The sequence below is a fragment of the Streptomyces sp. NPDC031111 genome (assembly GCF_055570675.1).
Window position 1 is genome coordinate 503,787 of sequence record NZ_JBVIGS010000002.1, and the last position, 56,544, is coordinate 560,330.

The 56,544-nt window shown below is 72.0% G+C and carries 50 protein-coding genes and 2 pseudogenes (2 of these 52 running past the window's edge); 26 read left to right on the forward strand and 26 right to left on the reverse strand.

What is annotated here, in order from left to right:
• Both ACZ470_RS06025 and ACZ470_RS06030 read left to right on the forward strand, forming a co-directional pair.
• On the forward strand, positions 1 to 405 hold the 3' portion of the coding sequence (locus tag ACZ470_RS06025) for an RNA polymerase sigma factor (RefSeq protein WP_468425194.1). The gene continues 270 nt to the left of window position 1, outside the view; the window shows 405 of its 675 coding nt (coding positions 271-675); its start codon lies off the left edge, out of view; its stop codon occupies positions 403 to 405.
• Positions 405 to 1,424: a hypothetical protein gene (locus ACZ470_RS06030; RefSeq protein WP_468424802.1), complete on the forward strand. Its 1,020-nt coding sequence runs from the start codon at positions 405 to 407 to the stop codon at positions 1,422 to 1,424. The genes ACZ470_RS06025 and ACZ470_RS06030 overlap by 1 nt, the downstream gene beginning before the upstream one ends.
• A 300-nt stretch (positions 1,425 to 1,724) precedes the next feature.
• On the opposite strand, the gene ACZ470_RS06035 is transcribed toward ACZ470_RS06030, so the two are convergent.
• Positions 1,725 to 2,570, reverse strand: coding sequence for a L,D-transpeptidase family protein (locus ACZ470_RS06035; protein ID WP_468424804.1), 846 nt, complete (start codon positions 2,568 to 2,570; stop codon positions 1,725 to 1,727).
• A gap of 308 nt (positions 2,571 to 2,878) precedes the next feature.
• Here ACZ470_RS06035 and ACZ470_RS06040 point away from each other — a divergent pair, with 308 nt between their 5' ends.
• Positions 2,879 to 4,459: an acyl-CoA mutase large subunit family protein gene (locus tag ACZ470_RS06040; protein WP_468424805.1), complete on the forward strand. Its 1,581-nt coding sequence runs from the start codon at positions 2,879 to 2,881 to the stop codon at positions 4,457 to 4,459.
• A 64-nt stretch (positions 4,460 to 4,523) separates the two neighbouring features.
• Positions 4,524 to 5,174: a leucine efflux protein LeuE gene (leuE, locus tag ACZ470_RS06045; protein ID WP_468424807.1), complete on the forward strand. Its 651-nt coding sequence runs from the start codon at positions 4,524 to 4,526 to the stop codon at positions 5,172 to 5,174.
• 17 nt (positions 5,175 to 5,191) lie between these two features.
• Here the strand turns inward: leuE and ACZ470_RS06050 are convergent, their stop codons facing one another.
• Positions 5,192 to 6,598, reverse strand: coding sequence for an FAD-dependent oxidoreductase (locus ACZ470_RS06050; RefSeq protein WP_468424808.1), 1,407 nt, complete (start codon positions 6,596 to 6,598; stop codon positions 5,192 to 5,194).
• Positions 6,599 to 6,669: 71 nt separating this feature from the next.
• On the opposite strand from ACZ470_RS06050, the gene ACZ470_RS06055 reads away from it, so the two are divergent.
• Positions 6,670 to 7,320, forward strand: a complete 651-nt coding sequence (locus ACZ470_RS06055) for a TetR/AcrR family transcriptional regulator (protein ID WP_468424810.1) — start codon at positions 6,670 to 6,672, stop codon at positions 7,318 to 7,320.
• A gap of 10 nt (positions 7,321 to 7,330) precedes the next feature.
• Here the strand turns inward: ACZ470_RS06055 and ACZ470_RS06060 are convergent, their stop codons facing one another.
• The 8 genes from ACZ470_RS06060 to ACZ470_RS06095 form a co-directional block, all read right to left on the reverse strand.
• Positions 7,331 to 8,257: a class I SAM-dependent methyltransferase gene (locus tag ACZ470_RS06060; protein WP_468424812.1), complete on the reverse strand. Its 927-nt coding sequence runs from the start codon at positions 8,255 to 8,257 to the stop codon at positions 7,331 to 7,333.
• 164 nt (positions 8,258 to 8,421) lie between these two features.
• A complete protein-coding gene (locus tag ACZ470_RS06065) occupies positions 8,422 to 9,510 on the reverse strand; it encodes an acyltransferase (protein ID WP_468424813.1) in 1,089 nt (362 codons plus the stop codon).
• A 183-nt stretch (positions 9,511 to 9,693) separates the two neighbouring features.
• Positions 9,694 to 11,049 (reverse strand): polysialyltransferase family glycosyltransferase, encoded by a 1,356-nt coding sequence (locus tag ACZ470_RS06070; protein WP_468424815.1) that lies wholly within the window; start codon positions 11,047 to 11,049, stop codon positions 9,694 to 9,696.
• A gap of 3 nt (positions 11,050 to 11,052) precedes the next feature.
• Entirely contained in the window at positions 11,053 to 12,018 is a 966-nt protein-coding gene (locus tag ACZ470_RS06075) for a glycosyltransferase family 2 protein (protein ID WP_468424816.1), read from the reverse strand.
• A gap of 44 nt (positions 12,019 to 12,062) precedes the next feature.
• The gene (locus ACZ470_RS06080) at positions 12,063 to 14,270 is read right to left on the reverse strand and encodes a polysaccharide pyruvyl transferase family protein (RefSeq protein WP_468424818.1); all 2,208 of its coding nucleotides are present in this window, start codon (positions 14,268 to 14,270) and stop codon (positions 12,063 to 12,065) included.
• Positions 14,267 to 15,523, reverse strand: a complete 1,257-nt coding sequence (locus ACZ470_RS06085; protein ID WP_468424820.1) for a hypothetical protein — start codon at positions 15,521 to 15,523, stop codon at positions 14,267 to 14,269. Before ACZ470_RS06085 ends, ACZ470_RS06080 begins: the two co-directional genes overlap by 4 nt.
• Before the next feature lie 204 nt (positions 15,524 to 15,727).
• Positions 15,728 to 17,059, reverse strand: a complete 1,332-nt coding sequence (locus ACZ470_RS06090; RefSeq protein ID WP_468424822.1) for a polysialyltransferase family glycosyltransferase — start codon at positions 17,057 to 17,059, stop codon at positions 15,728 to 15,730.
• A complete protein-coding gene (locus tag ACZ470_RS06095) occupies positions 17,059 to 18,045 on the reverse strand; it encodes a glycosyltransferase family 2 protein (protein ID WP_468424824.1) in 987 nt (328 codons plus the stop codon). The genes ACZ470_RS06090 and ACZ470_RS06095 overlap by 1 nt, the downstream gene beginning before the upstream one ends.
• A gap of 199 nt (positions 18,046 to 18,244) precedes the next feature.
• On the opposite strand from ACZ470_RS06095, the gene ACZ470_RS06100 reads away from it, so the two are divergent.
• The 13 genes and pseudogenes from ACZ470_RS06100 to ACZ470_RS06160 all read left to right on the forward strand — a co-directional run bounded on the left by ACZ470_RS06100 (position 18,245) and on the right by ACZ470_RS06160 (position 33,837).
• Positions 18,245 to 19,552 (forward strand): DUF6716 putative glycosyltransferase, encoded by a 1,308-nt coding sequence (locus ACZ470_RS06100; RefSeq protein ID WP_468424826.1) that lies wholly within the window; start codon positions 18,245 to 18,247, stop codon positions 19,550 to 19,552.
• 32 nt (positions 19,553 to 19,584) lie between these two features.
• Positions 19,585 to 20,055, forward strand: a pseudogene (locus tag ACZ470_RS06105) (acylneuraminate cytidylyltransferase family protein); the annotation flags it as partial.
• Positions 20,056 to 20,490: 435 nt separating this feature from the next.
• Positions 20,491 to 21,336, forward strand: a pseudogene (locus ACZ470_RS06110) (KdsC family phosphatase); the annotation flags it as partial.
• Between the two features lie 14 nt (positions 21,337 to 21,350).
• Entirely contained in the window at positions 21,351 to 22,289 is a 939-nt protein-coding gene (locus ACZ470_RS06115) for an N-acetylneuraminate synthase family protein (RefSeq protein ID WP_468424827.1), read from the forward strand.
• A 50-nt stretch (positions 22,290 to 22,339) separates the two neighbouring features.
• On the forward strand, positions 22,340 to 23,404 hold the full coding sequence (locus ACZ470_RS06120; protein WP_468424829.1) for a hypothetical protein: 1,065 nt from the start codon (positions 22,340 to 22,342) through the stop codon (positions 23,402 to 23,404).
• 296 nt (positions 23,405 to 23,700) lie between these two features.
• The gene (locus ACZ470_RS06125) at positions 23,701 to 24,930 is read left to right on the forward strand and encodes a M20 family metallopeptidase (RefSeq protein ID WP_468425196.1); all 1,230 of its coding nucleotides are present in this window, start codon (positions 23,701 to 23,703) and stop codon (positions 24,928 to 24,930) included.
• Positions 24,931 to 25,331: 401 nt separating this feature from the next.
• Complete coding sequence (locus tag ACZ470_RS06130; RefSeq protein WP_468424831.1) at positions 25,332 to 26,381, forward strand: BMP family lipoprotein; 1,050 nt, start codon at positions 25,332 to 25,334, stop codon at positions 26,379 to 26,381.
• 281 nt (positions 26,382 to 26,662) lie between these two features.
• Entirely contained in the window at positions 26,663 to 27,712 is a 1,050-nt protein-coding gene (locus ACZ470_RS06135; protein ID WP_468424832.1) for a BMP family lipoprotein, read from the forward strand.
• Between the two features lie 201 nt (positions 27,713 to 27,913).
• Entirely contained in the window at positions 27,914 to 29,491 is a 1,578-nt protein-coding gene (locus tag ACZ470_RS06140; protein ID WP_468424834.1) for an ABC transporter ATP-binding protein, read from the forward strand.
• A complete protein-coding gene (locus ACZ470_RS06145) occupies positions 29,491 to 30,612 on the forward strand; it encodes an ABC transporter permease (protein ID WP_468424836.1) in 1,122 nt (373 codons plus the stop codon). The genes ACZ470_RS06140 and ACZ470_RS06145 overlap by 1 nt, the downstream gene beginning before the upstream one ends.
• Positions 30,609 to 31,883, forward strand: coding sequence for an ABC transporter permease (locus ACZ470_RS06150; RefSeq protein ID WP_468424838.1), 1,275 nt, complete (start codon positions 30,609 to 30,611; stop codon positions 31,881 to 31,883). Before ACZ470_RS06145 ends, ACZ470_RS06150 begins: the two co-directional genes overlap by 4 nt.
• Positions 31,880 to 32,293: a cytidine deaminase gene (locus ACZ470_RS06155; RefSeq protein WP_468424840.1), complete on the forward strand. Its 414-nt coding sequence runs from the start codon at positions 31,880 to 31,882 to the stop codon at positions 32,291 to 32,293. The genes ACZ470_RS06150 and ACZ470_RS06155 overlap by 4 nt, the downstream gene beginning before the upstream one ends.
• Positions 32,294 to 32,559: 266 nt before the next feature.
• Entirely contained in the window at positions 32,560 to 33,837 is a 1,278-nt protein-coding gene (locus ACZ470_RS06160) for a thymidine phosphorylase (protein ID WP_468425198.1), read from the forward strand.
• Between the two features lie 68 nt (positions 33,838 to 33,905).
• On the opposite strand, the gene ACZ470_RS06165 is transcribed toward ACZ470_RS06160, so the two are convergent.
• Positions 33,906 to 34,826 carry an AEC family transporter gene (locus ACZ470_RS06165; RefSeq protein WP_468424842.1) on the reverse strand — a complete coding sequence of 307 codons (921 nt, stop codon included), beginning with the start codon at positions 34,824 to 34,826 and terminating at the stop codon, positions 33,906 to 33,908.
• A 148-nt stretch (positions 34,827 to 34,974) separates the two neighbouring features.
• On the opposite strand from ACZ470_RS06165, the gene ACZ470_RS06170 reads away from it, so the two are divergent.
• A complete protein-coding gene (locus tag ACZ470_RS06170; RefSeq protein ID WP_468424843.1) occupies positions 34,975 to 35,370 on the forward strand; it encodes an STAS domain-containing protein in 396 nt (131 codons plus the stop codon).
• Here the strand turns inward: ACZ470_RS06170 and ACZ470_RS06175 are convergent.
• Both ACZ470_RS06175 and ACZ470_RS06180 read right to left on the reverse strand, forming a co-directional pair.
• On the reverse strand, positions 35,254 to 36,270 hold the full coding sequence (locus ACZ470_RS06175) for a sigma-70 family RNA polymerase sigma factor (protein ID WP_468424844.1): 1,017 nt from the start codon (positions 36,268 to 36,270) through the stop codon (positions 35,254 to 35,256). The genes ACZ470_RS06170 and ACZ470_RS06175 overlap by 117 nt on opposite strands.
• 271 nt (positions 36,271 to 36,541) lie before the next feature.
• On the reverse strand, positions 36,542 to 37,831 hold the full coding sequence (locus ACZ470_RS06180; RefSeq protein WP_468424845.1) for an MFS transporter: 1,290 nt from the start codon (positions 37,829 to 37,831) through the stop codon (positions 36,542 to 36,544).
• Between the two features lie 63 nt (positions 37,832 to 37,894).
• Here ACZ470_RS06180 and ACZ470_RS06185 point away from each other — a divergent pair, with 63 nt between their 5' ends.
• Entirely contained in the window at positions 37,895 to 38,857 is a 963-nt protein-coding gene (locus tag ACZ470_RS06185) for a LysR family transcriptional regulator (protein WP_468424846.1), read from the forward strand.
• A gap of 98 nt (positions 38,858 to 38,955) precedes the next feature.
• Here the strand turns inward: ACZ470_RS06185 and ACZ470_RS06190 are convergent, their stop codons facing one another.
• On the reverse strand, positions 38,956 to 39,717 hold the full coding sequence (locus tag ACZ470_RS06190) for a prolyl oligopeptidase family serine peptidase (protein WP_468424848.1): 762 nt from the start codon (positions 39,715 to 39,717) through the stop codon (positions 38,956 to 38,958).
• A gap of 113 nt (positions 39,718 to 39,830) precedes the next feature.
• Between ACZ470_RS06190 and ACZ470_RS06195 the strand changes: the two genes are divergently transcribed.
• Positions 39,831 to 40,988 (forward strand): adenosine deaminase, encoded by a 1,158-nt coding sequence (locus ACZ470_RS06195; protein WP_468424849.1) that lies wholly within the window; start codon positions 39,831 to 39,833, stop codon positions 40,986 to 40,988.
• A gap of 139 nt (positions 40,989 to 41,127) precedes the next feature.
• Positions 41,128 to 41,475, forward strand: a complete 348-nt coding sequence (locus tag ACZ470_RS06200; protein ID WP_468424850.1) for an ATP-binding protein — start codon at positions 41,128 to 41,130, stop codon at positions 41,473 to 41,475.
• An 84-nt stretch (positions 41,476 to 41,559) separates the two neighbouring features.
• On the opposite strand, the gene ACZ470_RS06205 is transcribed toward ACZ470_RS06200, so the two are convergent.
• The 5 genes from ACZ470_RS06205 to afsQ1 form a co-directional block, all read right to left on the reverse strand.
• Positions 41,560 to 41,763 carry a PspC domain-containing protein gene (locus ACZ470_RS06205; RefSeq protein ID WP_468424852.1) on the reverse strand — a complete coding sequence of 68 codons (204 nt, stop codon included), beginning with the start codon at positions 41,761 to 41,763 and terminating at the stop codon, positions 41,560 to 41,562.
• A 59-nt stretch (positions 41,764 to 41,822) separates the two neighbouring features.
• Positions 41,823 to 42,404: a VanZ family protein gene (locus tag ACZ470_RS06210; RefSeq protein ID WP_468424853.1), complete on the reverse strand. Its 582-nt coding sequence runs from the start codon at positions 42,402 to 42,404 to the stop codon at positions 41,823 to 41,825.
• A gap of 82 nt (positions 42,405 to 42,486) precedes the next feature.
• Positions 42,487 to 43,110: a hypothetical protein gene (locus ACZ470_RS06215; RefSeq protein WP_468424854.1), complete on the reverse strand. Its 624-nt coding sequence runs from the start codon at positions 43,108 to 43,110 to the stop codon at positions 42,487 to 42,489.
• Positions 43,110 to 44,717 (reverse strand): ATP-binding protein, encoded by a 1,608-nt coding sequence (locus ACZ470_RS06220; protein ID WP_468424856.1) that lies wholly within the window; start codon positions 44,715 to 44,717, stop codon positions 43,110 to 43,112. The genes ACZ470_RS06215 and ACZ470_RS06220 overlap by 1 nt, the downstream gene beginning before the upstream one ends.
• Complete coding sequence (afsQ1, locus tag ACZ470_RS06225; RefSeq protein WP_024883374.1) at positions 44,714 to 45,391, reverse strand: two-component system response regulator AfsQ1; 678 nt, start codon at positions 45,389 to 45,391, stop codon at positions 44,714 to 44,716. The genes ACZ470_RS06220 and afsQ1 overlap by 4 nt, the downstream gene beginning before the upstream one ends.
• Positions 45,392 to 45,634: 243 nt before the next feature.
• Between afsQ1 and ACZ470_RS06230 the strand changes: the two genes are divergently transcribed.
• The gene (locus tag ACZ470_RS06230; protein WP_468424858.1) at positions 45,635 to 46,372 is read left to right on the forward strand and encodes a SigE family RNA polymerase sigma factor; all 738 of its coding nucleotides are present in this window, start codon (positions 45,635 to 45,637) and stop codon (positions 46,370 to 46,372) included.
• Positions 46,373 to 46,666: 294 nt separating this feature from the next.
• Here the strand turns inward: ACZ470_RS06230 and ACZ470_RS06235 are convergent, their stop codons facing one another.
• Positions 46,667 to 47,377: a uridine kinase family protein gene (locus tag ACZ470_RS06235; RefSeq protein ID WP_468424859.1), complete on the reverse strand. Its 711-nt coding sequence runs from the start codon at positions 47,375 to 47,377 to the stop codon at positions 46,667 to 46,669.
• Positions 47,378 to 47,439: 62 nt separating this feature from the next.
• Here ACZ470_RS06235 and ACZ470_RS06240 point away from each other — a divergent pair, with 62 nt between their 5' ends.
• Positions 47,440 to 47,778 (forward strand): hypothetical protein, encoded by a 339-nt coding sequence (locus ACZ470_RS06240; protein WP_468424861.1) that lies wholly within the window; start codon positions 47,440 to 47,442, stop codon positions 47,776 to 47,778.
• A gap of 86 nt (positions 47,779 to 47,864) precedes the next feature.
• On the opposite strand, the gene ACZ470_RS06245 is transcribed toward ACZ470_RS06240, so the two are convergent.
• The 3 genes from ACZ470_RS06245 to deoC are packed head-to-tail and all read right to left on the reverse strand — an operon-like array spanning position 47,865 to position 51,161.
• Positions 47,865 to 48,758 (reverse strand): aldehyde dehydrogenase family protein, encoded by an 894-nt coding sequence (locus ACZ470_RS06245; RefSeq protein WP_468424863.1) that lies wholly within the window; start codon positions 48,756 to 48,758, stop codon positions 47,865 to 47,867.
• Positions 48,751 to 50,196 carry an aldehyde dehydrogenase family protein gene (locus tag ACZ470_RS06250; RefSeq protein WP_468425200.1) on the reverse strand — a complete coding sequence of 482 codons (1,446 nt, stop codon included), beginning with the start codon at positions 50,194 to 50,196 and terminating at the stop codon, positions 48,751 to 48,753. The genes ACZ470_RS06245 and ACZ470_RS06250 overlap by 8 nt, the downstream gene beginning before the upstream one ends.
• An 11-nt stretch (positions 50,197 to 50,207) precedes the next feature.
• Positions 50,208 to 51,161: a deoxyribose-phosphate aldolase gene (deoC, locus tag ACZ470_RS06255; protein WP_468425202.1), complete on the reverse strand. Its 954-nt coding sequence runs from the start codon at positions 51,159 to 51,161 to the stop codon at positions 50,208 to 50,210.
• Between the two features lie 112 nt (positions 51,162 to 51,273).
• Here deoC and ACZ470_RS06260 point away from each other — a divergent pair, with 112 nt between their 5' ends.
• Positions 51,274 to 51,963: a PH domain-containing protein gene (locus tag ACZ470_RS06260; protein WP_468424865.1), complete on the forward strand. Its 690-nt coding sequence runs from the start codon at positions 51,274 to 51,276 to the stop codon at positions 51,961 to 51,963.
• Positions 51,964 to 52,005: 42 nt separating this feature from the next.
• Here ACZ470_RS06260 and ACZ470_RS06265 read toward each other — a convergent pair whose 3' ends face one another.
• From ACZ470_RS06265 to ACZ470_RS06275, 3 genes are all read right to left on the reverse strand, one after another.
• A complete protein-coding gene (locus ACZ470_RS06265; protein WP_468424867.1) occupies positions 52,006 to 53,640 on the reverse strand; it encodes a phospho-sugar mutase in 1,635 nt (544 codons plus the stop codon).
• 544 nt (positions 53,641 to 54,184) lie between these two features.
• Complete coding sequence (locus ACZ470_RS06270; RefSeq protein WP_468424869.1) at positions 54,185 to 55,009, reverse strand: purine-nucleoside phosphorylase; 825 nt, start codon at positions 55,007 to 55,009, stop codon at positions 54,185 to 54,187.
• A 91-nt stretch (positions 55,010 to 55,100) separates the two neighbouring features.
• A complete protein-coding gene (locus ACZ470_RS06275) occupies positions 55,101 to 55,541 on the reverse strand; it encodes a gamma-glutamylcyclotransferase family protein (protein ID WP_468424871.1) in 441 nt (146 codons plus the stop codon).
• Between ACZ470_RS06275 and ACZ470_RS06280 the strand changes: the two genes are divergently transcribed.
• A protein-coding gene (locus ACZ470_RS06280) for an NAD(P)H-quinone dehydrogenase (protein WP_468424872.1) crosses the window boundary here: on the forward strand, positions 55,540 to 56,544 show its 5' portion. The gene runs 543 nt beyond the window's last position; the window shows 1,005 of its 1,548 coding nt (coding positions 1-1,005); it begins with the start codon at positions 55,540 to 55,542; the stop codon falls past the right edge of the window. The genes ACZ470_RS06275 and ACZ470_RS06280 overlap by 2 nt on opposite strands.

Below are 56,544 nucleotides of genomic sequence, written 5' to 3' on the forward strand. Positions count from 1 at the left end.
CGCGGGCGCCGCCCGGCGATCGGCGGCGACGAGACGGAGCTGACCGGGCGGGCCGCCGAGTCCGACACCGCCGGGGAGGCCATCGAGGCGCTGGCCACCGACAGCGCGTTCTCCCTCATCTCCCGGCTGCCGCAGGACCAGGCCGAGGCCGTCGTGCTGCGCGTGGTCGTGGGCCTCGACGCCAAGTCCGCCGCCGAGACGCTGGGCAAGCGCCCGGGTGCCGTACGGACGGCCGCGCACCGTGGCCTGAAACGCCTGGCCGAGCTGCTCGGCGGCGATCCGGAGGCGCATCCGGAATCCGTCGGTGGGCTCGACGCCGTACCTCCCCAGAGAGAACCACGCCGTCGTACGGTGACGTCCGCGAGTGTGACGCAGATGCGAGCGCGGACGCAGAAGGACATGTGATGGCCGACGAGCAGTACAGGTGGCTGGACCGCGGGACTGCGGAGCGTTTACTGCGCGGAGAGCCCCCCGAAGCTGCCGATCCCGCCGCTCGTGACCAGGCCCGACGGCTCGCCGGAGCACTCCGCGCGCTGTCTGCGCCGCCCCCTTCGCCCGACGAGGAGCTCCCCGGTGAGGCGGCCGCCCTGGCCGCCTTCCGCAAGCTGCGTGAGGAACGGGAGGGTCGGGCGGAGCCTGCCCCGGGCACCGGCCAGTTGGCCGGAACCCGACCGTCCGACATCGGTCCGGTCCAGATCGGCGCCCCGCGCGGTGAACGTTCCGGAACGTCGGACGGACCCCGGCGGACGGGCCCCCTGCGATTCGGACTGGCCGCCGCGCTGGTCGCCGCCATGGTCGGTGGCGCCGCGGTCCTGGCCGGAACCGGCGTCCTGTCGACGCCGTCCGACGGCTCCGATCCGGCCGCCTCCGTCACGGCCACCGGCACACATCCCGAACGCCCCCTGCTGTCACAGCCGCCGAAGGGCGGCGCCCCGGGCGGGGTCACGCCCGAGGGAGGGGCGGATTCCGGCGGGGAGCCGGGCGGCGACGGATCGGGTGCGCCGGGGAAGCCCGGCTCGGACACCGGTGACCGCGCGGCCCGCGCCGCACGTGGCGGGAAGCAGACCGCCGCGGCCTGTAGGGCGTGGCGCGACGGCAAGGAACTGAACGACGAGCGCGAGCGGCTCCTCGAGGAGGCGGCGGGCGGCTCGTCCCGTGTGGGCGCATACTGCGAGGGCGTGCTGTCGTCGTCCGGTACGTCCGGTACGTCTGATACGTCCGGTGGACCCGACACGCGCGCCACCCCCGACACCTCTGCTTCGTCCGAAGCGGACGGCGCCGACGAGGGAGCCCGCGAGGGCAACGGCCAGGGAAAGCCCGACGGCAAGAGCAAACGTCAGGGGCAGGGGCAGCCGCAGGGCACGGCTCCGGGCGAGGCCGCAAACAAGGGCAACAACGGCGACGGCGGCAAGAAGAACCAGTGAACGGCCGCTGACCTGCGTTTTTGTTGAGCGCTGAAGTTTCCTCCCCGACGGGTGTGACACTTTCGGCCCTCGTGGCGCAGTAATGAGTGAGCCGACTGGTCATCGGCTGTCGCACGGAGCCGGGGTTCCCCCCGTACCCACGGCTCGTGCAATGGCGGGGGGGGGGGGGGGGGCCCCCCCCCCCCCCCCCCCCCCCCCCCCCCCCCCCCCAACACACCCCCACCACCCCCCCCCCCCCCCCCCCCCCCCCCCACCCCCCCAACCCCCCCCCCCCCCCCCCCCCCCCCCCCGCGCCCCGTCTCACCAGTGCACGACGACCTTGTCGCCGTTCCGCACCTGCCCGTACAGCCGGGCGATCGCTTCCTCGTCCCGTACGTTGACGCAGCCGTGCGAGGCACCGGCGTAGCCCCGCGCGGCGAAGTCGGCGGAGAAGTGCACCGCCTGGCCGCCGCTGAAGAACATGGCGTACGGCATGGGCGAGTCGTAGAGCGTGGACACATGGTGCCGGGACTTCCAGTAGACCTGGAACACACCCTCGCGGGTCGGCGTGTATTCGGAACCGAAGCGGACCGGCATCGTCGACACCGTCCGCCCGTCGATCATCCAGCGCAGCGTGCGGCTCGACTTGCTGATGCACAGCACCCGGCCGGTCCGGCAGCGCGCGTCCGGCGCGTCGGCCGGCTGGCCGCCCATCAGATACAGCTCCCATCTGCCCGGCTCGCGCGTCATGTCGAGCAGCCGCCGCCAGGTCGCGGAGTCGGTCACCCCGGTCCTCGGCAGCCCGCGCTTGCCCTGGAAGCCCCGGACCGCCTCTTCCGTCGCCGCGTCGTACGTCCCCGTCGGCCCGTGGAAGATCCAGGCGATCTGGCGCAGCCGGGCCTGAAGTTCGCGTACGTCGCGCCCGGAGTCACCGGGCGACCACAGCACGCGCGGGGCAGGGGCGGACGGAAGGGAGGGCTTCCCGTCGCCGTCCGGAGTCCGTGACGGCGGCACGGACGGCGAAGCGGACGGCGTCCGTCCCGGCACCTCGATCCGCACCGGCGACCGGCGCTCCCCGTCCGCACCGGCGGGCTGCACCGTGCACCCCGCCGCGCCGCCCGCCAGGGCGACCAGCGCCCCGAGAGCCGCGATCCCCTTGCTCCCCATGCCCGTACTACGCACACCGGCCCCCCGTCGTCTCATCGGCCCGCGCCCGGGCGTCACCTGAGATGTTCCCCGGACGTGACCGCCGCCGAACAAAGGGGCATGGTGGTGAGTGACCGGAAGACGACCGCCGAGGTGGTGCTGTGAGCGGGGTCCCACCGAGGCTGTGAGGAAGGTCCCAGCGTGCGCCCCTCCACCGGGCCGCACGCGCACCGCTACAGTCCGTCGAAGGGTCGGCCTGTACTGACGAGTAAGTGACGGGTACCGGGCGAGCAAGTCGAGCAACGCTGCTCAGCGGGAGGCAACACACCATGGCGCGCGAGTCGGAGTCCGGACTGCCCATCGAACCGGTCTACGGACCGGATGCCCTCGAGGGCTGGGACCCGGCCGGGAAGCTGGGCGAGCCGGGAGCGTACCCCTTCACCCGGGGCGTGTACCCGACGATGTACACCGGCCGGCCCTGGACGATGCGCCAGTACGCCGGTTTCGGCACGGCGACGGAGTCCAACGCCCGCTACCGCGATCTGATCGCCCACGGCACGATGGGCCTGTCGGTCGCCTTCGACCTGCCCACCCAGATGGGCCACGACTCCGACGCCCCGATCGCGCACGGCGAGGTCGGCAAGGTGGGCGTCGCCATCGACTCGGTGGACGACATGCGGGTGCTGTTCGGCGGGATCCCGCTGGACAAGGTCTCGACGTCGATGACGATCAACGCCCCCGCCGCGCTGCTGCTCCTCCTCTACCAACTGGTCGCCGAGGAGCAGGGAGTTCCGGCGGACAAGCTCACCGGCACGATCCAGAACGACGTGCTGAAGGAGTACATCGCGCGGGGCACGTACATCTTCCCGCCCAAGCCGTCCCTGCGGCTGATCGCCGACATCTTCAAGTACTGCAAGGCCGAGATCCCGAAGTGGAACACGATCTCGATCTCCGGCTACCACATGGCCGAGGCGGGCGCGTCCCCCGCGCAGGAGATCGCGTTCACCCTCGCGGACGGCATCGAGTACGTCCGCACGGCGGTAGCGGCCGGCATGGACGTCGACGACTTCGCGCCCCGGCTGTCCTTCTTCTTCGTGGCCCGTACGACGATCCTGGAGGAGGTCGCCAAGTTCCGCGCGGCCCGCAGGATCTGGGCCCGGGTGATGAAGGAGGAGTTCGGCGCGAAGAACCCCAAGTCGCTGATGCTGCGCTTCCACACGCAGACGGCCGGGGTGCAGCTGACGGCCCAGCAGCCCGAGGTGAACCTGGTCCGCGTCGCCGTCCAGGGGCTCGGCGCGGTCCTCGGCGGCACCCAGTCGCTGCACACCAACTCCTTCGACGAGGCGATCGCCCTCCCGACGGACAAGAGCGCGCGGCTCGCCCTCCGTACGCAGCAGGTCCTCGCCTACGAGACGGACGTGACGGCGACCGTCGACCCGTTCGCCGGCTCCTACGTCATCGAGAGGATGACGGACGACGTGGAGGCGGCGGCGCTGGAGCTGATGGCGAAGGTCGAGGACCTCGGCGGCGCGGTCAACGCCATCGAGCACGGCTTCCAGAAGAACGAGATCGAGCGCAGCGCCTACCGCATCGCCCAGGAGACCGATTCCGGCGAGCGCGTCGTGGTCGGCGTCAACCGCTTCCAGCTCGACGAGGAGGAGCCGTACGAACCCCTCCGCGTCGACCCGGCCATCGAGGCCCAGCAGGCCGAACGCCTGGCGAAACTCCGCGCGGAGCGCGACCAGCAGGCGGTGGACTCGGCCCTGGCGTCCCTGAAGAAGGCGGCGGAGGGCGAGGACAACGTCCTGTACCCGATGAAGGAGGCCCTGAAGGCCAGGGCGACGGTGGGCGAGGTCTGCAACGCGCTGCGGGAGGTCTGGGGGACCTACGTCCCGAGCGACGCGTTCTGAGTCACCGTCTCGCAGGTTGAGCCTCTCTGGCGGGAGTGTCGTACCCCCGTGCGACACTCCCTCCATGTTCGGCGTCATCGACCTTCCCACCTATCTGGCAGGCCTCGTCCTCATCGTCCTGCTGCCCGGGCCCAACTCCCTTTACGTCCTCTCCGTCGCCGCCCGCCGGGGTGTGCGGGACGGGTACACGGCGGCCGCCGGTGTGTGGTGCGGGGACACCGTGCTGATGACGCTCTCGGCCGCCGGGGTCGCCTCCCTGCTCCAGGCCAACGCCGTGCTGTTCGGCATCGTGAAGTACGCGGGCGCCGGATATCTGTCGTGGCTGGCGATCGGGATGCTGCGGGCCGCGTGGGGGATGTGGCGGACGCGGCGGGACAAGGACGTGACCGAGGCCCCCGCCGCCGTCGCGCCCGGTGAGCGTCCGTTCCGCCGGGCCCTCGTCGTCAGTCTCCTCAACCCCAAGGCGATCCTGTTCTTCATCGCCTTCTTCGTGCAGTTCGTCGACCCGGGCTACGCCTACCCGGCGCTCTCCTTCGTCGTCCTGGGCACCCTCGCCCAGATCGCCAGCGTCCTCTACCTCAGCGCGCTGATATTCGGCGGCACCCGGCTCGCCGCCGCCTTCCGGCGCCGCAGGCGCCTGTCCGCGGGGGCCACCTCGGCGGCCGGCGCCCTGTTCCTGGGCTTCGCGGCGAAGCTTTCGCTCACGAGCGCGTAGGCGGACACCCCTGGGGGTCAGCGACCGCCGAACCGGGACAGGTACTCCGGGAGCCCGGCCGGCGTGTCCCCGGCCCAGCCGACGTAGCCGTCCGGGCGGACGAGGAACAGCCCCGTCCCGTAGGCCGCGTGCGCCGGCCCGCGCACCGACCGTACGCCGGCGGGCGGTTCGGGGGCGGTGTCCGTGCCCAGGGCGAGCAGGGTCCAGTGCGGGCCCCGGAACGCGTCGAAGAGCCGTACGCCCGCCACCGTGGCGTCCGGGGCCCGGTCGCCCGCGCGCACCGGCCCGGGTGCCGTACGGGTCTCCGCGGTGAGCGGGGACCCGGGGTAGCCCAGGCCCAGTTGCCGGGTGGCCCCGCCGCGCCTGGTCTCACCCCGGTGGACGCTGGTGGACAGACCGAGCATCTGCGCCGCGATCGGCCGCCGCTCCTCCTCGTACGTGTCCAGCAGCGACGCGTCCGCCCCGTCGCGCAGCACCGCGCCCAGCTTCCAGCCCAGGTTGTAGGCGTCCTGGACGCTGGTGTTGAGGCCCTGGCCGCCGGCGGGGGAGTGCACGTGTGCCGCGTCGCCCGCGAGGAGGACCCGGCCGGCCCGGAACCTGTCGGCGAGGGCGGCCCGCGGGCGGAAGTCCGAGGCCCAGCACACCTCCGTGACGTCCTGGGCGGAGAGGTGGGACCGGTCGGCCACGACCCGTCGCACGCCGTCGAGGGAGAGGTCGACCGCACTCCCCTCCGGGAAGCGCGCGACCAGCTGGAAGTCCTCCGTCCCGGCGAGCGGGCAGATCGCGAGGAGGTCCGAGTCGCCCTCGCGCGGCGGGAAGATGTGCCAGTTCTCCCGGTCGAGGCCGGTGATCCGCACGTCCGCCACCAGGGTCGGACCGGGGTCCAGCTCCTCCCCGGTCATGTCGATGTCGACCGCCCGGCGCACGGCGGAGCGGCCCCCGTCCGCGGCGACGAGATACCGGGCGCGCACCGGGCCGCCGGAGGCGAAGTGCGCGGTCACCCCCTCCGCGTCCTGGGTCACGCCGGTGACCTCGCGGCCGAAGGCGACCTTGCCGCCGAGCTCCTCCAGCCGCTCCAGCAGGATCCGCTGGGTGCGCCACTGCGGCACCATCCAGGGCCTGTTGTACGGCGAGTCCTCGCTCGCCTCTGCCGGGTCGAACATGTGGTGCTCGCCGAGCCGCTCGCCGTCGCGCCAGAGCATCCCGACCGGGTAGCCGCCGCCCGCCGCGTGGATCGCGTCCAGCACGCCCAGGTCGTCGAAGACCTCCATGGTGCGCGGCTGGATCCCCTTGCCGCGCGAGCCGGGGAACAGCTCGTCCGCCCGTTCCACCACCAGGGCGGGGACCCCGCGCCGGGCCAGGTCGATGCCGAGGGCGAGGCCGGTCGGGCCGGCGCCCACGACCAGTACATGGGTGTCGCTCATGAGCCATCTCCTTAACGTTGTTAAGTGACGATGCTCGAAAGCGTCCCCCTAACGGTGTTAAGTTGTCAACCGTGAGCACGGAACGACGCGCCCCGCTGGATCGCCGACGAGTCGCCGACACGGCGCTCGGGCTGCTGAACGAGGTGGGCCTGGACGGCCTGACCCTGCGCGTCATCGCCAGGGAACTGGACGTCAAGGCGCCCGCTCTCTACTGGCACTTCAAGGACAAGCAGGCGCTGCTCGACGAGATGGCGACGGAGATGTACCGCCGGATGGTCGCCCGGGGGTCACTTGCCCCCGACGACACCTGGCAGGAGCGGCTGCTCAAGGCCAACCGGGGCCTGCGCACGACGCTGCTCGCCTACCGCGACGGCGCGAAGGTGTTCAGCGGCTCACGCTTCACCGGCATCGAGCACGCCGAGCAGATGGAGGACACCCTGCGCCTGCTGACGGCCGCCGGTTTCACCCTCCCCCGGGCGGCCCGCGCGCTCAATACGACGTATCTCTACACCCTCGGCTTCGTCACCGAGGAACAGGGCGTCCAGCCGCTGCCCGGCGAACGCCGGGAGGGCTACGACGTGGAGGAACGCGCCCGCGCGATGGCCGCCTACCCCCTGTCGGCCCAGGCCGGAAGGGAACTGTTCGAGAACTACGACCAGCACTTCGAGGAGGGCCTCGACCTGCTGATCGCGGGAATCGAGGCCCGGCACGGGACGGGCTGAGCCCGGGAGTTCAGGAGGCGCGCAGGAAGGCCGAGAGGGACGCCTTGCCGAGGTAGGTGAAGCGGGTGTCGCCGGTGAGGTGCTTGTCCAGGGCTTCCTTGATGCCCGGCCACTTGGGGTCGCCGAAGTCGTCCAGGACGACGATCCCGCCGGGCGCGGCGATCTCCTCCGCCCATTCCAGGTCCTTCGCGACGCCCTCGGCCGAGTGGTCGCCGTCGACGACGATCACGCCGTAGCGGCGGTCCGAGACGGCCGCGCGGGTCTCGGGGTCCTCGGAGAAGCCCCGCTGGATCCGGGCGGCCACGCCCGCCGGACCGGCCAGGGCGAGGTTCGTACGGACCGCGTGCTCGTCGACGGGCGTGCCGGAGGGGTCGGAGCGTCGCGGGGTGCCGGGCTGGAGCTGCACCCCGGCGAACGGGTCGACGATCGTCACGCTCGGACTGCGGCCGTCGCGCTCCAGCATCCTGATCAGCCCGGCGGAGAACATGCCGTAGAGGGTGCCGATCTCCAGGATCTCGTCGTTCGGCGGGTCCAGCAGCGGGATCGTGCCGAGCTTGCCGCAGATGTTCATGGTGCCGCCGGCGATCCGGCCGGTCCCCAGGGACTCCAGCGCGACCAGCAGCCGGTACGCCCCGGCGATGTTGCGGACGGCGGCGTCCCGGTCCCCGGCGAGCTCCGCCACCTCGGACCGCAGCCGGTCCAGCGGGCCGGGGCTCACGATCCGGGACAGCCCGCGGCCGGACGAGCCGAGCAGCAGGTCGAGGGTGAGCTGCTGGCGCTTCACCACCTCGGCCGCGTCCCGGAGCGCCTCTCTGCCCGCCGCGTCTGCGGCGGCCGCCGCGCGCAGGCGGCGGTCGATGCGCTGGTCGATGAGGTCGGCGACCGGACGCAGCAGACGCCGGGACGCGGAACTGGTCAGCAGGGCACGGCTGTTCATGAACCGGAGGCCTCAATCCGTTGGGAGCAGGGCGAGAGTGGTGCGGTTCGTGGTGGAGAACAGGCTAGGTGCGCGGCCGCCGCAGGGAGGGGTACGGAGTTGAGCGGCACGCAAACAAACGGCGAACTCCGTATGGCGCCCACGGGGTGCGGGCGCCGAACGGGTCAGCCGAGCAGCCGCCGCAGGTTCAGCTTCCCCCACAGCAGGCTGGTGCCGAACGACAGCACCATGACCGCGACCACGAGACCGGCCAGCAGCAGGCCCGCCACGGGCCCGCTCAGATCCGGCGACACCAGCGGGGTGACGATCTCCTCGACGAACAGCACATGCACCATGTAGGCGCCGAGCGCGGCGTTGGCCAGCGTCTTCAGCAGCGGCCGCCGCTTCTCGGGGACGCGGATCCTGCTGATCAGGAGCAGGACGCAGATGCTCATGGCGGCGACGAACAGATGCGCGTTGGGCATCACGTAGTGGATCTGGGTGTTGTACCAGAGGGCGCCCGCCATGGTGAGCGGCAGCACCACGTACAGCGGCCACCGCTTGCGTACGACCCCGGCCGGGAGGGCGAACAGCAGCGCGCCGCCGACCGCGTACACGAGGGAGTAGGTGCCGAATCCCCAGGCCACCGGCGCCATCTCGCGGTCCGTCAGCTCGGCGACCGTGGTCAGCACGCTCGGCAGGACCGCGATGCCGAGCAGCGCCGCGCCCAGCCCCCAGGGCCGCTTGCCCGCCTTGATCAGCATCGCGAAGGCGAGCAGCATGATGATCGGGATGTAGTTGTACATGAACCACAGGTGGTACGCGGGCTGCACGGAGCCGAAGAGGGAGTGCTCCGCCAGCTCGGTCATCGGCCGGTCGTTGCGGTCCCGCAGCCATGCCCAGACCAGGTACACCGCCGTCCAGGCGAAGAGGGGCACGGTGTTGCGGACGACCCGCTGCCACATGCGGGCGCCGTCGCGCGGGGGCGCGCCGACGAGGACGGCCCAGCCGGCTATGGCGAAGTACATGGGGACGGCGAACGGGTTGATCGCCTCGGCCACATGGCCCGCCCAGTACGAACCGGCGCCGTTGTCCGGGTCGTTGCCGGTGGCGCGGATGAACTGGGCGCCGACGTGGCCCAGCATGATGGTGGCGGAGCAGATCAGCCGCATCAGATCGATGTCGAAGCGGTGTTCGCGCGCGGGGGCGGCGGTCTGTTCCTGGGCGGGGCTGCCCTGTTGCTGCGGCAGGCGTACGGCGATGTGGTTCGGCACCGCGCAACTGTCCGCCGGTGTGGTGTACGGGAGTTGACGGGCGGGTGGCACATGTGTGGCCGACGCGTCTCGGTTGGTGCGCGTGGGGCGGCTGGGTGGGGGGGTGTTACGCAGCCCGGCGATGGCGGGGTGCCGGTGCGCCCACCCGTGCCGCCCTGCGGCACGACTGCCCGCAACTGCGAGCTACTTCCTGCGGGTTCCCCGGCGTACCGCTCGGCCCACGACCCGCTTCGCTCGGCCCGCCTGGATCCTCGCCCTGGTGCGCGGGGTGCTGCCGGGCAGTCCCAGTTCGGCCAGGCGGAGTTCGGGGAAGTAGTAGGCGGGCGTGTCCGAGAGGTGGGCGCGCAGCCAGTCCGCCGTGGGCTCCCGCAGCGCCGGGTACGTCTTCGGCTGCATGCAGAAGCCGATCGCCCGCACCAGGGGCGACAGCGTCTCCGGGGCCGGCCCGACCACGGCCGGGGTCTGCTCGCGCTCCAGATCGGGCACCAGGTGGTCGACCACGGCCAGCGGGACGCGGTTGCTGTTCGGGTAGGGGCGCAGGCGCCCCATCACCAGCCCGGTCCCGACCCGGGCGACGGGCACGTCGTAGTAGGCGGAGGCGGTCACCATCGCCGTGGAGAAGCAGCCGACGACGAGTTCGGGACGGCAGCGGTCGTACAGCGTCTCGGCCAGCAGCGGGGCGTCCAGCACGGTGAGCCGCACCCCCGCGTCCGCCGCCGCCTTGCTCAGCGCCGCCGAGTAGCCGGCGGGCGCGGTCGGATGCGGCTTGAAGACGATCGACCGGTGCCCGGCCCGTACCGCCCCGGTGAGCATACGGACGTGCAGGTCCTCCTCCTCCCGGTCGCTCAGGATGTTGATCGCCGCCAGGTACTGGCCGAGGAGCACGGCCGTCGGCGCCTCCTCGACGACGGGCGCCAGCCGGGGGTCGTCCGCCGCCTCCAGGGAGATCTCGTCGAGCACGCGCCGGAACGCGTCGTCCGGCACGATCTCGGGCCGCACGCCGTACTCGGACAGCAGCAGCGGTCGCAGACCGGGGATCAGGTCGAGGTGGAGCAGCCGCCGGATGCGGCGCGCGATGGTCAGCGGCAGCTTCTCCCGCGTCGGGCCGTAGCTCATCAGGCCGTCGGCGTACACGTCGACGGCGGCCTCGGAGAAGATCGCCGCCAGCGCGCGGGCCGGGTTGGCCTGGATCGACTCGACGGCGAGCTCGATCATGTCCGTCTCGTCGATGTCCCACAGCAGCCGGAACGCCCGCTGCCACAGCGCCGTGTCGTTTCCGCGCGGACCCCAGTTGCTCGGGTGGTACGGGCTGATCGCCTCGTTCCAGCCGACCACCGAGTCGAACCGGCCGGCCAGCGGCTCGTAGCCGTGCATCTCGTCCAGCCGCAGCGCCGTCTCCGGTACGGCGGCGTTGTTGGAGACCAGCAGGACGCGCCGGGCGGCGCCGCGCGGTCCGTACAGGCCGGCGTCCAGCGCCGCGGCGAGGGTGGCCGCTCCGTAGAGGGTCGAGACCTGGAAGATCTGGGTCGTGTGGGGCATGGATCAGGCAGCCTTCCGCCCGTCACGCAGGCGGCTGAGCAACCTGCTCCGAGAGCTGTCGATGGTCTTGAGGGTCTCCTCCAGCGCCTCCTCGGGCATCCGCTGGAGCGCGGCCCGGGTCTCGCGCCGGAGCCGCTGGGCCGCCGAGGGCTCGTACTCGTTCACCTTGCCGATGTGGAACGCGATCATGGCGCAGTAGGTGCGTACGGCCTTGAGGAGGAAGCGGTCGGCCTCCCGGTCCTGCTGCACGTCCCGCAGCAGCGCGTCGTACGCCGGGATGAAGTCCAGCTGACGGGAGTCCTTGATCTGGGTGAGCGAGGTGGCCACACCCCGCCGGTAGAACACCCCGTGCAGACCCAGGGACGCGTACGTACGGGCCTTCAGGTGCAGCCGCCAGATCCACAACCGGTCCTCCGCCGTGCGGAGTTCCGTCGCGAAGCGCATGCCGCCGTCGTCGAAGAGGTGCCGGCGGTAGATCCCGGCCCAGACGAAGGGGTAGTCGACCATGGTCTCGGTGTCGGCGGGCGTGATCCCGTCCCGTGGGTCCATCACGGCGTTGCGCACCTGGGCCGGGGGCCGCTTGATCACCCGATCGGTGCCGGTGGCCTGGACGTGGTCGGTGCGCGCGAAGTCGCAGCCGAGCTCCTCCATGGCCCGCACCATCCCCGCGAGGTGACGCGGCCCGTACCAGTCGTCGCCGTCGAGAAACGTGACGAAGTCGCCCTCGGCCGCGTCGATGCCGCTGTTGCGGGCCTGCGCGATGCCCATGTTCGTCTCGTGCCGGATCACCCGCGCGCCCGGGAGTTTCTCCGCCCACCGGTCGATCACCCAGGGCGTGGCGTCCGTGGAGCAGTCGTCGACGAGCAGGAACTCGAAGTCCGGGTGCGCGTTGCCGGCGAGACTGCGCAGAGTGCTCTCGGCGAACGCCTCCACATTGTGCATCGGGACGACAACGGACAGTTTGGGCACGTGGTTCTCTCTTTCGGGGCTCGAAGCGACGGTGGTGCGTGGGCTCATGTCCGGCCGAAGGTCTCCCCGAGTTCGTCGAGGTTCGACCGAGTGGTCTCCCACAGGAGCTTCTGCGCGCCGTGCACGTCCGCCACGGCTGCCGCGTGGTCGTCGAGGACGGCCGCCGCCCGCTCCCTGAGCCGGGAGCCGAGCCCCCGGTCGTGCACGGACAGCCCCCACTCCCCGCGGCCGATGTCGGACAGGAAGTAGGCGAGCTTCGGATGGGAGACGAGGCTGAGGATCGGTGTGCCGCAGCCGAACGGGATCATCCCCGCGTGCCCGCGCATCCCGATCACCAGCCGCGACCGGCCGTACAGCTCACGGATCGCGTCGTTCGTCATGTCGTACAGCTGCTCCACGGGCAGCGCGATGCCGTGCTCCCGGCGCAGGTCGTGCACGAACTTCTCGTCGGCGGGCATATGGGCCGCGTACCGTACGGCGGCCCGCTCCCGCAGGCCCTTCAGCGCGATGGCCATCTGGGCGAGGAAATGGCCGTAGTCGTGGCCGAAGCGCAGCCCGGCGCGGTCATAGGCGCAGTTGACCAGGACGGTGTCGGCGCGCTCCACCGGGTCCTGCCATCCCGGCACGAGGTAGCGCGCCACGGTGGTCGGACAGGGCTGGTAGCGCACCCGGTCGCGCAGCTCCTCGGGGAGCAGCTCGCGGACCCGGTCGATCGAGCCGTGGTTGCGCAGCCCGAAGAACGCCGACCGTTCGACGAGGACCCGCAGGCTCTCGGCGAACCGGCCACGGCGGTAGAGCTGCCCGTCGAACACGTTGTAGCCGACCGCGAACACCGCCAGCGGCGCCGTCAGCCGGGACAGCAGACCGTCCGGGACGTTCCACTGCCAGTGGCTGTTGCCGTTGGGGGAGGTGTCCGGCAGGAACAGCCCGCCGCCGCCCACGACCACCCCGCGCCGCGCGTTCAGCTCCTCCAGCGCGGCCTCGTCGACCAGCCGGTGCACCGGCTGCTGGTGCCAGCGGCGCGGGCCGGTGTCGGCGTCGAAGCACATGCGCACGGCCTCGGGCAGGACCTTGTCGCCCGCGTTCTCCTGACCCTCGGCGAACAGCGCCACATGCGCCAGCTGCTCCCCGGCGGGCGCGGGCTCCGGACCCTCCTCCGGCTCCTCCGCGCGGGTACGGACGTACCAGCTGTGACAGCCGGAGTCGGTGGGGTCGGCCTCCAGACCCGCGCGGGCGTAGGCGTGCGCGTCCGCGTCCCGCCCGCACAGCCACGCCAGCCGCGCGAGCTGGGCGAAGGCACGCGGGGCGACATCGGGGGAGGCCGCCGCCAGCAGCAGCCGGGCCTCGGCCTCGTCGTAGCGCGACACCGCCATCAGGCAGACGCCGAGCGTCTCCTGGCAGCGCGGCGCGTCCAGCCGGTCGCCGACCACCGGGGCGAGGACGTCGACGGCCTCGTCGTAACGGCCCTGCCGCCGGTACACGTCGGCGACCGTACGGGCGAGGTCGAGCGAGGGACGCGCCTGGAGCAGGGGCGGCGCGAGGTGCGCCAGGAGGTCGGGGTGCTTCTCACCCGGGAGGGCGCAGTACGCGGCCCGGAACTCCTCGTCGCCCATCTCGAAGCGGCTGCGCGCCTCGACGGCCGGACCGTATCCGGGCTCGTCGAACGGGCCGGTGAAGTGCAGGACCGCGACGTGCGGGGGCACCGGCGTGTCGTCGTGGAGCCGCCGGGTGAGGAAGTCGTAGCGTGCGTCGACCGGCGTCAGGACACCCTCGGGCAACGCGTCCGTCCCGGCCGCCGCGTCGTCCGCGTCGGCGCGCTGGACGACCAGCAGACCGTCCGGCAGGACCGTACGCCGCTCACGCCCGTCCGCGTCGCACAGCACCTGCGGCACGGCGCCCACCCCGTGCCGCATCCGCAGCAGCTCGCCGATGTCCCCCAGCACCACCATGGACGGGGCGAACGCGACGACGGTGTCGTAGCCCTCGAGCCGGAAGACGTCACTCCGGCCGTCCGACCGGCGCGTGACCACGCGCGGGTGCAGCCGGCGCAGCGCGTCGAACGAGGAGTCCGGCAGCCCCGGGTGCAGCACCACGAAGTCCTCGCACACACCCGGGTTGGTGAGCGCCAGGCTGCGCAGCAGCGTGGGCAGGGCGGGCAGGCCGTCGGTGTCGGTGTGGACGGCGAAGGCGATCCGGCGTCTGCCGGTCACGGTGCTCCGGTCGTCCGCGGAGGAGGCGGAGGTGTGGGTCATCGCAGGGCGATCCTCATCTTGCTGTCGTCGACGTGCGTCGCGCGGTCCATGACCCACTCGGCCTCCGCCGGCCGCAGCCGGCCGGGCTTGTCGAAGCCGATGAGGTCCAGGCGGGGGCTGACGTCCAGGAAGTCCAGCAGCCGCAGGACGGTGAACGCGGTGCTGGTCCCCGTGTCCCAGCCGCCCTCGCCCAGCAGCGCCGGGTCGCTCAGCGGCCGGCGCAGGGACGCGTCACCGATGTGCTCCTGCGCCCCGGCGACGAGCCGCTGCCGGGTGGCGCGCCGCCACCCGGCGGCCGGGTCGCCGAACACCAGCCGGATGCCGGCCCGCTGCGTCCATGCGGGGCCGTCCCACGGGGCGTCGCCCCGCAGCGTGACGGCGTGCAGGCCGGTGCGCTCACCGGTGCCCTCCGCCCGGAGGCGGAAGGAGTCGCAGCGCACCACCAGGTCGTAACCGTCGATCTCGGCGCCCAGCCCGCTCCCGGCGACCTCGGAGGCGTTCGACACCAGGCACACGGTCCGCCCCGCCACCAGGCCGCGCAGCCCGCCGACCCCGACCGGGGTGCTCCCGCCGAGCAGCGGGTCGGGCATCCCGGACCGCTCGACGAGCCGCCGGTAGGTGCCGTACAGGTCCAGCAGACGCCGTACGGACGGGTCGCCCATGCCGTGCTCGGCGACCCGTTCCCGTACGTGGGCGGCGAACTCCGGCGCCGCGACGGTGGTGGGCCGGCCGGTCAGGTCGCGCAGCGCGGCGCCGGATCCGGGGAACAGCGCGGCGGCCTCCTCCAGGCACGCCCGTCGGCGCCGCAGCGTGTCGATCCTGCGGGTGATCTCCGCGGCCGGCTCGCCGTCCCCTGTCAGCGTGAGGTGGCGCTCGTAGCACTCCAGTGCCTCGTCACCGCGTCCCAGCCCGTCCAGTGCCCGCCCGCGCAGCCGCCACGCGCCCTTGGACCGCTGCCGGATCTCGGTCGACGTCTCGGCGATGCCCAGGGCCAGGGCGAGTCCGCGGTCCCCGCCGGTCTCCAGGGCGCGCTCGCCGACCTGGAGCAGGGCGTCGAAGGAATCGGGCGACGGGGTGTCGAGGGAGGTGGTGAGGACGCCTATCGCCTGGGTGAGGCGGATGTCCCGGACGGTGGGGCGGCCGTCCCGCGCCGCGAGGTACTCACCGCACAGGCGCAGGCCACGGGCGTACAGGTCCCGCCTGGCGGCCTCCTTCTGCCGGGTCGTGAACAGTCCCGCCAGGGGGTTCGTCATGCTTCCACCGTCCTCCGATCGGAGGCCCGAGAGTGCCGTAGTACGGCGGTTCGCCAGTTGCCTTTGGGTGGACGTGCGGTGAACAGTCGGCCTCCAGCGTTCGGCTTCGGTGTCGTACGGTTTCTTCGCCCCCGCCGCCCCTTCCCGTCCCGAACCTGGGGCTCCGCCCCAGACCCCGCTCCTCAAACGCCGGAGGGGCTGAAATCAGCGCCGGACCGCCTTCTTCAGGGCCCGCGCTCGGCGTACCACCCGCCGCGCCGTGGCGTTGCGGGGGAGGAACGCCAGGCGTTTCGGGATGCCCCCGGGGAGGCCCAGGGACGTGAGGCGTTTGCGGCGGAACCAGTGGCGGGTACGTGGGCCGAAGTGGCGGGCGAGGTAACGCTCGGCGGCCGGGCGCAGCGGTGGGTGGATCTGCGGCTGCATGGTGAAGCCGAGCGCGGCGACCAGGTCGTTCAGCTCGTCGGCGGGAAGGGCGTCCGGGGCGCCGTCGGCCTCCAGGTCCGGCAGCAGCGCGTCGGCCAGGACCGCCGGGACCCGGTCGCCGTTCTGGTAGGGCGTCAGCCGCTCCAGCAGCCGCTCGGTGCCGGTGCGGGCGACCGGCAGGCCGTAGAGCGCGGACGCGGTGAACAGCGCCGTGGAGTAGCAGCCCACGACCAGCGCGGGCCGGGACCTCTCGTACAGCACCTCCGCGAGGACGGGGGTGTCGAGCACGGTGAGGTCCACCCCGAGCCTCTCCGCCTCGGTCTCCAGCGCGCGGCTGTGACGGACCGGCGCGGCGGGGTGCGGCTTGAAGACGACCGTGCGGTGGCCGCGTTCGACCGCCCCCCGCAGCATCCGCAGGTGCAGGTCCTGCTCCTCCTTGAAGGAGAGGACGCCGAGCGCCGACAGGCACTGGCCCAGCAGCAGCGCCGAGTCGTCCGGCAGCTCGGGCAACTCCGGTGCGGCCTCCGACAGTTCACCGACCGCCTTCAGGAAGGCCTCCGTCGGCACCACACGCGCCGGCACGTCGAACTCGGTCAGCAGCAAAGGGGTCAGGCCCGGCACCAGGTCCAGATGGAGCAGCTGCCGTACCCGCGTGCCCACCAGCGGGTCGAGCTTCTTGCGGGTGGGACCGTAACTCCTCATCCCGTCGGCGTGGACGTGGATCGGGGCCCCGGTGAACACCTGGGCCACCGCGAGGGCGGGAGGCACCGCGAGGGACTCCAGGACCAGCTCCACACGGTCGTCGCCGAGCCCCCACAGCCGCCGCAGATGGCGCTCCAGGAGCGGGACGTCCTCGGACCTCGGCGTCCACGCGGCCGGATGGAACGGGCGAATGGCCTCGTTCCAGGAGAGCACGTCGTCGAAGTGGTCGCGCAGCGGCGCGAAGCCCGGCATCTCGTCCGGCGCCGGCCCGGCCTCCGGGACCGCGGAGGCGTCGCAGACCAGCAGCACCCGCCGCTCCGCCTCCGCGAAGCAGTCGGACTCGATCGCGGCCGCCAGCGTGGCCACGCCGTACAGCGACGAGACGCAGAAGATCTGGGTGGTACGGGACATCACGCGGCCCCCTTCCCCGCGCCGGCCCGGCGCCGCAGCCGCCGCAGCCGGGCGGATCGATCCATGTCCATGGCGCCCAGAGCCTCCTCGAGCAGGTCCTGCGGCAGCCGCCCGAGTGCCGCCGCGCTCATCGACCGCAGCCGCCCGGCCACGGCCGGTTCGAACTTGTCCTCCTCGGCCAGGTGATGGGCGATGATCGCGCAGTACTGCCGCACCGCCTTGGGCAGCAGCCGGTCGGCGTCCCGGTCCGCCGCCGTCTCCTCGACGATCTGGTCGAAGGCGCGGATGAAGTCGAGCTGGCGGACGTCGCCGATCCGAGTGAGGGAGGAGGCGACCCCACGCCGGTAGAACACCCCCAGCAGGTTGACCACGGCGAACGACTCCGCCTCCCGGTGCAGCCGCCACGTCCACGGCCGGTCCTCGGCCGTGCGCAGCCCCTCGGTGAAGTGCAGCAACCCCCGCTCCAGCAGCCGCCGGTGATAGATGCCGGCCCAGACGGACACGTAGTCCACCGAGGTCGTCCGGTCCGCGGGAAGGATCGCGTCCCGCGGGTTCAGCACCTCGTCGCGCAGGCCGACCGGCACCCGGTGCACGGACCGGGCGCGCCCGGTCACCCGCACCTGGTCGGTGCGGACGAAGTCGCAGCCCAACCGCTCGATGGACGCGACCAGTTCGGGCAGATGGCCGGGAGCGAGCCAGTCGTCGCCGTCCAGGAACGCCAGGTACTCGCCGCGCGCCGCGTCCAGCCCGGTGTTGCGCGCGGTGGCGATCCCCTCATTCTTGTCGTGACGGATGTAGCGCACCCGCGCCACGTCCGAGAGGTCCTCGGCCGCACGCTCGAGAAGCGCCGGCGTCTCGTCTTCGGAATGGTCGTCGACCAGAACGAACTCGAAATCCGGCCGGGCGTTCGCGCGAAGACTTCTGAGGGTGTCCGGGGCGTATTGCCGGACGTTGCAGAACGGGACGATCACGGAAAGCTTTGGCACCCGCAGAACATTAGGAGACCAGCCCGGCCGGACAACTTTCCGATGACCGTACACGGGGTGAACTCCGTGTGTCGGTACGGTGTATCACGCCTACGTACCGGCCTTCCGCGAGCTGGTTCGGCTTGCGGTGGGGTGTTGTTAACTTTTCGTTGATTCACGGTTGGGCCATACCTAGAATTCGCTTCCTAGCGTCTTCGACGTGCCAGCAAGTGCAACGAAGCCCCTCAGGGTCGCGGTCCTCGCGGATTCCGACACCCGGTGGAAATGGGGCGCGCTCACCGCCGACCGCGTCACGCCGCGGGAAATCCGCCTGGACGGATTTCTGCTGCGGGGACGCGCCACCCCCACCGCCCGCCAGCTCGGCGAGGTCGGCGTCCCCGCGGACTCGCTCCGCGAGGTCACCGCCGTCGAGTTCCTGCGCGCGATGCGCGAGGAGTCGTACGACGTCCTCGTGCTCGCCCTGGTCGGCGGCGGTGTGCAGGCGATGCTGCACGGACTCAAGCGGGTCTGGGAGGACCGGCCCGACCGGCCCGTCGTCGTCACCGGATACGTCGGTGTCGTCTACGAGAAGCTCGCCGACGGCCTGCTGCTGCGCCACGGCGCCGACCTGGTGCTCGCCAACTCCCGCCAGGACGCGGACCGCTTCCGCGCCGTGTACGAGGGAGTGGGCGCCGACGCCGGCTCGGTGACCGAGGTCGCGCTGCCGTTCCTCGGCGGGGACGCCTACACCGGCGAACACGAGCCCTACACGGTGGTGTTCGCCGCCCAGCCCTCCGTCCCGGACAGCCGCAGGGACCGTACGTACCTGCTGAACCGGCTGGTGCAGCACGCCCGTCGGCACCCGGAGCGCGAGGTGCTGCTGAAGCTGCGCTCCAAGCCCGGCGAGCACACCACGCACATCGAGGAACTGCCCTACCAGAAGCTCGCCCAGCGACAGGACCTCCCGTCCAACTTCCGCCTGGTCTACGGGCACATGGGCGAGGTCCTCGACCGGACCGACCTCCTCGTCACCATCAGCTCCACGGCCGCGCTGGAGTCGCTGCACCGCCGCATCCCCACCGTGGTCCTCACCGACCTCGGCATCCGGGAGGCCCTCGGCAACCACCACTTCGTCGGCTCCGGCTGCCTCGCCTCCTGGGACCAGCTCGACGAGGGACACCGCCCGCAGCCCGACGAGGACTGGGTGGCCCGGCAGGGCGTCGCCTCGGACGGCTCGTACGGGACGGCCTTCGACGCCGCCCGCGAGCGCATCGCCAAGCTGCTCGGCCGCAGCGGTGGCCTCCCGCCGCTGACGCCGTACTACACGCCCGTCACCGCGCCCGGCTATCTGCCCGGCATCCTCGCCCGCCACCACCTCGGCCCGGACGGCACCCCGCTGCCCGGCGCGCCCGCCGCCGACAAGGAGCCCGGACCGGTCCGGCAGATCGTGCGCCGGGCGGCGCGCGGCGCCTACCGGCACGGCGTGCAGCGCGTGGCCCCGGTGATCCGGCGGATGGGCGAGCTGTGACCGCCCCGAACCCCGCTCAAGGAGCTGATCCCATGTCCCACCCGCCGACGGTGCGCCGCGTGCTCGCCGTGATCCCCGCGCGCGGCGGCTCCAAGGGCGTGCCCGCGAAGAACCTCGCCCCCGTCGGCGGCGTCCCCCTGGTGGCGCGTGCCGTGCGCGAGTGCCTCGCCGCCCGGTACGTCACGGACGTCGTCGTCTCCACCGACGACCGGGCCATCGCGGCCGCCGCGCGGCAGGCCGGCGCCGAGGTCGTGCTGCGGCCCGCCGCCATCGCCGGTGACACCGCCACCTCCGAGGCCGCCGTCCTGCACGCGATGGACACCCACGAGGCCCTCCACGGCGCCCCCGTGGACGTCGTCCTCCTCGTCCAGTGCACCAGCCCCTTCCTGGTCCGCGAGGACATCGACGGAGTGGCCGCCGCGGTCGCCGAACAGCACGCCGACACGGCGGTGACGGTCGCCCCGTTCCACGGCTTCATCTGGCGCGACGCGCCGGACGAGCCCACCGTCTCCGCCCCGGCGCCCGCACCCGCCACCGAACAGCCGGCCTCCACGCCCGGCGGCCGTGGGGCGGCCGCCGACGCCGCCGCCGGGCGTTCCGTCTCGACCGCCACCGCAGGCGACCGGAGGGCCGCCCCGATCGCCGATGCCGACGCGGCCACGGAAGGCGGCGTCGCCCTGACTGCCCCCGGCACCGACGGGGGCGCGGACACCGCCTCGGCCGCCGCCGGGCGTTCCGTCTCGACCGCCACCGCAGGCGGCCGGGGGGCCGTCCCGATCGCCGACGACGCGGACGCGGCCACGGAGGGCGGCGTCGCCCTGACTGCCCCCGGCACCGACGGGGGCGCGGACACCGTCGCGGCCGCCGCCGGGCGCTCCGTCTCGACCGCCGCAGCCGGCGGCTGGGGGGCCGCGGACGCGGCCACGGAGGGCGGCGTCGCCCCGACGGCCCTCGGTGCCGAAGGGGGCGCGGACACCGTCCCGGCCGCCGCCGGCGCGTCCGCCACCGACCCGGGCGCGGGCGCCGACGCGACCGCCGACGGTGGTGGCTACGGCGTCAACCACGACAAGTCGTTCCGCCCCCGCCGTCAGGACCGCCCCCAGGACCTCCTGGAGACCGGCGCCGCCTACGCCATGGACGCGGCGGGCTTCCGCGAGCACCGGCACCGGTTCTTCGGGCGCACCGAACTCGTGCGCACCGACCCGGCCCGGGTCCTGGAGATCGACGACCCGCACGACCTCGCCCGCGCCCGTGCCCTCGCGCCGCTCTTCGACGCGACCCGGCCCGGCGCCCTCCCGACCGCCGACGACATCGACGCGGTCGTCCTCGACTTCGACGGCACCCAGACCGACGACCGGGTGCTGATCGACTCCAGTGGACAGGAGTTCGTCGCCGTGCACCGCGGCGACGGACTCGGCATCGCCGCCCTGCGCAGGAGCGGCCTGAGGCTCCTCGTCCTGTCCACCGAGCAGAACCCGGTCGTCGCCGCCCGCGCACGCAAGCTCAAGCTCCCCGTGCTGCACGGCATCGACCGCAAGGACCTCGCACTCAAGCAGTGGTGCGAGGAACAGGGCATCGCGCCCGAGCGCGTGCTCTACGTCGGCAACGACGTCAATGACCTCCCGTGCTTCGCCCTCGTCGGCTGGCCCGTGGCGGTCGCGAGCGCCCACGACGTCGTACGCGGCGCCGCACGCGCGGTCACCACCCTCCCCGGCGGTGACGGCGCGATCCGGGAGATCGCCGGCTGGATCCTCGGCCCCTCCCTCGATTCCCTCCCCAAGTAAGGAAAACCCCGGACATGAGCACCAACTCCCGCATCCGCACCCTCGGTTCCCGCGAGGCCGGCCCCGGCCGCCCCGTCTACGTCACCGGCGAGATCGGCATCAACCACAACGGCGACATCGAGAACGCGTTCAAGCTGATCGACGCCGCCGCCGAGGCCGGCTGCGACGCCGTCAAGTTCCAGAAGCGCACCCCCGAGATCTGCACCCCGCGCGACCAGTGGGACATCGAGCGCGACACCCCCTGGGGCCGGATGACGTACATCGACTACCGCCACCGCGTGGAGTTCGGCGAGGACGAGTACCGCCAGATCGACGAGTACTGCAAGGAGAAGGGCATCGCCTGGTTCGCCTCCCCGTGGGACACCGAGGCCGTCGCCTTCCTCGAGAAGTTCGACGTGCCCGCCCACAAGGTGGCCTCCGCCTCCCTCACGGACGACGAGCTGCTGCGCGCCCTGCGCGCCACCGGCCGCACGATCATCCTCTCCACCGGCATGTCCACCCCGAAGCAGATCCGCCACGCCGTCGAGGTCCTGGGCAGCGACAACATCCTGCTCTGCCACGCCACCTCCACCTACCCGGCGAAGGCGGAGGAGCTCAACCTCCGCGTGATCAACACCCTCCAGCAGGAGTACCCGAACGTCCCGATCGGCTACTCCGGCCACGAGACCGGCCTCCAGACCACCCTCGCCGCCGTCGCCCTGGGCGCCGTCTTCGTCGAGCGCCACATCACCCTCGACCGCGCCATGTGGGGCTCCGACCAGGCCGCCTCCGTCGAGCCGCAGGGCCTGACCCGCCTGGTCCGCGACATCCGCACCATCGAGGCCTCCCTCGGCGACGGCGTCAAGAAGGTCTACGACTCCGAGCTGGGCCCGATGAAGAAGCTGCGCCGCGTCACCGGCGTGGTCGCCGAGGCGGAGATCGCCACGGCCGCCGGCGAGCCCGTCACCGTCTGAACCCCGCATTCCCATCCCACCCTTACGACGACGGGAACGGTCGTACGTCGATGAGCCCCCGCGCCGGCCGGTCCGGCCCCCACACTCTCGCCTTCGTCGAGAGCCCGGTACAACTGCTGAACGTGCTGGAGTGGGCGCACGCGCATGCGCCCGGCGTGGGGCTCACCCTCGTGGTGCTGTCCCCGGTCGACCCCATGACCCGCGGCCAGCTGCGCCGCATGGCCGAACTGGCCCGCGAGGAGGGCCACGAGGTCCGCTGGGAGGAGGCCCGCGGGGGAGCGGGCGCCCCGTTCCAGACGGTCGGCGGCCTCGCCGCCCCGCTCCGCCGGGCCGCCCGCGTCGTCCTCGGCGACCCCTTCTCCCGGTACGTCCAGCTGCTGCTGACGATCACCCGGGCCCCCGAGGTCGTCGTCGTCGACGACGGCACGGCCACCATGGAGTTCGTCGGCCAGCTGGCCCGCGGCGAACGCCTGGTGCGCTGGCACCGCAAGGGCGGCCGCCCCGGCCCCCGGGACCTCGTCCTCGCCCCCGTGTCCGCCGCCGCCCGGCGCCGGCTCACCCCCGGTGAGAAGCGCACGGTGGAGGTCTTCACCTCGATGCCGATGGAGGACACCCCGCCGGGAGTCACCGTCAGCGCCCACACCTTCGCCTGGACCCGGGACCGCTTCGGCCCGCCCCGCGTCACCCAGGGCGCCGACATGGTGGGCACGTCCCTGGTGGAGACCGGCGTGGTGGACGCCGACGCCTATCTGGAGGCCGTACGCGCCCTGGTCGGGACCCACGGCGCCAAGCGCTACTTCGCCCACCGCCGCGAGAGCACGGAGAAGCTCCACCGGCTCGCGGTCGAGACGGGACTGGAGATCGTCCGCCCGGAGCTCCCCCTGGAGCTCATCGCCCGCCGCGGCCCCATCGGCCGTACGATCCTCAGCTTCCCCTCCACGGTCGTCCACACCCTGCCCCTCGCCCTCGCCGGCACCGGCGTGCGCGTCGCGGTGTGCGACATAGACCCGTCCTGGCTGACGGAGAAGGCGTCCCCCCGCGCCCAGGGCTTCCTGTCCAACGTCACGGAAACGGCCAAGGACGCCCACCACCTCCGCACCGCCCCGGCGGTCTGAGCGCCTCCTGCCGGGAGCCGGCGGCGTCCGCCAAATGAACCGGTCCGCGTGGCTTCGGCCGAGCGTGGTAACCGTGAGGGTGGGACGGGTTTCGGAGCCATGCCGTGGTGTGTGATCGACATCACGGCCCGGCAGGCCATCGGCCTATACCCTCGCAAAGAGGCCGTGAGTGTACCCACCTCGATGGACAGCTATGCGTAGGGCAGCCAGTTTTTCTCCCCCCACGGGCTGATTTTTCTTGATCGGGGGTCAGTGGACGGCTCCGGCGCCCTACTCTTCAAAGGGTGAAGCCACTGATGTCACTGGAGTCCGAGATCGATCTCCCCGGGGGAGCGGTGCTCCCCGGCGCGCTGCCCGAGGCCCTGCGCGCAGAACTCGTGGCGTTCCGACGCGACCTGCACATGCACCCGGAACTCGGTCACCAGGAGTTCCGCACCACCGCCGCGATCAAGGAACGTCTCGAGCGGGCCGGTCTGAAGCCCCGCGTCCTCTCCGGCGGCACCGGCCTGATCTGTGACATCGGGACCGACGGCGAGGCCGGCACGGACTCCGCGATGCTCGCCCTGCGCGCCGACATCGACGGCCTGCCCATCCCGGACATGAAGGCGGACTGCCCGTACCGCTCCACCGTCCCCGACCGCGCCCACGCCTGCGGCCACGACGTGCACACCACCGTGGTGCTCGGCACCGGCCTGGTCCTCGCCGAACTGCACCGCCAGGGCCTGCTGCCCCGCCCCGTGCGGCTGATCTTCCAGCCCGCCGAGGAGGTGCTGCCCGGCGGCGCGGCCGAGGTCATCGAGGACGGCGGGCTCGACGGCATCGGCCGGATCCTCGCCGTGCACTGCGACCCCCGCGTGGACGCCGGGCGGATCGGGCTGCGCCAGGGCGCCATCACCTCCGCCTGCGACCGGCTGGAGATCGCGCTCGACGGCCCCGGCGGCCACACCGCCCGCCCGCATCTGACCACCGACCTGGTCACCGCCGCCGCCCGCGTCGTCACCGACGTCCCCGCCCTGGTCGGCCGGCGGGTCGACAGCCGCAGCGGACTCGCCGTCACCTGGGGCCGGGTCGAGTCCGGTCACGCGCCCAACGTCATCCCGCAGCACGCCGAGCTGTCCGGCACGGTTCGCTGCCTGGACCTGGAGACCTGGCGGCAGGCCCCCGACCTCGTCGTCGCCGCCATCGACGAGGTGGCCAACCTGCACCGCGCCAAGTCGGAGATCACCTACGTGCGCGGCGTCCCGCCGGTCGTCAACGAGGCCGGCGCCACCGAACTGCTGCGCGACGCCATGATCGCCCGGCGCGGGGTGGACTCCGTCGAGGGCACCGAGCAGAGCCTCGGCGGCGAGGACTTCTCCTGGTACCTGGAGCGCGTCCCCGGCGCCATGGCCCGCCTCGGCGTCCGCACCCCCGGCGAGCGCACCGTCCGCGACCTCCACCAGGGCGACTTCGACGTCGACGAACACGCCATCACCGTAGGAGTGGAACTCTTCACAGCGGCAGCCCTCCTGGACGCCCTGCGCTAACCGCAACCAGCCCCTCCGGCCAAATTCAGCCCCTCCGGCGTTTGAGGAGCGGGGGTCCGGGGGCGGAGCCCCCGGGGTCGGGACGGGAAGGGGCGGCGGGGGCGAAAACCCCTGACCGAACCCGCCCCACAGGCCCCACCCGTCCCCACCGTCACCCCACCCACCCCCTCCGTTTGCGCACCGCGCAGCCGCACGGCAGCGTGGGCCGCGTGCAACCACGCGTCCCGCCCCGATCCGCCCGGTTCGGGCAACTACGGCCCCCTGGTTCACAAGGCCGTAACCGGCCATCGGCACGAATGGATAACGGCCCCGCATGACCCCGTTCCCAGGAGTGTCTACGCGCGTTAATGTGCGCCGAACCGAGCACCCGCTGCGGGGCTTTGGAGAATGGGGAACTTCAGATGCGTCGGATATCCAAACTGACCCGCGTCGCGGTGGGGGTCGCCTCGCTCGCACTCGCCGCCACCGCCTGCGGCGGAACCAGCAGTGACAGCGGCGACAGCGGCGGCTCCAAGGAAGACCTCGGTCTCGCCATCGCCTACGACATCGGCGGCAAGGGCGACCAGTCCTTCAACGACGCCGCCTTCGCCGGTCTGACCAAGGCCAAGGACGAGTTCGGCTACAAGACCGCCGACGTCGAGCCCACCGAGGGCGAGACCGACGCGGACAAGGAGCAGCGCCTCGCCTCGCTGGCGAAGCAGGGCTACAACCCCGTCATCGGCGTGGGCTTCGCCTACGGTCCCGCCATGGAGGCCGTGGCCGCGAAGTACCCGGACACCACCTTCGGCATCGTCGACTCCGTGGTCGAGGGCGACAACGTCGCCTCCCTCGTCTTCGCCGAGGAGCAGGCCTCGTACCTCGCCGGTGTCGCCGCCGCCAAGGCCACCAAGACCAACACCGTCGGCTTCGTGGGCGGTGTGGACATCCCGCTGATCCACAAGTTCCAGGCCGGGTACGAGCAGGGCGTGAAGGAGACCAACCCCAAGGTCAAGGTGATCTCGCAGTACCTGACGCAGACCGCGGAGGAGGGCGGCTTCTCCAGCCCGGACAAGGGCAAGGCCGCCGCCGAGGGCCAGATCGAGAAGAACGCCGACGTCGTCTACCAGGCGGCCGGTCTCTCCGGTCAGGGCGTGATCGAGGCCGCCGCCAAGGCGAAGGTCTGGGCGATCGGTGTCGACTCCGACCAGTACCAGCAGGAAGCCCTCGCCGCGTACAAGGACTACATCCTCACCTCCGCCCTCAAGGACGTCGGCGGCGCGGTGTACGCCCTGGCCAAGTCCGTCCAGGACGACAAGCCGCTGACCGGCACCCAGGTCTTCGACCTCAAGGTGAACGGCGTCGGCCTCTCGGAGAGCAACCCGAAGATGGCCGAGGTCGCCGGCCTGACGGACGCCGTGGCCGAGGCCAAGGAAGGCATCACCAGCGGCTCCATCAAGGTCAAGACGGAGTAGCGGAACCCGGCGGACCCTTGTTGGACCCCTGCGGACCCTTGTGGAGCGGGCGGGCACCCTCGGTGCCCGCCCGCTCCGCCGTCTCCGTCTCCGCTCACCCACGGCCACCCCGCGTTCGCGACCGGCAACGCCTTGACCACGGCTGGGCGCCGTGTTGGCCACGGCCGGATAACAAGGTGGACAGAAGGGGTTTTCAGGCAGGTCTACGCGCGTTAATCTGCGGCAAAGCCAGCGCCGCAGCTGAACACGTCCCGGCGCTTGTACGACTAGGAGCACCACACATGCGCCGGATTTCCCGGATCACGGTCGCAGGCGCAGCGACCGCCTCCCTGGCCCTCGCCCTCTCCGCCTGCGGCGGCACCTCCACCTCCTCGAGCTCCTCGGAGTCGAAGGGTGACAAGGGCCTCGCCATCGCGTACGACGTCGGCGGCAGGGGCGACCAGTCCTTCAACGACGCCGCGTTCGCCGGCCTGAAGCAGGCCAAGGACGAGTTCGGCTACGAGACCGCCGACGTCGAGCCCACCGACGGCGAGACGGACGCCGACAAGGAGCAGCGCCTGGTCTCGCTGGCGAAGCAGGGCTACAACCCGGTCGTCGGTGTCGGCTACGCCTACGCCGCCGCCGTCAAGGGTGCCGCGGAGAAGTACCCGGACACCACCTTCGGCATCGTCGACGACGCCACCATCGAGGCGGACAACGTCGCCGACCTGGTCTTCTCCGAGGAGCAGGCCTCGTACCTGGCCGGTGTCGCCGCCGCCAAGAGCACCAAGACGAACACGGTCGGCTTCGTGGGCGGTGTGGACATCCCGCTGATCCACAAGTTCCAGGCCGGCTTCGAGCAGGGCGTGAAGGACACCGACCCCAAGGTCAAGGTGATCTCGCAGTACCTGACGCAGACGGCCGAGGAGGGCGGCTTCTCCAGCCCGGACAAGGGCAAGAGCGCCGCCGAGGGCCAGATCGAGAAGAAGGCCGACGTGGTCTACGCGGCCGCCGGTCTGTCCGGTCAGGGTGTCATCGAGGCCGCCGCCGCCAACAAGGTGTGGGCGATCGGTGTCGACTCCGACCAGTACAAGCAGGAAGCCCTCGCGAAGTACAAGGACTCGATCCTCACCTCGGCGATGAAGGACGTCGCCAAGGCGGTGTACAACCTGGCGAAGTCGGTCGAGGACGGCACGCCCGCGACCGGTATCGTCAAGGGCGATCTGAAGACGGGTGAGGTGAGCCTGTCGAACTCCAACCCGAAGTTCGCGGACGACGCCGAGCTCCAGAAAGCCATCGAGACGGCCAAGGAGAAGATCATCAGCGGCGAGATCAAGGTCAAGTCGAGCTGAGGCAATCCACCCCTGACCAACCCGGGGTCGCGTCCGCTCGACGGGGTGCGAGGAGCCAGGCTCCTCGCACCCCGTCGGCCAGGTGCGCCACCCCTTTGTATGCCGTAGGGGCGCTACGCGCGTAGACGGCCCCCGTCCCCAGGAGAGTGCGTCATCAACGCGTCCAGCAGCCCTCCGGCCGGAGCGGCGGTCCACGATTCGGTGACCGCCGTCGAGCTCGCCGGGATCACCAAGCGCTTCCCGGGTGTCGTGGCCAACCACGACATCCGTCTCACCGTCCGCAAGGGCACGGTCCACGCCCTCGTCGGCGAGAACGGTGCCGGCAAGTCGACCCTGATGAAGATCCTCTACGGCATGCAGAAGCCGGACGAGGGCACCATCACCGTCCACGGCGAGCAGGTGAGCTTCTCGTCGCCCGCCGACGCCATCGTCCGCGGCATCGGCATGGTGCACCAGCACTTCATGCTGGCCGACAACCTCACCGTCCTCGAGAACGTCGTCCTCGGCAGCGAGAAGCTCTACGGCATCGGCGCGAAGGCCCGGCGCAAGATCAAGGAACTCTCCGACCGCTACGGCCTCGGCGTCCGCCCCGACGTCCTGGTCGAGGAGCTCGGCGTCGCCGCCCGCCAGCGCGTGGAGATCCTCAAGGTCCTCTACCGCGGCGCCACCACCCTGATCCTCGACGAGCCCACCGCCGTCCTCGTCCCGCAGGAGGTCGACGCCCTCTTCGACAACCTGCGCGAGCTGAAGGCCGAGGGCCTGTCGGTCATCTTCATCTCCCACAAGCTGGGCGAGGTCCTCTCCGTCGCCGACGAGATCACCGTCATCCGCCGCGGCACGACGGTCGGTACGGCCGTGCCCGCCGAGACGACCCCGCGTCAGCTCGCCGAGCTGATGGTGGGCAGCGAGCTGCCGACGCCCGAGACGGCGGAGTCCACGGTCACCGACCGCCCCGTCATCACCGTCGACAAGCTGCGCCTGGCGGCCCCCGGCGGCAAGGCGCTGCTCGACGACATCACCTTCACCATCCACGAGGGCGAGGTCCTGGGCATCGCCGGCGTCGAGGGCAACGGCCAGACCGAACTGGTCGACGCCCTCATCGGCCTCCGGCACGCCGACTCCGGCGTCATCCGGCTGGCCGACGAGGAGATCACCGCCTGGCCCACCCGCCGCCGCCGCGAGCAGGGCATCGGCTACATCCCCGAGGACCGCCACCGCCACGGCCTGCTCCTGGAGGCCCCCCTCTGGGAGAACCGCATCCTCGGCCACGTCACGGAGAAGCCCAACGCCAAGGGCGTCTGGCTGGACCCGAAGGGCGCCCAGGAGGACACCCGCCGGATCGTCCAGGCGTACGACGTCCGCACCCCCGGCATCGACGTCACCGCGGCCTCCCTGTCCGGCGGCAACCAGCAGAAGCTGATCGTCGGCCGCGAGATGAGCCACAAGCCGCGCTTCCTGATCGCCGCCCACCCCACCCGCGGTGTGGACGTCGGCGCGCAGGCCGCCATCTGGGACCACATCCGCGAGGCCCGCCGCGAGGGCCTGGCCGTGCTGCTGATCTCCGCCGACCTGGACGAGCTCATCGGCCTGTCCGACACCCTCCGGGTGATCTACGACGGCAAGCTGGTCGCGGACGCCGACCCGGCCACCATCACCCCGGAGGAACTCGGCACCGCCATGACCGGCGCCGCCGAGGGCCACCTCGAACACGAAGAAACCCCCGAGACCCCGGACGACACGAGGAAGTCCCCCGAGTCCCCGGAAGACGAGGCCCGCTGATGAAGAAGTTCGACAAGGAGCGCGTGCTCCTCGCGGTGGCCGGACCGGTCATCGCGCTCGCCGTGGCCTTCGTGCTCAGCGCGATCGTCCTGATCGCCTCCGGGAAGAGCCCGGTCGAACCATTCGCGATCATGTTCGAGCAGGCAGGCTTCTCCGACATCCAGGTCCTGATCGTCAACCAGGCCTCGATGTACTACATCGCCGCCCTGGCGGTCGCCATCGGCTTCCGGATGAACCTGTTCAACATCGGCGTCGACGGTCAGTACCAGCTCGGCGCCTTCATGGCCGCCGTCGTCGGCGCGCACGCGAACCTGCCCGCCTTCGTGCAGATCCCGCTGCTGCTCCTGACGGCCGTGTTCACCGGCGCCTTCTGGGCCGGTGTCGCCGGTGTCCTCAAGGTCACCCGCGGCGTCAGCGAGGTCGTCGCCACGATCATGCTCAACGCGATCGCCACCTCGCTCATCGTCTACATGTGGAAGCCGGACGTCTTCGGCGTCAAGGTCGGCAACAACAACACCACCGGCGAGATGCACGAGTCCGGCTGGATCCCCGGCATCGACATGGGCGCCGCCGGCGAGATCTACGGCCTGGTGATCCTCGCCGTACTCCTCGGCATCGGCTACTGGGTCGTCCTCAACCGCACCCGCTTCGGCTTCGACCTGCGCGCCTCCGGCGCCTCCGAGTCCGCCGCCGCGGCCAGCGGTGTCAGCCCCCGGCGCATGGTCCTGACCGCCATGCTGCTCTCCGGCGCCATCGCCGGACTCGCGGGCCTGCCGATCCTGCTCGGCGACACCCACACCTACAGCCTCAACTTCCCCACCGGCATCGGCTTCCTCGGCATCGGCATCGCCCTGCTCGGCCGCAACAGCCCCGTCGGCATCGCCTTCGCCGCCCTGCTGTGGGCCTGGCTCGACAAGGCCAGCCCCGAGCTGGACTTCCACGGTTACGACAAGGAGATCGCGGTCATCATGCAGGGCCTGATCGTCCTCTCGGTCGTCGTCTCCTACGAGGCCGTCCGCGAGTGGGGCCTGCGCCGCCAGCAGCGCCGGGTCGGCGCGGAGCTCGCCGCCGGTCACGTCCTGGGCGCCGACAACAACACGAAGGAGGTGGCCGGCCGATGACCGCTCCGACCACAGCGACCGACGTCAACCAGCCGTCGCTCGAGCACGCACCGCCGACCGGCCGCCGCATGTCGTGGCCCGTACTGCTCCTGGTCATCGCCGGAGCCCTGGCGCTCACCTCGATCGTCCGCCTCGTCACCGGCGCGGACGGCATCACCAACGTCAGCCAGATGTCCACCGCCCTCCAGCTCGCCGTCCCGATCGGCCTCGCCGGTCTCGGCGGTCTGTGGGCGGAGCGCGCGGGCGTCGTCAACATCGGCCTCGAAGGCATGATGATCCTGGGCACCTGGTTCGGCGCCTGGGCCGGTTTCCAGTGGGGCCCGTGGACCGGCGTCCTCGTCGGACTCATCGGCGGCGCGCTCGGCGGCCTGCTGCACGCGATCGTCACCATCACCTTCAACGTCAACCACATCGTCTCCGGTGTGGCCATCAACATCCTCGCCCTCGGCGCCACCCGCTACCTCGCCCCGCTGGCCTTCGAGGGCCACCAGGGCGGCTCCGCCAAGCAGTCCCCGGCGGTCGACTCCCTCGGCCACTTCACCGTGCCGGGCCTGTCCGACGGACTGAGCGACCTCAACGACAAGGGCTGGTTCTTCATCTCCGACATCGCCGGCCTGCTCGGCGGACTGGTCACCAACGTCTCGTGGCTGACCCTGATCGCCGTCGCGCTCGTCCCCGCCACCTGGTGGATCCTGTGGCGCACGGCGTTCGGCCTGCGGCTGCGCTCCTGCGGTGAGAACCCGATCGCCGCGGAGTCCCTCGGCGTCAACGTCTACAAGTACAAGTACCTCGCCGTGATCATCTCCGGCGCCCTGGCCGGCCTCGGCGGCGTCTTCCTCTCCATCGTGGCGAACCCGTTCTACCTGGAGGGCCAGACCAGCGGCCGCGGCTACATCGGCCTCGCCGCGATGATCTTCGGCAACTGGATGCCGGGCGGCCTCGCCATCGGCGCCGGCCTCTTCGGCTACACCGACAGCCTCAACCTGCGCGGCGGCTCCGCCAACGTGCACGCCCTGCTGCTGCTCGGCGCGCTGCTGCTGGTCATCGGGGCGATCTGGCTGGCCATCCGCAAGAAGTACGTCCACGCGGTGATCACCCTGATCGTCGGCGCCCTCGTCTGGGCCTGGTACGCCGGCACCAACGAGGTCCCGAACCAGGTCGTCTCCGCCACGCCGTACGTCATCACCCTCGTCGTCCTCGCCCTCTCCGCCCAGCGGCTGCGCATGCCGAAGGCGGACGGCATGCCGTACCGGAAGGGGCAGGGCAAGTGACCGCGTCCGGGGCCACCGCGGCCGACGTCGACTGGGAGGCGCTGCGCGCCGTGGCACGGGACGCCATGTCCCACGCCTACGCCCCCTACTCGGGCTACCCGGTCGGCGTGGCCGCCCTGGTCGACGACGGACGCACGGTCTCCGGCTGCAACGTCGAGAACGCGTCGTACGGGCTCGGGCTGTGCGCCGAGTGCGGACTGGTCTCGGAGCTCCAGCGCACCGGGGGCGGCCGGCTCACCCACTTCACCTGCGTGGACGGCGACGGCGAGATCCTCGTCCCGTGCGGCCGCTGCCGCCAGCTGCTGTACGAGTTCGGCGGTGCCGGCCTGCTGCTGGAGACCCCCGAGGGGATCCTGCCGCTGTCCGAGATGCTGCCGCAGGCCTTCGGCCCGCAGTACCTCACCAAGTAATTCCCCCGCGGCCCTTAGGGCCTGCTGCGAAAGTCCCGCCTGCCGGGCGACGCCATGCACGCACTCTCGCCGCACCGGGCCCTGAGCCAAGTACGTCCAGTACGAGACTCAGGGCCCGGCACGGCGAGAGCACGCACCTGACGCCGCCCGGCCCGCCCTCCGGGCGGACGACGGGACTTTCGCAGCAGGCCCTAGGACGACTGCCGATACCGTCGTTCGAAGGGGCCGCACCCTTCGCACCCCCGGGAGGAACCCCAGCCATGGCCATGGACGCCATCTCCGTCATCCGCGCCAAGCGGGACCGCGGCGAACTCAGCGACGAGCAGATCGACTGGGTCATCGACGCGTACACCCGCGGGGAGGTCGCCGACGAGCAGATGTCCGCGCTCGCCATGGCGATCCTGCTCAACGGCATGAACCGCCGCGAGATCGCCCGCTGGACGGCCGCGATGATCGCCTCCGGCGAGCGCATGGACTTCTCGTCCCTGTCCCGCCCCACCGCCGACAAGCACTCCACGGGCGGTGTCGGCGACAAGATCACCCTTCCGCTGGCCCCGCTGGTCGCGGCCTGCGGCGCGGCCGTCCCCCAGCTGTCCGGCCGCGGCCTCGGCCACACCGGCGGCACCCTCGACAAGCTGGAGTCGATCCCCGGCTGGCGCGCCCTGCTCTCCAACGAGGAGATGCTGTCCGTCCTGGACACCACCGGCGCGGTGATCTGCGCGGCCGGCGACGGACTGGCCCCCGCCGACAAGAAGCTGTACGCGCTCCGGGACGTCACCGGCACGGTCGAGGCGATCCCGCTCATCGCCTCCTCGATCATGTCGAAGAAGATCGCCGAGGGCACCGGCTCCCTGGTCCTGGACGTGAAGGTCGGCACCGGCGCCTTCATGAAGACGCTCGACGACGCCCGTGAACTGGCCCGCACCATGGTCGGACTGGGCACCGACTCCGGCGTGAAGACGGTCGCCCTCCTGACCGACATGTCCGCCCCCCTCGGCCTGACCGTCGGCAACGCCCTCGAAGTCCGCGAGTCGGTCGAGGTCCTGGCGGGCGGCGGCCCCTCCGACGTCGTCGAGCTGACCCTCGCCCTGGCCCGCGAGATGCTGGACGCGGCCGGCCTGAAGGACGCCGACCCGGCGCGGGCCCTCGCCGACGGCTCCGCGATGGACGTCTGGCGCCGCATGATCACGGCCCAGGGCGGCGACCCCGACGCGGAGCTGCCCACGTCGAAGGAACAGCACGTGATCAAGGCCCCGTCGTCCGGCGTCCTGACCCGCCTCGACGCCTACGACATCGGTGTCGCCGCCTGGCGCCTCGGCGCGGGCCGCGCCCGCAAGGAGGACCCGGTCCAGGCGGGCGCCGGCGTGGAACTCCACGCCAAGCCCGGCGACCGCGTCACCGAGGGCCAGCCCCTCCTCACCCTCCACACGGACACCCCGGAACGCTTCGACTACGCGCTCCAGGCCGTGACGGGCTCGTACGACATCGAGGCCCCCGGCACGGAGTTCACGGCCACCCCGGTGGTGCTGGAACGCATCGCCTGACCTGCGGCTTCCCCGATCGGATGAACGGGACCGGTGGACTCCCACCGGTCCCGTTCTCCCGCTCGCCGTCACCCCAGCAGCGCCGCGACCACCACCAGCACCGGCACGGACAGCACCGTGGAGACCAGGATCGCCTCCCGGGCCAGTTTCTCGCCCACCCGGTAGCTGCTCGCGTAGGTGAAGAGGTTCTGGGCGGCCGGGAGGGCCGAGGTCACCACCACGTCGAGGAGGTGGGCGCCGCGCAGGCCGAAGACGCCCACCGCCAGGGCCCACGCCGCCAGGGGCTGACCCACCGCCTTCAGTCCCACGGCGAGGAGGACCGCTCCCCGGTCACCGCCCCGCAGGGGCAGGGTGCTGCCGCGCAGCGAGATGCCGAAGGCGAGGAGCACGGCGGGAACCGCCATGTTGCCGATCAGGGTCACCGGGTCCCACACCGGGCCTGGTATCTCCACTCCCGCCGCCGACACCGCCACCCCCGCCAGCGACCCCACCGCGATCGGATTGCGCAACGGTGTCAGCAGCCGACGCCACAGCGGCTGCTTCCCGCCCGCCGTCGACAGGTCGAGGATCGTCAGCGCGACCGGTGTGACCCCGACCAGCTGGAACAGCAGCACCGGCGCCACCAGGGAGGCGTCCCCCAGCACATACACCGCGATCGGGATGCCCAGGTTGCCGGAGTTGACGTAGCTGGAGCACAGGGCGCCGATGGTGGTGCGGCCCACGCCCCAGCCGCGCACGACACCCACCGCGACGAAGACGCCCGCCACCGCCGCCGTGCTCAGCGCGGTGACCAGCAGCCGGCTGGAGAACACCACCGACAGGTCGGCCCGGGCGAGCGTGGTGAACAGCAGCGCCGGGGACGCCACATGGAAGGCGAGCTTCGTCAGCACCTCACGGCCCTGTGCGCCGAGATGCCCCCCGCGGCCGATGACATAGCCGACGCCGATGACGACGGCGATCACCAAGAAGCCGCTCAGCACCCCCTGCACGGCGGCTCCTCGCGGGGGAGCACGACACCGGACAGCAGGGGCGGGGAAGATCTGTGGCGCATACAGCCAACACTCCGGGGAAGGCCGTGCCCCGGTCAATGTGATCCGTACGGCGCCGGGTCCCGCGCACGCGCACCGGCCCCGCGCGATGAGTTACGCGCCCCCGGCCGGTCTATGGATCGTGGACGCCATGACACCGCCCGTACTCGTGCTCAGCGGCCCTCTCACCAGGGACGAGGTGAGCGGGCCCTGCGACGCGCTTCGGGCACTGCTGGACGCCGGTGGCGGCGGATCGGGCCGCGTGGTCGTGTGCGACGTGGCGGGACTGGGGCCGCCCGGGCTCGCCGCCGTGAACCTGCTCGCACGGCTGGAGCTCACGGCCCGGCGGGCCGGGGGCCGGATACGGCTGCGTGACCCCTCCCCGGCCCTATGCGCCCTGCTCGACCTGGTCGGACTCCGCTTCGAGATGGAGGGGCAGCCCGAACAGCGGGAACCACCGCTTGGTGTCGAGGAAGCAGTGGAACCCGGTGATCCGGTCGTCTGATATCTCCAGCACCTGGACCGCCCACGGCGTGTACCCGCCGGCCTCCGGATCGGGCTTGTACTGCGCGAACCCCGGCAGGCCGTTGACCTCGACCGGCACCAGCCGCGAGTTCGCGCAGGGGGCGCCGAGCGTCGTCATGAAGCCCGTGATGTCCTCGGAACCGGTGAGCCACAGGTCGAACGGCGGCATCGTCATGATGGCGTCCTCGTGCAGCAGCGCGGTCAGCGCCGACATGTCGTACCCCTCGAACGCCGCGACATAGCGCTCGAGCAGCTTCTGCTGCTCCTCGTCCAGCGGGTCGGAGACCGACGCGTCGGCGCCCGGCTGCTGCCGCTCGGCGAGCGTCGCCCGGGCCCGCTGCAGCGCGCTGTTGACCGAGGCGACCGACGTGTCCAGCAGCTCGGCGACCTCGCTCGCCTTCCAGGCCAGCACCTCGCGCAGGATCAGCACCGCCCGCTGCTTCGCCGGCAGCTGTTGCAGCGCGGCCATGAACGCGAGCCGCACGGACTCCTTGGCGACCGCCGCCTCCGCCGGGTCGGCGGGCGTGGGCAGCACGCGGGAGTCGGGCATCGGCTCCAGCCAGGTGTTGTCCGGGCGGGGCGCCAGCGCGGCCTGCGCGAGCGGGGTGGACTCCGTGAGATCCATCGGCCGGGCCCGCTTGTTGCCCGCGGTCAGCATGTCCAGACAGACGTTGGTCGCGATGCGGTAGAGCCAGGAGCGCAGGCTGGAGCGGCCCTCGAACTTCTCGAAGCTGCGCCACGCGCGGATCATCGTGTCCTGCACCGCGTCCTCCGCTTCGAAGGAGGAACCCAGCATCCGGTAGCAGTACCCGGTCAGTTCGACCCGGTACTGCTCCAGCCTGGCGTCCAGGTCGGTCGTCGTCGCGGCGCCGTTCGTCATTGTCCACCCACCCCAAGTGGTGTCGTCGTGGTCCACCACTTCGGAAGCTACCGCAGCCCACTGACAACGGCCCGCCGTAGGAATGAAGGCGCAGGTCAGGGGTGCTGGTGCGTCCCTGGGGGCTGCGCCCCCAGACCCCCCTTCGGCCCTTCGGGCCTCGTCCTCAAACGCCGGACGGGCTGAACTACTCAGCCCCTCCGGCGTTTGAGGAGCGGGGTCTGGGGCGGAGCCCCAGGTCGGGACGGGAAGGGGCGGCGGGGGCGAAACCCGCTCAGGCCGGCCGGGCCACGGCCCGCGCCGCCGCCCGCGTGCCCGCGAGGGTGATCGCCGCCACCCCGGCCACCGCCACCAGCCCGACCCCCACCGTCCCGGCCCAGCCCCCCGCGTGGAACGCCACCGCCCCCACCGTGCTCCCCGCACTGGACCCGACGTAATACGCGGACTGGTACAGCGCGGAAGCCTGCGCCCGCCCCTCCGTCGCGGTCTTGCCCACCGCGGAGGACGCCACCGCGTGCCCCGCGAAGAACCCCGCCGTGATCAGCACCAGCCCCAGCAGCACCACCGGCAGTGACCCCGCCAGCGACAGCACCAGCCCCGCCGCGGTCGTCCCACCGCCCGCGTACAGCGCGCCCCGCCGGCCCAGCCGCCCCACCAGGCGCCCCGCCGCCGACGCGGAGACCGTGCCCACCAGGTACACCAGGAAGATCGAGCCGACGATGCCCTGCGGCAGCGAGAACGGCGCCTCGGTCAGCCGGTAGCCGATCACCGTGTACACACCGCCGAACACCGTCATGAACAGCGCGCCGATCGCGTACAGGCGCCGCAGCAGCGGGTTGGCCAGATGGCCCCGGACCGTGCGCACCAGCACACCCGGCCGCAGCGAGCCCGCCCGGAAGTGCCGGGGCGCCGGCAGCAGCAGCCGGAACGCCACCGCGCACGCCACGGCGACCGCACCGATCACCCCGACGGCGACGCGCCAGCCCCACTCCTGCGCCACCCAGCCGGTGATCACCCGGCCGCTCATCCCGCCGACACTGTTGCCGGCCACGAACAGCCCGATCGCGGTCACCAGCGCCTTGGGCGTGACCTCCTCCGCGAGATACGCGGTCGCCGACGCCGGCAGCCCCGCCAGCGCCGCGCCCTGGAGCGCCCGCAGTGCCACCAGCGCGCCCAGCGACGGCGCGAAGGGCACCAGCAGGCCGAGGGTCACCGCGACGGCCAGGGACGCCGTCATGACCGTACGCCGTCCATAGCGCTCCGACAGCGCGCTCATCGGCAGGACGAAGAGCGCCAGACCACCGGTGGCCGCCGCCACCGTCCAGCTGGCGTCCCCCGCGCTCACCGCGAAGTCGCCGGAGATCAGCGGCAGCAGGGCCTGGGTGGAGTACAGCAGCGCGAAGGTCGCGACACCCGCGAGGAACAGGGCGAGACTCATCCGGCGGTAACCGGGTCCGCCCGGCGACATCCGGGACTCGGAGACGGTCCCGGAGGCGGGCGGGGTCGAGGGAACGGATGCGACGGCGCCCACGCTGGTGGACGCCCCGGTACTGGCGGGAGTCATGCCTCGAAGCTATGTACGGCCCCTCTCATCCGTCCAATGCATGGAATCGTCATAATCGTTCCCATGGTGCATCAGCAGAGGTCAGCGAGTCGGCTGTCACAGAGCAGTGACACACGAGACATGGACGACATGTCGATACTGCTGGCGCCCCGCCTCGCCTACTTCGCCGGCGTCGCCCGGACCGAGCACGTCACGCGCGCCGCCCAGGAGTTGCAGGTCCCGCAGTCCACCCTGTCCCGGGCGATGGTCCGCCTCGAAGAGGACCTGGGCGTCGACCTGTTCGCCCGCCACGGCCGCACGGTCTCCCTCACCCCCGCCGGCCGCACCTTCCTCGCCTCCGTCGAACGCGCCCTCGCCGAGGTCGAACGCGCCGCCGACGAGGTGCGTGCCGACGCCGACCCCGCCACCGGCAAGGTCGCCTTCGGCTTCCTGCACACCATGGGCGCCGAGACCGTGCCGGGCCTGTTGCACGCCTTCCGCGCCGACCATCCGCGCGTCCGCTTCAGCCTCGTCCAGAACTACGGCGAGGCCATGCTGGAGGGCCTCCGCGCGGGCGAACTCGACCTGTGCCTGACCTCGCCGGTGCCCGACGCCCCCGACCTCGTCGCCCGCCGCCTCGACGAGCAGAAGCTGCGCCTGGTCGTCCCCGTGGACCACCGCCTCGCCGGCCGTCGCCGCGTCCGCCTCGCCGAGGCCGCCGACGAGACCTTCGTGACCCTCGAACCCGGCTACGGTCTCCGCCGCATCACCGACGACCTCTGCGCCCAGGCGGGCTTCAAACCCCGTATCGCCTTCGAGGGCGAGGAAGCCGAAACCCTGCGCGGCCTGGTGGCCGCGGGCCTGGGCGTGGCTCTCCTCCCCCCGCCCCCGTTCCCCCGCCCGGGAGTAGTGGAACTGACGGTCACGGCCCCCAGAGCAGCGAGAGAAATCGGAGTGGCCTGGCTGGCCGGCCACCCGGACACACCCCCGGTAGCAGCCTTCAAGAAGTTCCTCCTCAGCAAGAGGGGCACCTTGCTGCCGACTTGAGGAGGCGCAACTTGCTGCCGGCGCTGGGGCAACACCCTCAGGGGCGCGGGGAACTGCGCGACCAGCCACAACGCACCCGCACCCGCCGTCAGGCAGAACTACCGCCGCAAAGACTCCCCGAACCCGGCAGCAAGCGGCATCCGCAACCCCAACGGCGGAGGCGCCGCCAACGCATCCCGCACGGGCCGCGACAACGCCCGCCCGAACAACACCCCCATAACGAAGTCCTCGGCCAGCGCCAGCACTTCGTCCCGGTACTGCCGCAACCCATGCCCGTCCGCGTGGACTTCGAACCGGCACACCTCCCGGTTCGCCTTCTTCGCCCGCGCCGCCAGCCGGAACGACAACTCGGGATCGCACCGCGCGTCATTCGTGCCGTGCACGATCAACACGTGCCGTCCGGCGAGCTGCTTCACCGGTTCGGGTGGCGCCGCCACATCCTCCTCCGGCAGCCAGGGGGCCAGCGCCACCACGGAGTTGACGGCCTCGTGGCCCCCCGCGCGGAGCGCGGCCCTGCCGCCCATGCCGAGACCGACGAGGCACACGGGGACGTCCCCGTAGCGCCGTACGGCCTCGTCGGCGGCCCACGCGGCGTCGCGCGCGAGATGCGCCTCGCTGCCGTTCCAGCCCCGGAAGCGGTAGTGGACGACATGGGCGGCGAGGCTCCGGTCCCGGCCCGCGCGGGTGAGCCGGCGTCCCAGGGCTCGTACGGAGGCGGTCGCCATCATGGGGGACGGTCTTCGGCTGGAGACCTCCTCGCCGCCGGGGAGCAGCAGCACCACACCGCTCACCGCCGTCGGCTCCGGGCCGAGCGCCCTCCCCAGCCGGGCCATGCGAACCGGCGTCGCTTGCTGTGCCATGACAGAACATTCTCAGAAGCGGCGGTGTACTCGAGCCGTCCGTGCGGTCACCGTTACGTATCGACGCCTTCGTCCACCGAGTGATCTACGCGCGTAGGAGTTAGAGTGCGAAAATGACGAGCCAGACCATCGCGAACGCCCCGACGGCGGACCGGATCCGCCGGGCGCCCAAGGTTCTGCTGCACGACCACCTCGACGGCGGGCTGCGCCCCGGCACCGTCGTCGACCTGGCCCGCGCGAACGGGTACCTCCAGCTCCCCGAGACCGACCCCGACAAGCTCGGTCTGTGGTTCCGGGAGGCCGCCGACTCCGGTTCCCTGGAGCGGTACCTGGAGACGTTCTCGCACACCGTCGGGGTCATGCAGACCCGCGACGCCCTCGTCCGGGTCGCCGCCGAGTGCGCCGAGGACCTCGCCGAGGACGGTGTCGTCTACGCCGAGGTGCGCTACGCCCCCGAGCAGCACCTCGAGGGCGGGCTGACCCTCGAGGAGGTCGTCGAGGCGGTCAACGAGGGCTTCCGGCAGGGCGAGCGGCGCGCCAGGGAGAACGGCCACCGCATCCGGGTCGGCGCGCTGCTCACCGCGATGCGGCACGCCGCCCGCGCGCTGGAGATCGCCGAACTCGCCAACCGCTACCGGGACCTGGGCGTCGTCGGCTTCGACATCGCGGGCGCCGAGGCCGGCTACCCGCCCACCCGGCACCTCGACGCCTTCGAGTACCTGAAGCGGGAGAACAACCACTTCACCATCCACGCGGGTGAGGCGTTCGGGCTGCCGTCCATCTGGCAGGCCCTCCAGTGGTGCGGCGCCGACCGGCTCGGACACGGGGTGCGCATCATCGACGACATCCAGGTTCACGACGACGGCACGGTGACGCTCGGCCGTCTCGCCTCCTACGTCCGGGACAAGCGCATCCCGCTGGAGCTGTGCCCGAGCTCCAACCTCCAGACCGGTGCGGCCGCCTCGTACGCGGAGCACCCGATCGGGCTGCTGCGGCGGCTCCATTTCCGGGCCACCGTTAATACGGACAACCGTCTGATGTCCCACACCAGCATGAGCCGGGAATTCGAGCACCTGGTCGAGGCATTCGGTTACACGCTCGACGACATGCAGTGGTTCTCCGTCAATGCGATGAAATCAGCGTTCATTCCTTTCGATGAACGACTGGCTATGATCAATGACGTCATCAAGCCCGGATATGCCGAGCTGAAATCCGAATGGCTGTTCCGTCAGACGGCTTCCACCAGCGGTTCTTCGGACACGGCGAGCTGACGGACGCGTCCGCGGGAAACGTGGACCCGGGCGGCGTTCACAATCCGTCCGCATTTCGATGTTTGCGGCGGGAGCGGCCGCGTGTTTACGGTCGCGGTACCGCTCACTCCCCGTTTCCCATTTTTCGAGGACGCATTTCATGAAGCAGTCTGCTGCCAAGACCCTCGGTGTCGCCGCTCTGGGTGCCGCCTTCGCCGCCGTCGGCGCCGGCGCCGCCCACGCGGCCCCGGCCGTTCCGGACGCCGCCCCGGCGCTGGACACCGTCAACCGGGCCGTGCCGGCGGAGAAGCTGGCCGGTGCGGTACCGGGCTCCGACCGGGCGCTGGAGACGGGCCAGGAGCTGGCCGGCACCGGCATGGCGACCGCGCAGCCGGTCGCCGGGCAGGTCGGCCCCCAGGTCCCGGCCTCCGGTCTGCTCGGCGGCCTGCCCGTGGAGCAGCTGCCCACCCAGGGCGTCACCCTGAACGGGGTCCCGCTCGGCGGCTGACCCGCTGGTCCAAGCGTGCCGACGGGGCGCGACCCGGAACCGGGTCGCGCCCCGTCGTCGTACGCGGAGGACGGTGCTACGGCGTCACCAGGCCGCCCGTGCCTTGTCCTCCGAGGGCAACAGGACCCACAGCGCTATGTACAGCAGGAACTGCGGGCCCGGCAGCAGACACGAGAGCAGGAAGAGCACCCGCATCGTGGTCGCGGAGGTGCCGAAGCGCCGTGCCAGCGCGGCACACACTCCGCCGATCATGCGGTCGTTGGTGGGGCGGGCGAGACGGCGGCTCATCGCGGCTCCTTCGTGAGCGGTGCGAGGCATCCCGACTGGCTGCCTCCATGCACTCCACGTTACGGAGACGAAGGGGGCAAAGCGTCGCTCCACGGGGCGATCCCGACCCTGGGAATCGTCGGGGTCCTACCCTGAGTCGGCTCCTCCGTGAGAACGGCCGTGACGGACCGCCGTACCACCCGGCGGCGCAGCCGGGCACGGGCCGCCGGCACCACGGCCGCGTGCGCGAGCGCCGCGCCCGCCGTGTTCAGCAGCAGCGAGTCGACGTCCACCACCTGGCCCGGCACCGCCGTCTGCAACATCTCGATGGCCAGCGACACCAGCGCGGTCGCCGCCGTCGTGCGGATCAGCGAGCCCAGCCGCGAGACCGCCAGCCTGCCCCCCGCCGCCGGCAGCAGCACACCCAGCGGCGCGAGCAGCGCCAGCCCCTCACAGACCCGGCGGACACCCGTCGTCCAGCCCATCGCGAAGTCGCCCCGGATGCCGTCGAACGGCCGCAGGTTGGCGGGCATCACCCAGGGAACGTCCAGGGGGCGCAGCGTGTACCAGGCGACGAACGCGAGATACGCGGCCAGGAGGAGACCTCCTGTCACACGGATACGGGTCGCGGCGGTGCCGCCGATGAAGCCTTGACGCTGCACGACCCCCTAGACGCGGCCTTCGGCACGATCGGTTCCGGGATGTCACCCGTTCACCGGGTGAGGCATGCGCCACAGTGGAGGCTCACCCGCCGGTGGTCTCCGAGGACGGCGGTTCCTTCTCGTCCGGACGGGACCGGACCTCGTCCGTGCACTGGTAGCGGCGCGGCCGGGCGTCGTCGGGGCCGCCCAGGATCACCGATCCGTCGCCCTCGGCCGCCGCCGAGTCGGAGAAGGTGCACACGATCTGCGCGAGCCCGGCGGAGGTGAGGCTTCCGGGCGCGGTGCTCAGCCGCAGCGTGTCCTCCGGGTCCCCGGGCCGCGGACCGCCCACGGTCGTCCCGCGCCGTACGCGCGTGCCGTACCCCGCCTGTTGCTCGGCGGCCGACGGCTCCCGCGACAACTCGTCCAGCAGCCCCTGCGCCACCAGCACGCGCCGCGAGTCCGCCGCCCCGTCCGGTACCCGTACCGTCCGGTCGACGGCCACCAGCGACGAGCCGCACAGCAGGAACACCTGCACCGGCAGCCCGCGGCCCGCCTGCGTGGACACCTCCGGCTCGGTCGGCGAGCAGCTGACCCGTGAGGGTGCCGGACCGAAGTCGGTCGGCACCTCCGTGGCCCGTATCCCGCACCCGGCGAGCAGCGCCCCGAGGGCCCCCGCCGCCAGCAGTGCCGGCACCCGGCGTGCGGCACTCCGTCGCATGTTCATCAGGCGTCCCCCTCGGCGCCCTCGTCCTCGGTGTCGCCGCTCTTCTCCGAGGGGCTCTGCGCGGACACGTCCCGCGGCAGTCGCAGGGTGAACACGGCACCGCCCTCCGGGGAGTTGGCCGCGGTGATCTCGCCGCCGTGGATATGGGCGTTCTCCAGCGCGATGGACAGCCCCAGACCGCTGCCCTCGGAACGCGGCCGGGAGGCACTCGCCTTGTAGAACCGGTCGAAGACGTGCGGCAGGACCTCCTCGGGGATGCCCGGCCCGTGGTCGCGCACCTCGATGACCACCACGCCCCCGTCCCCGGCGCCCTCCTCGCCCTCGGCGACGGACTCCCGCACCGCCACCCGCACCGGCGAACCGCCGTGCTTGAGCGCGTTGCCGATGAGGTTCGCCAGGATCACGTCCAGCCGGCGCGGGTCGATCCGCGCGTGGATGCCCCGCTCGGCGTCCAGGTCGACCGCGTCCAGCCAGGCCCGCGCGTCGATGCAGGCGGTGATCTGGTCGGCGATGTCGACGTCGTCGAGGACCAGCCGGGCGGTGCCCGCGTCGAAGCGGGTGACCTCCATCAGGTTCTCCACCAGGTCGTTCAGTCGCCGGGTCTCGCTCACCACCAGCCGCACGGCGGGCTCGATCATCGGGTCGATGCCGCCGCCCTCGAACTCGAGCTCCTCCTCCAGGACCTCGGTCACCGCCGTGATCGCGGTCAGCGGCGTACGCAGCTCATGGCTCATGTCCGCCACGAACCTGCGGGACGCCTCGTCCCGCGCGGCCATGTCCGCCACTCGCTTCTCCAGCGCCTCCGCCGCCTTGTTGAACGTCCGGGAGAGATCCGCCAGTTCGTCGGTGCCCGACACCCTCAGCCGGGTGTCCAGCTTGCCCTCCCCGAGCCGCCGGGCGGCCACCCCGAGCCGCTGCACCGGCTTCAGCACCGTCGTGGCCGCCGCGTGCGCGAGCAGCGCGGCCCCTATCAGCGCGAGTGCCGTGGCGATCCCCAGCGACCAGGCCAGCGAGTTGAGGTCCTTCGCCTCCGGCTCCAGCGACTTCAGCATGTAGCCGGTCGGCCCGCCGCCGATCACCCGCGTCCCCGCCACCAGATACGGCGTGTCGCCGTCGACGATCCGCTGCCAGTACAGATGGTGCGGGTACTTGTTGTTCGACGTGATCTTCTGCCGCTCGGTCACCGCCTCGCGCAGCGAGACCGGCACATCCCGGAGCGAGAAGCCGTTCAGCCCGCCGGAACTGCCGTACACCGTCCGCCCGTCGGGGTCCTCGGCGACCAGCAGCACGGTGAACCGCTGGCTGCTGTTCGCCATCTGGCCCGCCGTGCGCTGAAGTTCGTCCTGCGTGGGGTGCTCGGGCAGCGAACCCGCCCGGTTCTGCATCTCCTGCTCGAAGGCGCGCAGCACCGATTCCTGGGCGCGGTTCAGCACCGACTCACGGTTCAGCCAGTACGCGATCCCCGACGCGGACACCGCGGCGGTGAGCGCCACCAGCCCGAACACCACGACCAGCCGCAGCCGCAGGCTGGTGAAGCGCAGCCGTGACCAGACTCCCTTGCGCGCCGCGGACCAGCCGCGGCTCCCCCCTTGGTGCTCCTGTGTCACTGAGGCGGGTCCAGCCGGTAGCCGACACCGCGCACGGTACGGATCAGCGTCGGGGACGACGGGACGTCCTCGACCTTGGCGCGCAGCCGCTGGACACAGGCGTCCACCAGACGCGAGTCGCCCAGGTAGTCGTGCTCCCACACCAGCCGCAGCAGCTGCTGCCGGGACAGCGCCTGCCCGGGCCGCCGGCTCAGCTCGAGGAGCAGCCGCAGCTCGGTGGGCGTCAGCTGGAGGTCCTCGCCGTTCTTCGTCACCGTCATCGCCGAACGGTCGATGACCAGGCTGCCGAAGGTCGCCGAGTCACTGGACTCCCGCTCCCCGCGGCGCAGCACCGCCCGGATCCGGGCGTCCAGCACCCGGCCCTGCACCGGTTTGACGACGTAGTCGTCGGCGCCGGACTCCAGCCCGACCACCACGTCGATGTCGTCGTTGCGCGCGGTCAGCAGGATGATCGGCAACTGGTCCGTGCGCCGGATGCGCCGGCACACCTCGAACCCGTCGATGCCGGGCAGCATCACATCGAGCACGATCAGATCCGGCCGCTGCTCGCGCAACAGCTTCAGACCGTCCTCACCACTGGCAGCGGTCGCCACCCGGTGGCCCTGGCGCGTCAGTGAGAGCTCCAGGGCCGTGCGGATGGCGTCGTCGTCCTCGATCAGCAACAGGGAAGGCACGGGCTCATTCTGGCCCATGGAGGGCTCCCTGTTCGACCCGTGGACGGCAGATGCCCATTGGGCCCGGATACGTGCCGCTACGTGCACGGACGCCTGTGAAGGATCTGTGGACCCACCGTGATCGACTCCTGTGACACGTCTGTGACAGTCGGCTGACACGGCGATGAAGGTCCCCCGGCAAGCTTTTCGGCACAAGCACAACAGCAGGACAGAACACCGGAAGTCCACGACGGGGGGCGCGAGATGAACACGCTGCACGGCACCAGCACCAGCGCAGTGATCACGCGTCTGCACGACGTGCACCGGGGTTCCGAGAAGTCCGGTGCCGTGAGCGGGCGGGGGTGCGCTCGCGGCGCCGGGCGTCAGCACACCGCGATCATGACGGTGGTTGACGCGCCCACGGGGGACACGAACGGGGGGACCGCGTACGGGGAGGGCTCGGGGGAGCGTCGCTCGCTGACGGAGGTGGAGTTCACCGCCTACGTCCAGGAGCGCCGCGCCTCCCTGTACGCCACCGCGTACCACCTGACCGGCGACCGCTACGAGGCCGAGGACCTGCTCCAGAGCGCGCTGTTCTCGACCTACCGGGCGTGGGACCGGATCAGTGACAAGGCCGCGGTCGGCGGCTACCTCCGCCGCACCATGACCAACCTGCACATCAGCGCGTGGCGCCGCCGCAAGCTGAACGAGTACCCGACCGAGGAACTGCCGGAGACGGCCGGTGACACGGACGCGATGCGCGGCACCGAGCTGCGCGCGGTCCTGTGGCAGGCGCTGGCCCGGCTGCCCGAGCTCCAGCGCACCATGCTGGTCCTGCGCTACTACGAGGGCCGCACGGACCCGGAGATCGCGGACATCCTCGGCATCAGTGTCGGCACGGTGAAGTCGAGCATCTGGCGGTCGCTCCGCCGGCTGCGCGAGGACGAGGTCCTCAGCTTCGGCCGTGACGAGGAGAACGCCTTCGGCGAACTGGTCGCCTGAAGGTTCGGGGGGGAACCGGGGTCGGGGGATCCGGGAATCGGGGGAGTTCCGGGAGCCCGGGATCTGGGGGGATCACGGGGGAGGGATAACGGGGGAACCATGGGGACGCCGGGGGGCGTCACCGTGACAAACGGGGGACCGAGGGGGGAAGCACGAGGGGTCACGGGGGACCCTGCGGATCCGGGGGAGCGAGAGGGATCCACGGGGAGCACGGGGGAGTGCGAAACAGCGGGACTGGAGGGGCCGGGGGGCCCGACCAGTCCCGCCTTTCGTATGCGCGTCCAGCCGCGGGAACTAGGCCGGTGTGCTCGTGTTCTTCGGCGTCGGCCGGCCGGCGACCGCCGCCGCCGCGAGGCGGCTCAGCGCCTCGTCCCGGTCGCAGGCGTACGCCCCCAGCGCCGTCTGACGGGCGATGATCGACCGCTCCAGCCGCATCAGCCGCCAGCCCCTGCGCAGCAGGAACGGCACCGACTTGCGGCCCTCCTTGAGGTCCCGCAGGAACCGCCGCCGGAAGGTGCGCACCGGACCCCGGCTCAGACACAGGGCGTCCGCCAGCAGCCCCAGCTCACGGCAGCGGTCCACGATCTCCGCGGCGAAGACGCCCTCGGCGACGAACAGCGGCGTGCCGCCGATGTCGACGGTGTCCTCCCCGGTGCGCGCGCTGAGCGAGATGTCGTAGACGGGCACCTGCGTACTGCGCGTACGGCACAGCCGGTCGATCGCGGCGACGGCGGTGTCCGCGTCCCAGGAGCCGGGATGGTCCCAGTCGATGTCGGAGGAGCCCGCCACCAGCGGCAGCGTCGGGTCGTCGCCCTCCTTGTAGAAGTCGTCGAGGCGCAGCACCGGGAGGCCGGAGCGGGCCGCGAGAAGGGACTTGCCGGAGCCGGAGGGGCCGCAGAGCAGCACGACTCGCGCGGATATGGGCGACTGGGAACTCACGGGACACCAGTCTGAGGCATCATCCGGGCGGGGTACGACCCCGGTGCACGGCTTTGAAGCACGCATCACACATCCACTACGCTGCGCGTCGATCCGATCACTCAGCGAAGGTGACAGGTGGCACAGCGATGGCCCGACACAAGGCACCCAGGACGCCGAACGCCCGACGCGCCCTGGCCGTCCTCGCGACCGCGGGAGTGGCCCTCGGGGCCGGTACGGCGACGGCGGCGGCCGCGGACTCCGGCTCGCTGCTCGACAGCACCGGTCAGGTCGCCGGCACGGTCGCGGACCTCAAGCCCAACCCCCTCGCCGGCACGGGCGTGGACCCGCTCGACAACGGCGTCGGCGCCCAGGTCGCCGACTTCCGGCCGGTGGACTCCCGGGAGGTGACCGGTCCGGTCGCCCAGGCGCCGTCGGTCGGCGGCGTTCCCGTGGCCGGCGCGGCGACGGAGACGCTGCGCGGCTGACACCGGAGGGTCCCGAACGGGCAACGGAGCGCCGTACCCCTCCCGGACGGAGGTGGGGTACGGCGCTCCGGCTGTGGGGGCGTCGGTCAGTACGCGGAGCCCGACGCGCCCAGCGAACCCGTCGGGTGCCAGACCGTCTTGGTCTCCAGGAACGCCGTCATGCGGTCCGTGCCGGGGGTCGCCGACCAGTCGTCCACAGGCTGTGGACGAAGAACGCGCTTGAGGTTGTCCGCCGCCGCGATCTCCAGCTCCTTCGCCAGCGCCTCGTCGGCGCCCGCGAGGTCGATCGCGTTGACGTCCTGGTGCGCGGCGAGCGGCGCGGCGATCTCCGCCGTACGGCCGGAGAGGACGTTGACCACACCGCCGGGGAGGTCGGAGGTGGCCAGGACCTCGCCGAGGGAGAGGGCGGGGAGCGGGGACCTCTCGGACGCCACCACGACCGCCGTGTTGCCCGTCGCGATCACCGGGGCGACCACCGAGACCAGGCCCAGGAAGGACGACTCCTGCGGGGCCAGTACGGCGACCACACCGGTCGGTTCCGGGGAGGACAGGTTGAAGAAGGGGCCCGCGACCGGGTTGCCGCCGCCGACCACCTGGGCGATCTTGTCGGTCCAGCCCGCGTACCAGACCCAGCGGTCGATCGCCGCGTCCACCTGGAGGCCCGCCTTGGACTTCGACAGCCCCTCGGCGGCGGCGACCTCCGCGACGTACTGGTCACGGCGGCCCTCGAGCATCTCCGCGATCCGGTACAGGATCTGGCCGCGGTTGTACGCCGTCGCGCCGGACCAGCCGCCGAACGCCTTGCGCGCGGCGACCACCGCGTCACGGGCGTCCTTGCGGGAGGACAGCGGGGCGTTGGCCAGCCAGTTGTTCTTCGGGTCCGTCACCTCGTACACCCGGCCGCTCTCGGAACGCGGGAACTTCCCGCCGACGTACAGCTTGTAGGTCTTGAAGACGCTCAGGCGGTTCTGGTCAGACATCGAGGTACGCCTCCAGGCCGTGGCGGCCGCCCTCGCGGCCGAAGCCCGACTCCTTGTAGCCGCCGAACGGCGAGGTCGGGTCGAACTTGTTGAACGTGTTGGACCAGATCACACCCGCGCGGAGCTTGCCCGCGACCGCGAGGATCCGTGAGCCCTTCTCCGTCCAGATGCCCGCCGACAGGCCGTACGGCGTGTTGTTGGCCTTGGCGACCGCCTCGTCCGGCGTACGGAAGGTGAGGACGGACAGCACCGGGCCGAAGATCTCGTCGCGGGCGACGGTGTGCGCCTGGGTGACGTTCGTGAAGAGCGTCGGGGCGAACCAGTAGCCGTTCTCCGGGATGTCGCACGCCGGGGACCAGCGCTCGGCGCCCTCCGCCTCGCCCTGCTCGGCCAGCGCGGTGATCCGGGCCAGCTGCTCGGCGGAGTTGATCGCGCCGATGTCGGTGTTCTTGTCCAGCGGGTCGCCGAGACGGAGCGTGGTCAGGCGGCGCTTGAGGGAGTCGAGGAGCTCGTCGTGGATCGACTCCTGGACGAGCAGGCGCGAGCCCGCGCAGCAGACCTGGCCCTGGTTGAAGAAGATGCCGTTGACGATGCCCTCGACGGCCTGGTCGATCGGGGCGTCGTCGAAGACGATGTTGGCGCCCTTGCCGCCCAGTTCGAGGGTCAGCTTCTTGCGGGTGCCCGCGACCGTGCGCGCGATCTCCTTGCCGACGGCGGTCGAGCCGGTGAACGCGACCTTGTTCACGTCGGGGTGGGCGATCAGCGCGGCGCCCGTGCGGCCGTCGCCGGTGATGATGTTGACGACGCCCTTGGGGAGCCCGGCCTGGCGGCAGATGTCCGCGAAGAAGAGCGCGGAGAGCGGGGTCGTCTCGGCCGGCTTCAGGACCACCGTGTTGCCGGTGGCGAGGGCCGGGGCGATCTTCCACGCCAGCATCAGGAGCGGGAAGTTCCAGGGGATGACCTGGCCCGCGACGCCGAGGGGACGCGGGTTCGCGCCGTAGCCGGCGTGGTCGAGCTTGTCCGCCCAGCCCGCGTAGTAGAAGAAGTGCGCCGCGACCAGGGGGAGGTCCGCGTCGCGGGTCTCCCTGATCGGCTTGCCGTTGTCGAGGGTCTCGAGGACGGCCAGCTCGCGGCTGCGCTCCTGGATGATCCGGGCGATGCGGAAGAGGTACTTCGCGCGCTCGGAGCCGGGCAGCGCCGACCACTTCTCGAACGCCTTGCGGGCGGCCTTCACCGCGCGGTCGACGTCCGCCTCACCGGCCTCGGCGACCTCGGAGAGGACCTCCTCGGTGGCGGGGGAGACGGTCTTGAAGACCTTGCCGTCGGCGGCCTCGGTGAACTCGCCGTCGACGAACAGGCCGTACGACGGGGCGATGTCGACGATCGAGCGGGACTCGGGCGCCGGTGCGTACTCGAATGCGGATGACCGCTTGTCCATGGTCATGGTGATCAGTCCACCGTCACGTAGTCGGGGCCGGAGTAACGGCCGGTGGCCAGCTTCTGGCGCTGCATCAGCAGGTCGTTGAGCAGCGAGGAGGCGCCGAAGCGGAACCAGTGGTTGTCCAGCCAGTCCTCGCCCGCGGTCTCGTTGACCAGGACCAGGAACTTGATGGCGTCCTTGGACGTGCGGATGCCGCCGGCCGGCTTCACACCGACCTGGACGCCGGTCTGGGCGCGGAAGTCGCGGACCGCCTCCAGCATGAGGAGGGTGTTCGCGGGGGTCGCGTTGACGGCGACCTTGCCGGTCGAGGTCTTGATGAAGTCGGCCCCGGCCAGCATGCCGAGCCAGCTCGCCCGGCGGATGTTGTCGTACGTCGACAGCTCGCCCGTCTCGAAGATGACCTTGAGGCGGGCGCTCGTCCCGCAGGCCTCCTTCACGGCGGTGATCTCGTCGTACACCTTCATGTAGTTCCCCGCGAGGAACGCCCCGCGGTCGATGACCATGTCGATCTCGTCCGCACCGGCGGCGACGGCCTCGCGGACGTCCGCCAGCTTCACGGCGATCGCGGCGCGGCCGGCCGGGAAGGCGGTGGCGACGGAGGCGACCTTGACGTCGGATCCGGCGACGGCCTCCTTCGCCGTGGCCACCATGTCGGGGTAGACGCAGACCGCGGCCGTGGCGGGCGTGGTGCGGTCGGTCGGGTCGGGACGGACCGCCTTCGCGCCGAGCGCCCGGACCTTGCCCGGGGTGTCCGCGCCTTCGAGCGTCGTCAGGTCGACCATCGAGATGGCGAGGTCGATGGCGTACGCCTTCGCGGTCGTCTTGATCGAACGGGTGCCGAGGGAGGCGGCGCGCGCCTCCAGGCCGACCGCGTCGACGCCGGGCAGCCCGTGGAGGAAGCGGCGCAGCGTGCTGTCGGACGCGGTGACGTCGCTGAGAGCGTTTGGTGCAGTGGTGGGCATGGTCACCAGACGAGCATATCTACGCGCGTAGCGGCTGTACAGCCCTCGGGCTCGTCCCGTGCGGGCTCCGCCCGTGGTGGAGCCCCCTCGGCCGTCGTGCAGAATCGGGAGCATGACGACCCCCGAGCACGACTCGCCCGACCCGGAGCCCACGAAGCCCACCGGGTCCGCGGCACCCCAGTACCAGGACCGGATCTACCGCTCGCCCGCGGCCCTCGTCGGCGGTGTGCTGCTGCTCGCCATCATCGGATGGCTCGGCATCGACGCGGTGGTCGCCGGAGAGGGCCGTACCCCCTGGCTGGCCCTCGCCACCATGCTCCTCCTGGTGCCCCTGGTCGTCGCCTACACCCTGCGCCCCGCCGTGTACGTGAACGACGACCGGCTGCGCGTCCGCAACCCGTTCCGCATGATCGTGCTGCCCTGGGGGCAGGTCGCCTCGCTGCGGTCCGGTTTCTCCAACGAGGTCTTCGCCGAGTCCGGCGCGAAGTACCAGCTGTGGGCCCTGCCGGTCTCGGTGCGGGCCCGCGGCAAGGCGGCCCGGCAGGAGGCGCGGGCGGCGCGGGCCGCCGAGCGCGGGGACTCGGGCGGTCCGGGCGGTCGCGGTGGGCTCGGGCCCGGAGGGGTCCCCGCGGGGCCTCGGCGGCCCGAGAGCGACCGTGCGATGGACGAGATGCGTGAGCTGCACGAGCGGCGGCAGTCGGAAGCGGCGGCGCAGGGTGAGGTGACCGTGCGGTGGGCCTACGAGATCGTGGGGCCGGCTGTCGCGGGCGCGGTGCTGCTGGCGGTTCTGCTGGCTGTGTAGTTGTGCGGGGCGCGGTTTTCCGCGCCCCGCGTGGGTTTCGGCTCAGATGCCGGCCGCCCGGGACAGGTCCCGCTTGATCGCCTCCAGGAGGGCCGTCGCCTTGGTGCGGGCCGTGGGGAGGTCGGACCTCGCGGCCACCGGGACCACCACCTCCAGGTAGCACTTCAGCTTCGGTTCCGTGCCGCTGGGGCGGACGACGACCCGGGCGCCGTCCAGGGTGTAGCGGAGGCCGTCGGTGGGCGGGAGCCGGTCCGTGCCCTCGGTCAGGTCCTCGGCCCCGGTGATGCGCAGGCCGGCCAGCTCCGTGGGCGGCTGGTCGCGCAGGCGGCGCATCGCGTCCGCGATGAGGGAGAGGTCCTGCACGCGGACCGAGAGCTGGTCGGTGGCGTGCAGGCCGTGCTCCACGGCGAGGTCGTCGAGGAGGTCGAGGAGGGTGCGGCCCTCGGCCTTCAGCACGGAGGCCAGTTCCGTGAGGAGGAGGGCCGCCGTGATGCCGTCCTTGTCGCGTACGCCGTCCGGGTCCACGCAGTAGCCGAGGGCCTCCTCGTAGCCGTAGCGCAGGCCCTCGACCCGGGCGATCCACTTGAAGCCGGTGAGGGTCTCCTCGTGGGGCAGGCCGGCCTTCTCGGCGATGCGGCCGAGGAGGGTCGAGGACACGATCGACTCCGCGAACGTGCCGGTCGCTCCGCGGCGGACCAGGTGGGCGGCGAGCAGCGCGCCGACCTCGTCACCGCGCAGCATCCGCCAGTCGGCGCCGTCCTTGACGGCGGCGGCGCAGCGGTCGGCGTCGGGGTCGTTGGCGATGACCAGGTCGGGGCCGGTCTCGCGGGCCTTCGCGAAGGCGAGGTCCATCGCGCCGGGCTCCTCCGGGTTGGGGAACGCGACGGTCGGGAATTCGGGGTCGGGGTCCGCCTGCTCGGTGACGAGGACGGGGGCGGGGAAGCCCGCGCGTTCGAACGCGGCGAGGAGGGTGTCCTTGCCGACGCCGTGCATCGCCGTGTAGACGGTGCGGGCGGTGCGGGGGGAGTCCTTGGACAGGACCGCGTCCGTGCGGGCGAGGTAGGCGTCCAGGACGGTGCCGTCGAGGGTCTCCCAGCCTTCGGTGGGGCGGGGGACCGTGGTGAGGGAGGCCACGGCCGCGATCTCGGCGGCGATCTCCGCGTCGGCCGGGGGGACGATCTGGGAGCCGTCGCCCAGGTACACCTTGTAGCCGTTGTCGCGGGGCGGGTTGTGGCTGGCGGTGACCTCCACTCCGGCCACGGCGCCGAGGTGCCTTATGGCGAAGGCGAGGACGGGGGTGGGGAGGGGGCGGTCGAGGACGGCGGCGCGCAGGCCGGCGCCCGTCATGACGGCGGCGGTGTCCTCGGCGAAGTCGCGGGACTTGTGGCGGGCGTCGTAGCCGATGACGACGAGGCCGTCGGTGTGGCCCTGCTTGATGAGGTACGCGGCGAGGCCGGCGGCGGCGCGGATGACGACGGTGCGGTTCATGCGCATCGGGCCTGCGCCGAGTTCGCCGCGCAGGCCGGCGGTGCCGAACTGGAGGGTGCCGCTGAAGCGGGCGGTGAGTTCGGCGTGGTCGCCGGCGTCGATGAGGCGGGCGAGTTCCTCGCGGGTGTCGGGGTCGGGGTCCTCGGCGAGCCACGCCTGGGCCTGTGCGATGAGGGCGTCGTCGTGCACGGTGGTCGACCTCTCTCGGTGGTCGTCTGTCAGGGTTTCACGGGGTGCGGTTCGGTGCCTGTGCGGCGCCTACGGCGGGTGGGTGGGGCGGGGCCGGGGCGGGGGCGTCCGTCCTCGGACTGGCGCGAATCACGTCTCCTGGAGGGCTACGGGGCGCGGACGCGCCAGCCACTGCGGGCGGCCACCCCCGCCCCGTCCCCTCCCGCCGTACGCGGCAATCCGCCGCTGGGGCGCCGCGGCCACTGCGTCCCCGCCTTCCGCGGGCAGCCGTCTGCCGCCCATCCGCGGGCAGTCGTGCCGCTGGGGCGGCACGGGTGGGCGCGACGGCACCCCGTAGGCGCCGGGCTGCGCGAACACCCCCCGGCCCACACCAGCGCAGGGCACCCGTACCGCGCCGGGCCACGCGACCAACCCCCGGTCCGCACCAACGCGGGGCACCCCACAACGCACCGAACCGAACGCGGCGCACCCGCAAAGGCACGGCACCGGGCCGAACGCCGCGCACGCCGACGCGTGGGACCACCCACCGACTTCCGCTCGCCGCCTACAGGCGACCAAGCACCTGCGCCAGCAGAGACCCCATCCGCGTAGCGGAATCCCGCCCCGCCTGAAGGACCTCCTCGTGATTGAGAGGCTCCCCCGTCATCCCCGCCGCCAGATTCGTGACCAGCGAGATCCCCAGCACCTCCGCCCCCGCCTCCCGAGCGGCAATCGCCTCGAGAACCGTCGACATGCCGACGAGATCCGCACCGATCACCCGAGCCATCCGGATCTCCGCCGGAGTCTCGTAGTGCGGCCCGGGGAACTGGGCGTAGACGCCCTCCTCCAGGGTCGGGTCGATCTCCTTGCACAGGGCACGGAGGCGCGGCGAGTAGAGGTCGGTCAGGTCGACGAAGTTCGCGCCGACGATCGGCGACGTCGCCGTCAGATTGATGTGGTCGCTGATCAGGACCGGCTGGCCGGGACGCATCCCCGCCCGCAGGCCCCCGCAGCCGTTCGTCAGGACGAGCGTCTTCGCGCCCGCGGCCACGGCCGTACGGACGCCGTGGGCGACGGCGGCGACCCCGCGGCCCTCGTAGTAGTGGGTGCGGCCCAGGAACACCAGGGCCCGCTTCGCACCGATGGCGTACGAGCGGATCTTGCCGCCGTGGCCCTCGACCGCCGGCGGCGGGAAGCCGGGCAGCTCGGTGACCTGGAACTCGGCCTCGGGCGTGCCGAGGGCGTCCACGGCCGGGGCCCAGCCGGAGCCCATCACGAGGGCGACGTCGTGGGTCTCGGCGCCCGTCAGTTCGCGCAGGCGCGCGGCGGCGGCGTCGGCTGCGGCGTGGGGGTCGCCCTGGATGTCGTCCGGAAGAAAAGATGCGTTCACGCGATGAGGGTAGCCCGTAATCGCCTACGCGCGTAGATGTCGAGGGCGACGGGTTGGCGATCGTTGTCTTGTCGTTTCCGACGGGACGGCCTCAGCAGGGACGCTTGCGGAGCTCCATCACATAGTCGTGGGGCGCTCCCGCGGACTCGGCCGCGTCCGCGATCTCGCCCAGGTAGCGGGCCGAGGGGAGGCCGCCCTCGTAGCTGTTGAGGACGTACGTCCAGGCCCGTTCCTCGCCGTCCAGGGTGTGGACGCGGACCCGGGTGCGGCGGTAGAGGTCCAGGCCGCCCGCGCCCTCCCAGCGGTCCAGGGACTCCTCGTCCATCGGGGCGATGTCGTACAGGGCCACGAAGACCTGCGAGATCGGGTCCTCGACCAGCGTCGCGAGCGCGCCCTCCCAGCCCATGTGCTCGCCACCGAACGTCAGTCGCCATCCGTTCAGCCAGCCGGTGGCGCGCAGCGGCGAGTGAGGGGCGCGGCGGGACATCAGCCGCGCGTCGAGATTGGCGGCGTACGCGGCGTAGAGCGACATGGGGGAAGGGTACGGCAGCGGGAACGGGAGCCACTCCGGTAACAGGGGGGCCACGGCTGAGGCCCCCGGGCGGTCGCACGGTGAGGTGTGCGGGACAATGGAGTACGTGACTCGGATCGTGATCATCGGTGGCGGACCCGGCGGATACGAAGCGGCGCTGGTCGCCGCTCAGCTCGGCGCGGAGGTGACCGTCGTCGACTGCGACGGTCTGGGCGGGGCGTCGGTGCTGACCGACTGCGTGCCGTCGAAGACCCTGATCGCGACGGCCGAGGTGATGACCACCTTCGACTCCTCCTACGAGGAGCTGGGCATCATCGTCGCCGACGACACGCCGCCCCTGGAGCAGGCCGCCCGGGTGGTCGGCGTGGACCTGGGCAAGGTCAACCGGCGTGTGAAGCGGCTCGCACTGGCCCAGTCGCACGACATCACCGCGTCCGTGACCCGGGCCGGCGCGCGCGTGCTGCGCGGCCGGGGCCGGCTGGAGGGCATGCAGGCCCTCGACGGCTCGCGGAAGGTCGTGGTGCGCGCCGCGGACGGAACCGAGGAGACGCTCACGGCGGACGCCGTGCTGATCGCGACCGGCGGGCACCCGCGCGAGCTGCCGGACGCCCGCCCCGACGGCGAGCGGATCCTGAACTGGACCCAGGTGTACGACCTGAACGAGCTCCCCGAGGAGCTCATCGTGGTCGGATCCGGTGTCACCGGTGCCGAGTTCGCCGGCGCCTACCAGGCGCTCGGGTCGAAGGTGACGCTGGTGTCGTCGCGCGACCGGGTGCTGCCGGGCGAGGACCCGGACGCCGCCGCCGTGCTGGAGGACGTCTTCCGGCGGCGCGGCATGAACGTCATGTCGCGCTCGCGGGCGCAGTCCGTGAAGCGGGTCGGGGACCGGGTGGAGGTGACGCTCGCCGACGGCCGCGTCATCACCGGGTCGCACTGCCTGATGGCCGTGGGCGCCATCCCGAACTCCGAGGGCATGGGCCTGGAGGAGGCCGGGGTCAGGCTG

Bases quoted from the DNA above. Each gene is read 5' to 3' on its own strand.
- ACZ470_RS06030 (WP_468424802.1), top strand. From the start codon at position 405: ATGGCCGACGAGCAGTACAGGTGGCTGGACCGCGGGACTGCGGAGCGT.
- ACZ470_RS06035 (WP_468424804.1), bottom strand. From the start codon at position 2,570: ATGGGGAGCAAGGGGATCGCGGCTCTCGGGGCGCTGGTCGCCCTGGCG.
- ACZ470_RS06040 (WP_468424805.1), top strand. From the start codon at position 2,879: ATGGCGCGCGAGTCGGAGTCCGGACTGCCCATCGAACCGGTCTACGGA.
- leuE (WP_468424807.1), top strand. From the start codon at position 4,524: ATGTTCGGCGTCATCGACCTTCCCACCTATCTGGCAGGCCTCGTCCTC.
- ACZ470_RS06050 (WP_468424808.1), bottom strand. From the start codon at position 6,598: ATGAGCGACACCCATGTACTGGTCGTGGGCGCCGGCCCGACCGGCCTC.
- ACZ470_RS06060 (WP_468424812.1), bottom strand. From the start codon at position 8,257: ATGAACAGCCGTGCCCTGCTGACCAGTTCCGCGTCCCGGCGTCTGCTG.
- ACZ470_RS06070 (WP_468424815.1), bottom strand. From the start codon at position 11,049: ATGCCCCACACGACCCAGATCTTCCAGGTCTCGACCCTCTACGGAGCG.
- ACZ470_RS06080 (WP_468424818.1), bottom strand. From the start codon at position 14,270: ATGACCCACACCTCCGCCTCCTCCGCGGACGACCGGAGCACCGTGACC.
- ACZ470_RS06085 (WP_468424820.1), bottom strand. From the start codon at position 15,523: ATGACGAACCCCCTGGCGGGACTGTTCACGACCCGGCAGAAGGAGGCC.
- ACZ470_RS06090 (WP_468424822.1), bottom strand. From the start codon at position 17,059: ATGTCCCGTACCACCCAGATCTTCTGCGTCTCGTCGCTGTACGGCGTG.
- ACZ470_RS06115 (WP_468424827.1), top strand. From the start codon at position 21,351: ATGAGCACCAACTCCCGCATCCGCACCCTCGGTTCCCGCGAGGCCGGC.
- ACZ470_RS06120 (WP_468424829.1), top strand. From the start codon at position 22,340: ATGAGCCCCCGCGCCGGCCGGTCCGGCCCCCACACTCTCGCCTTCGTC.
- ACZ470_RS06125 (WP_468425196.1), top strand. From the start codon at position 23,701: ATGTCACTGGAGTCCGAGATCGATCTCCCCGGGGGAGCGGTGCTCCCC.
- ACZ470_RS06130 (WP_468424831.1), top strand. From the start codon at position 25,332: ATGCGTCGGATATCCAAACTGACCCGCGTCGCGGTGGGGGTCGCCTCG.
- ACZ470_RS06135 (WP_468424832.1), top strand. From the start codon at position 26,663: ATGCGCCGGATTTCCCGGATCACGGTCGCAGGCGCAGCGACCGCCTCC.
- ACZ470_RS06145 (WP_468424836.1), top strand. From the start codon at position 29,491: ATGAAGAAGTTCGACAAGGAGCGCGTGCTCCTCGCGGTGGCCGGACCG.
- ACZ470_RS06150 (WP_468424838.1), top strand. From the start codon at position 30,609: ATGACCGCTCCGACCACAGCGACCGACGTCAACCAGCCGTCGCTCGAG.
- ACZ470_RS06160 (WP_468425198.1), top strand. From the start codon at position 32,560: ATGGACGCCATCTCCGTCATCCGCGCCAAGCGGGACCGCGGCGAACTC.
- ACZ470_RS06170 (WP_468424843.1), top strand. From the start codon at position 34,975: ATGAGTTACGCGCCCCCGGCCGGTCTATGGATCGTGGACGCCATGACA.
- ACZ470_RS06175 (WP_468424844.1), bottom strand. From the start codon at position 36,270: ATGACGAACGGCGCCGCGACGACGACCGACCTGGACGCCAGGCTGGAG.
- ACZ470_RS06180 (WP_468424845.1), bottom strand. From the start codon at position 37,831: ATGACTCCCGCCAGTACCGGGGCGTCCACCAGCGTGGGCGCCGTCGCA.
- ACZ470_RS06185 (WP_468424846.1), top strand. From the start codon at position 37,895: ATGGTGCATCAGCAGAGGTCAGCGAGTCGGCTGTCACAGAGCAGTGAC.
- ACZ470_RS06190 (WP_468424848.1), bottom strand. From the start codon at position 39,717: ATGGCACAGCAAGCGACGCCGGTTCGCATGGCCCGGCTGGGGAGGGCG.
- ACZ470_RS06195 (WP_468424849.1), top strand. From the start codon at position 39,831: ATGACGAGCCAGACCATCGCGAACGCCCCGACGGCGGACCGGATCCGC.
- ACZ470_RS06200 (WP_468424850.1), top strand. From the start codon at position 41,128: ATGAAGCAGTCTGCTGCCAAGACCCTCGGTGTCGCCGCTCTGGGTGCC.
- ACZ470_RS06205 (WP_468424852.1), bottom strand. From the start codon at position 41,763: ATGAGCCGCCGTCTCGCCCGCCCCACCAACGACCGCATGATCGGCGGA.
- ACZ470_RS06215 (WP_468424854.1), bottom strand. From the start codon at position 43,110: ATGAACATGCGACGGAGTGCCGCACGCCGGGTGCCGGCACTGCTGGCG.
- ACZ470_RS06230 (WP_468424858.1), top strand. From the start codon at position 45,635: ATGAACACGCTGCACGGCACCAGCACCAGCGCAGTGATCACGCGTCTG.
- ACZ470_RS06235 (WP_468424859.1), bottom strand. From the start codon at position 47,377: ATGCGTGCTTCAAAGCCGTGCACCGGGGTCGTACCCCGCCCGGATGAT.
- ACZ470_RS06240 (WP_468424861.1), top strand. From the start codon at position 47,440: ATGGCCCGACACAAGGCACCCAGGACGCCGAACGCCCGACGCGCCCTG.
- ACZ470_RS06245 (WP_468424863.1), bottom strand. From the start codon at position 48,758: ATGTCTGACCAGAACCGCCTGAGCGTCTTCAAGACCTACAAGCTGTAC.
- ACZ470_RS06250 (WP_468425200.1), bottom strand. From the start codon at position 50,196: ATGGACAAGCGGTCATCCGCATTCGAGTACGCACCGGCGCCCGAGTCC.
- deoC (WP_468425202.1), bottom strand. From the start codon at position 51,161: ATGCCCACCACTGCACCAAACGCTCTCAGCGACGTCACCGCGTCCGAC.
- ACZ470_RS06260 (WP_468424865.1), top strand. From the start codon at position 51,274: ATGACGACCCCCGAGCACGACTCGCCCGACCCGGAGCCCACGAAGCCC.
- ACZ470_RS06275 (WP_468424871.1), bottom strand. From the start codon at position 55,541: ATGTCGCTCTACGCCGCGTACGCCGCCAATCTCGACGCGCGGCTGATG.